Origin of the sequence: Saccharospirillum sp. MSK14-1 (assembly GCF_003054965.1) — a bacterium.
GTDB lineage: Bacteria > Pseudomonadota > Gammaproteobacteria > Pseudomonadales > Natronospirillaceae > Saccharospirillum.
This window is the reverse complement of sequence record NZ_MIES01000033.1, coordinates 1,380,095-1,434,857: the sequence shown is the minus strand read 5'-3', so window position 1 is coordinate 1,434,857 and position 54,763 is coordinate 1,380,095. Positions and strand designations below refer to the sequence as shown.

The window sequence follows — 54,763 nt, the reverse complement described above, 5'->3', positions numbered from 1 at the left end:
TGCTGCCGCTGGCGCAGCACTATACCTCAACGCAAGTGGTCGGTTCGTTAGGCGCGCTGTATCAGTTTCAGGTTGGCGCTGAATACAATGTGGTCGACGGTTCACAATTGAATACCGCCAGCCTGGTGCGCAGCCTGGGTGATAACACCGAACTGACAATGGCCGTGACCTTGCCGGTGCAGCGCACCCAAAATACCTCGAATAGCAGCACAGAATTCGGAGTGTATCCGGCGGTATTTTCAGTAAACTGGTCCACCGTTTTCTAGTCACCGCTTTGGAACAATTCATGTTTAAAGAATGGGAAGCCGCTTCGGCAGGCACAACCTTGTCGCTGACCGAGGTGCTCGACCAGTTGCGTTACAACGACGATGGTCTGGTACCGGCCATTGCCCAGCAGCACGATAGCGGCGAAGTGCTGATGCTCGCCTGGATGAACCGCGACAGCATCATCGAGTCCCTGCAAACCGGTCAGGTCTGCTACTGGTCACGCTCGCGTCAGACCTATTGGCGTAAGGGTGAATCCTCCGGTCACCGTCAACGGTTGCGTGAACTGCGCATCGATTGCGACGGCGATGCGTTGCTGCTGCTGGTCGATCAGCAAGGCCCCGCTTGCCACACTGACCGTCGCGATTGCTTCTACATTTCCCTCGATGCCCAGGGAGCGCGCATCCTCACCGACCCTGCTTCGGGTCGTTAACGCCGTCTTTGATCGCACGCCTGCTGGCGTTGCTGAGGAGTTCTGATGTCTGCCATCGATACCGGTCGGCTGTTGTTGCTGTCCACGCTCTGGGGCGTGTCTTTTCTGTTTATGCGCATTGCCGCCCCCGAGTTTGGTGCGGTATCGCTGATCTTTATTCGCATGAGTGTCGCGGCGCTGGTGTTATTGCCGCTGTTTACGGTGCGTCGTTATCGTGAACTGTTTTGGCAGCATGTCGGCCGGCTGACGGTGTTGTCGCTGTCCAACCATGTGCTTCCGTTCAGTTTGCTGGCTTGGGCCACGCTCAGTCTGGAAGCCGGTTTTACGTCGCTGATTAACGCCACGACGCCGCTCTTTACGGCGTTGCTCGGCGCGGCCTTATTCGCGACGCCGGTACAGAAGCAGCAGTATCTGGGCTTGGCGATCGCCTTTGTCGGGGTCTATGTGTTGTCGGCCAATCGGCTGGATTTTTCCACCGGTGGGGATGGCTGGTCGATTCTGGCGGCGTTGGGGGCGACCTTCAGTTACGGCATTGCCGGTAACTTCTCCAAAGCGCGGTTGTCGCACTTACCCGCCCAGGTAGTGGCCAGTGGTTCCACGCTGATGTCGGCGTTAATTCTGCTGATCCCTGGCGTTTTGCTGTGGCCGGAAACACCGCCATCGCTGATGGCCTGGGGCAATGTGCTGGCGCTGGCGGTGTTCAGTACCGCACTGGCGTTCTTCTTTTATTTCCAGCTGCTGGCCAGTGCGGGTGCGACGGCGACCTCGACGGTGACATTTCTGGTACCGGTCAGTGCCTTGGCCTGGGGCTATTTGATTCTGGGTGAAGTGCTCAGCGTTCAGGTGTTGATTGGCATGGCCATCACCCTGTTGGGGACGGCCATTACCACACGCCTGTTGCGTTTGCGGGCGCCGAAAGCGCCGGTTGTTTAACGACCGACGTAGTCGGCGCGCGGCCGGATCAAACGCGGGTCCTGATTGAATTCCTGATAATGCGATACCCAGCCGAACACTCGGCTGGCTGCAAACAGGGCGGTGAAATACTGCTCAGGAATGCCCAGCGCCAGATAAACCGCGCCTTTATAGAATTCCAGATTGGCGTAAATTTCTTTGCCCTTATCGGCAAACACCGCCTGGCAGCTGTCTTCCACGGCGACCAGTGTCTCCATCAAACCTTCCCATTCGGTGCCGGCACAGAATTGACGCGCCATCGGCTTCAGGATGGCCGCGCGCGGATCCAACGCTTTGTATTCGCGGTGGCCCATGCCCATGATCTTGATCTTCTTGTCCATGGCATCGCGCACCCAGGCGTCGGCTTTGCCGGCGGAGCCGATCTCTTTGGCCATCATCACCGCTGCTTCATCGGCGCCGCCGTGCAGCGGGCCGGACAAAGCGCCGAGGCTGCCCGTCAGGCTGGCCGCCAGTCGCGCCTGGGTGCTGGCAACCACGCGACCGGCAAAGGTACCGGCGTTGTAGCTGTGGTCGAGTTGCAGAATCTGGGTGGTGTTGAGGGCTTGCAAGGCCTCGGCGGAGGGCGCACTGCGGTTGATGCCATAGAGCAGTTTTTCCAGAAAACCCAGGTTGTCGGGCAGCGCGAATACCGTGCCCTGAGTGCCCAGGTTATGCCAGACGCGAACCGCCGCATTGAGACGTGCGCCGAGTACCAGGCCAGGTACAAAGTCGCTGTTAAGCCAGGACGGGGCAGCGTGATGCGGCTGATCATCGTGCAGCGGCATCAGCGCCTGCAGCACGGTCATCGGGTGCGTATCTCGGGACAGCTGTTCCAGTACCCGGGTTTCAATGGCACCGAGTTCGGCTTCGCCGGCCAGCCACAGATCGAGTTCGCGACAGGCGTCGGCGCTGATCCATTCGCCGGTCATCAGCCACATCACCACGGCTGGAAAATCCCGCTCTACCAGTTGCTCGATGGTTTCGCCGCGGTAGGTCAGGCGGCCTATCTCGCCTTCCACATTCGACAGTGCGGTCTGGCCAACAATCACGCCTTCCAGGCCTGCATTGATTTCGCTGCTCATGACAGCCTCCTCTCATTCGGAGTTCGGGGGTTTTGGGATGGCGCTATTAAAGGGCCGCGACCGTTGTTAATCTAATTAAACTTAATAAATTGATGATCAGTCAGACTTATCATGAGATTGGAAAGCAGCGAAATGCGCATCTTCCACGCCGTCGCCCGTTTTGGTGGCTTCCGGGCAGCGGCGGCCGATGTCAGCCTGAGTCAGTCGGCGGTCAGTCAGGCAATCAAGCAGCTGGAAACCAAGCTTGACCAGGCGCTGGTGGTGCGTGACCGGCCGATTCGCCTGACTCGTGCCGGGCGGCGGCTGTATCGCTACGTCGATGATCAGTTGCAGCGCGAGCACGCGCTGTTGGCCGAAATGGAACGTCTGGCGCACGGCCGCGACCAGCAACTGAGCGTGGGCATCGACAGCACCACCAACCGCTTTGCCGGGGCCGATCTGATTGCGGCCTTGGCGGGTCGTTGGCCGGAAGCCCGGCTGCGACTGGTGGAGCAACCCTCGCGCGCCATCGTCTCGGCCGTGCTCAGCGGTGAGGTGGAGTTGGGGCTGGGGCCGTTTCAGACGCGTATGGATCGTTTTGAATGCTGGCCGCTCTATGAAGAAGAACGTCTGCTGATGATCAGCCCGACGCATCCGCTGCACCGACCTCGCATGACCCTGGCCGATGTCGAGCGCATTCCGCTGGTGGTGTCGTCACTGGATGAGCCGGATCAGCGGCCCTATCAGGATAAACTGCGCGACCGCTTCCGCATGATCTGGCAAATCAGCAGTTTGAATGTGCGCCTGGATTTGATCGATCGCGGTTTGGCGGTGGGCTATCTGAGTACCGAAATGGCGCGGCAGTTACCGCGCATCCGGCATTTCCGGGCGTTACGGGAGTTTGAGTTTGCGCGCATAGAGCGCCAAGTGGGTTTGTTTCACCGTCGCGACCGCGACCCTTCGGCGCTGGCGCGTGATTTTATTGCGTTGTGTCAGCAGCGCCTGGAACGGGCGGGCTGATCACTCCAGGCGCAGTTGATCGAGGTGAATGCGGCGCGGCTGAATCATGTCGACCGCGAAGATTTCCAGCCGGGCGATGTCGCTTAAATTGATCAGTTGTTCGCCGTTGTAATCTTCGGGCGGGTGCAACGGAATCTGCACCAGATTCCAGCCGAATTCGACGATAAAACTCTCGTTAAAGCGTTGCCCGAAGGCGACATTGCTGTCGAGGCTGTTGTGATCGTCAATGCGCACCGTCAACGTCAGTGGCGTCAGCTTGGGGTTGTAGATAGCCATCGACAGTCGGTTGTAAGCCGACCAGTCACGCGGCGGAGTGACCATCCGCGCGCTGTGGTATTCATCCGGCTCCAGTTCCACCGCCAGACTGCGCCGACCCTGCCAGGCCCGTTCCTCACTGAGGCTGACCGGTCCTTGCCACCATCCCAGTTCATAATCGTTTTCGAAACTGCCCAGTCGCGGCAACTGCGCATCCAGCCGGTACAGCGTCAGCGCGGCCAGAATCACGACACTGAGTTGATGAGCGAACAAGCCCGAGGCAATAAAACGGCCGGTCCAGATTTGTGGCGTGCCACGATTGAGCCAGAAGATACCCAGCCAGGCGCCGATCAGGTTGCGCTCAATGTCGCTCCAGTCTTGCTGATGACCGACGTCATAACGCAGGTATTCGAGCATGATGCTGATGATAAAGACCGCCAGACTGATCGCCAGCCAGTGCGGCCAGGTGCGCATATCCAGACGGGAGCGCAAGGCGGCAATGGCCAGTGCGAAATAGAGAATATGACCTAAATCCCAAAGCGCGCGGTCGAGCGCTTCGTCACGGCTGAGCGGGCCTTCCATAAACAGAAACGGCAGGCCGATCAGCAACAGGGCGGTCAGCCCCCACTTATAGATCCAGGAGAAGACGGACATCAGGACTTGGTTCAGGTCGGACACGAAGGCGCCACTATGCCTGTCGAGTGGTGCGTTGTACACCAACACGCTTGTCTTATATCGGCGCTGGTATTCGTTAAAATACTGTACAAATAAACAGTTATTGATGGCAGTATTCGCACCTGACTGACCCGCAAGAGTGCGACACCATGTCTGCCGACCATCGCGTCAAAACCCGTGGCACCGGAGCCCAACCGGCCAATCGTTTTCACCGGCAACGCATCGAAACCGCCAGCGATGAGTGGCCGCTGGACCCGGATGACGACCTTGTGCCCGACAGCCTGGCCACCCAGGTTGACGATGAAAAGGTGCGCACCATCATCAGCACCAATCAATCGCCGGATGTGCCTTTTGAGCAATCCATTAACCCGTATCGCGGCTGCGAGCACGGCTGCATCTATTGCTTTGCCCGACCCACACACGCCTACTGGGATTTTTCGCCCGGGCTCGATTTTGAAACCCGTCTGATCGCTAAAACCGGCGCCGCCGATCGCTTGCGTGAAGCCTTCGATAAACCCGGTTACCGGTGCAAACCGATTGCACTGGGCATGAACACCGACGCCTATCAGCCACTGGAAAAGCAGCGCCGGATCACGCGCGAACTGCTGGAAGTGATGCGCGACTATCGCCACCCGGTGACGATTATCACCAAAGGTGGATTGATCCTGCGCGATCTGGACCTGCTGGCCGAGCTGGCCGCCGATGGTTTGTGCAGCGTGAGCGTCAGTCTGACCACGCTGGATAACGACTTAAAGCGCCGTCTGGAACCGCGCGCGGCGTCACCGGCAACGCGCTTAAAGGTGGTGCGCGAGCTCACCGCTGCGGGTGTACCGACGAGCGTATTGCTGGCGCCGATGATTCCATTTATCAACGACGCCGAAATGGAAGCGCTGCTCGAGGCGGCTGTCGGTGCGGGTGCCCAGCAAGCGGGCTGGATACTGCTGCGGCTGCCGCTGGAAATAGCCGAATTGTTCGAAGACTGGTTACAGCGCCACTACCCGGACCGCGCCGAGCATGTGATGGCGCGCATCCGCGATATGCGCGGCGGTAAGGTGTACGAGGGGGCTTTTGGTAAACGCATGCGCGGTCAGGGTGTGTACGCCGACTTGCTCAGTCAGCGCTTTAAACGCGCCTGTCGTCAGTTGGGGTTGAACCAGATCGAACCGCCCGCATTGCGCACCGATGTGTTCCGGCGCTGGGGCGGAGGCCAGCTCGATCTGATTTAAGCCGTCGCTTAAGCGTTGACGGCGAGGAAGGCGTTTACCACAGCTGGAATATCGCTTTCTTTCATCCCGGCCACATTCACCCGGCCGCCGCCCACCACATAAACACCATGATCGTTGCGCAAGGCGGCGATCTGGTCGTTATCCAGACCGGTGACTGAAAACATGCCGCGGTGCTCACTGAAATAATCGAAGCGCTGACTGTCGCTTTGTTCGCGGAAGGTCAGAGTGAGCTGTTCGCGCAAGCGGTTGATGCGCTGGTTCATGCTCGCCAATTCGTCCAGCCATTCGGCTTTCAGCGCTTCGTTGCCGAGAATGTTGGCGACAATGTCCGCACCGTGATCCGGCGGCATGGAATAGGTGCCGCGCGCCAATTCCAACGCCCGACCGCGTGCCTTGGTGGTGGCTTCTTTGCTGTCAGCGATGATGATGGCGGCGCCGGTGCGTTCACGGTAAAGGCCAAAGTTTTTGGAGCACGAAGTGGAGATCAGCAATTGCGGCACAGAGTCGGCCAGCAGTCGCAAACCTGCGGCGTCTTCCATCAAACCATCGCCAAAGCCCTGATAGGCAATGTCGACAAAGGGCAAAAAGCCATTGCGCAACGCCAGGTTGGCAATTTCGCGCCAGGCTTCCAGGCTGATGTCGCCGCCGGTCGGGTTGTGGCAACAACCGTGCAACAGCAGCACATCATCCGGACCGAGTTCGGCAATTTGCGCCAACATGGCGGTTTCGTCGACACGCTTGGTTTGCGCATCAAAGAAGGGGTATTCACGCACCGTCAGACCGGCGGCTTCCATCACCGGTTGGTGATTCACGTAGCTGGGACGGCTGATCCAGACGGTGGTGTTGGGTTTGATGCTGGCAATCAGGTCGGCCAGCATGCGAAGCGCACCGCTGGCCCCGGGCGTTTGAATGGCGCTGGCGCGATCGTAAGACGCCGTGCCGGATAACAGCAGATCAGTCATCGCCTGGTTAAAGGTTTCATTCCCCGCCAAGCCAATATACGCCTTGGTTGGCTGGGTTTCCGCCTGGCTCAGCATCGCTTTGCGCACCGCGCTCATGATCGGCGTAACGCCTTCGCTGTTGCGATACACCCCAATGCCCAGGTCGATTTTGTGTGGGCGAGGGTCTTCTTTAAAGAAGGCGCTGAGCGACAGAATGGGATCGGCTTTAGGGGTAGCCAGCGAACTGAACATGGAGATCTCCGTGAATGACACCGTGAGCGGAGCCGCAAGGATACCCCCAGATGCGGCTTGATTCGATGCCTGGCTGAAAAATCCCCGCGCTGGCCGTACAATGCCGCCCAAAGCACGATAACTGGACATTATGAAATCGATTAATCGCGACACCCTCGAAGATTGGCTGGCTGAAAAAGACATCCGTTATTACCTCTGTAAGGACTGTGACGGCCTGCACCTGAGTGAAACCGAAGAGAACATTGGCGTCTTAGAAAGCCGGCTGTTGCTGGAAAGCGGTCTGGTGATTGTATCGACCGAGCTGTCGGTTCGACCGTCCGCTGTCTTGCCACTGCATGGCTCCATGCAGCTGATTAACTTCGATAACCCGCTGGTTAAAGTGGGCCTCAGCCTCTATGACGACGATGTACCGCGCCTGGTTATCAGCGGTGCCTTGCCTACCAATGGTCTGGAAGCGGACTACTTTATTCAGTATCTGGAACAGGTGCTCAGCGCCACTCGTCTGGTGTTGGATCATGCGACACAGATGGATGTGCTGTTGCTCGACGAACTGGAAAGGGATACGCCGGATGGCGACGCACTGCACTGAGTTAACGATTCGAGGGTAAGTTACGCCATGACTGACGCCGCCTTTGTCATCGACCAATGGGATTTCAGCACCACACCGGCCCAGCGCGAGACAACGTTGCCGACAAACTTGCACGGTCGCTGGGTGCACTGTCAGCGCGACGCACCGGATCTGGTGCCCTGGCTCGACAGTCTGGGCATTCAAAATGGCATACAACAGGCGTTGCTGGCCGAAGACACTCGGCCACGATTTGAAATAGTGGGTGATGGCTTTTTGCTGAACCTGCGGGGCGTCAACCTCAACCCAGGCGCCGAGCCGGACGACATGCTGTCGTTGCGGTTTTTGTGGCATGACGGTGGTCTGATCACCTTGCGCAAGCATTCGTTCAGAGCGGTCGCGTCGGTCCGCGAACGTTTGGCTTCCGGTGATGGCCCGGTAAACCTGGGCAATCTGCTGATGACGCTGGTCGCCGCGTTGAACAGTCGCATCGATGAAGTGCTCGATGCGCAAGAGGCCGAATTGGTGGTGCTTGAAGACGAAAGCTCAGGCCCGAATCCGCAAGAGCATTTGGCGAAGCTGACGCAGTTGCACCGCCGTTTGTTGCGTCTGCATCGCTTTATTCGCCCGCAAGTGGGCGCGTTGAATGAATTCGTCGGCGAATCTGAAACATGGTTGTCGCACAAGGATCGGCTGGGTCTGTCGAACCAACGCGATACCACACAGCGCATTCTGGAAAACATCGAAATGCTGCTGCAGCAAGTGCAATTAATTCGCGACGAACTGCAGCAGAATTTGGCCGAACGGATGAACCGAAACACCTATTGGCTGTCGGTGACCGCCGGGGTGTTTTTGCCGCTGAGTTTTCTCACCGGTTTGTTCGGTATTAACGTGGGCGGCATGCCGGGCGTAGAATCCAGCACCGCCTTCTGGTTTGTGTGCGGCGCACTCAGCACCATCGCCGTGGTGGAGTTTTTACTGCTGCGCCGCTTGCGATTCTGGTAAACCTTAGCCCGGTTTGTGCTGATCCGGCGCGGTGTTGTAGTGATGCACATCGCGCTGCGGGAACGGAATGGTCAAACCGGCCGCTTCAATTTCATCTTTTACCACGCGTTGCATATCCCACCATAACGGCCAGTAGTCATCGACCGTTGCCCAGGCACGAATTTGCAAATTGACGGACGAATCGCCCAGCGATTGCACCATGATTTGCGGTGGCGGGTCGGGCAGAAAGCGCGGCTCCGCATCGACGATTTTACGCAGCGCGGCGAAGCCCGCGTTCAGGTCGTCGTCGTAAGCCACACCGACCACCACGTCCATTCGGCGAGTGCCGTTGCGCGTCGAATTCTGAATGGTCGCGCCCCAGACATTGGAGTTTGGCGCCGATACGTATTGACCGTCCGGCGTGATTAAAATGGTGTTGAACAAGGTGATTTCTTCCACCGTTCCGCTGGTGCTGTTAAAGCTGATGTAATCGCCCGTTCGGAATGGCCGCAGCATCAGCATCATAATGCCCGCGGCAATATTGCTCAGCGTATCCTTCAGCGCTAAACCAACGGCAAGACCAGCGGCACCGAGCAGCGCCACGATGGAGTTGGTGTTGACGCCGAAAATATCGAGCACGATCACCACCGCGATGACGTACACCGAATAACCCACCATGCCCGCAAAAATCGGCACCAGCATTGGGTCCAGTCGGGCAAAGCGTTTGGAGTTTTTGGTCACCTGGGATTTCAGTGTGCGCGATAAAATACCCGCCACAATAAACACCAGCAGCACCAGAATAATCTGATAGCCCACACGCAACATCAGTGGCGCGTGGCTGTTCCAGAAATTAACCATCCAATCGATCAAAACCATCTCCTTAACAACGAAAAATTAAGCGGGCAGGCGCTTCGACAGCAACAACCCAAGACCCGCACTGCCGAGCAACATGGCGCACAGACGGTTGAACGCCCGTTGCCAGCGGGGTTTGCCCAGCCCTTTATTGAGCAGTCGACCGGCGCTGGCATACAGCGCAATCGCCAGCCATTCCAGCAGCAGAAAACAGCTGCCCAAAATAAAAAATTGCACACCCACCGCAGCCGACGGATCAACAAACTGGGGCAGAAAAGCGGTAAAGATCAGAATCGCCTTAGGGTTGCCCGCCGCGAGCAAAAACTCCTGACGAGCCAGGGCCATTAGCGACAAGGGTTGACCGGAATCCACAGCGTCGAGGTTTGCATCACTGCGCCACATCTGCACGGCCAGCCAAAACAAATAGAGCGCACCGCCGACTTTGAGCACCGTAAAAAATAATTCTGACGCATAGAGCAGGGTGGCGAGGCCAGAGGCGGCCAGTGTGATCATCACCGAAAACGCACCCAGGCGACCGAGACCGGCGAGGCAGGCATGGCCGAAGCCATAGCGTTTGCCATTGCTTAACGCCATTAAATTGTTGGGACCTGGGGTCATGTTCAGTGCGAAACAGGCTGGAACGAACCAGGCGAGTGTGAGCCAGGACATGGCATCCTCGTATAGCGGTTAGTGACTGCATCGAGCATAGCTGGCTTTGCACCGGTGTTGAAAGGTCAGGTGCTTACGCCGTGAGTCGCCCGATGGATGACTCAAGCGCTTTGTGATTCGCCCTGAGCCAAGCCTTCAAGAATGCTGCAATGGGAGGATGCATCGCCCGGGCATTGACGGATCCAGTCGGACAGTTGTGCTTTCATCTGCTGCAGCTGCTCAATCTTGGCGTCAACATCGACCAGGTGTTGCTCGGCAATGTCACGCACCTGGGCACTGGCCCGGTTTGGGTCGCGTTGCAGGGCCAGTAAATCGGCGCATTCTTCGAGTGAAAACCCCAACGCTCGGGCGCGCTGCAAAAATTGCAGCCGCTCAATGTCGTCACTGTGGTAATGACGATAGCCATTGGCCGCGCGTTGCGAGCGGATCAGCCCGCGGCTTTCGTAATAACGAATGGTTCGTGGCGGCAGGCCGCTGGCTTTGGATGCTTGTTTGATTTGCATCACAGCCTCCTGTTGTCGTGATAGGGCATTATCAACCTTCTCACGATGGTAAGGTCAAGCCTTGTTGTTCCAAGGTAGATCCCAACTATAGTCAGTACTGAAGTGTCATTCGTACCGACCCTGGATATAAGGAGACGCAGATGGCCGATCAAGAACTTCGCAGTCTACTGGAGCGCCTGCGCGCGACCATGGATGAATCCGAAGTCAGCGAGCAACAGCGCGCCATGTTAGAGAAAGTGGAATATCACCTGCACAACGAAGGCGAGCCGGATCCGGAAGAGCCCAGTCTGCGTGAATCGGTCGAGGTGTTGATTGAAGACTTGAGCGTTGACCATCCGCGCAGCGCCTCAGTGGCACGCAGCGTTTTGGAAGCGCTGGCCTCGATGGGCATCTAACTGGGATGCTTTATTGAATCATTAAAAAAGGCCATCAGTGGATGGCCTTTTTTGTGTCCGTCGGTTGCGCGTCAGTTTTGGCGGGGTAACCGGCTGAGTCCGAGCGTCAGCATAAAGGCGACCACCGCAGCAACCACGATGGTCGGTCCACTGGGCGCGTTGGCAAACCAGCTGGCCGCCAGCCCGAACCAGACCGCAATAAGCCCCAGCACAGACGCGCCAATGGCCATTTGCTCCGGTGTCCGCGCTAACCAGCGCGCAGCGGCCGCAGGAATAATCATCAGGGCCGTGATCAACAAAATACCGACGATTTTCATCGCCACGGCGATCACCAGCGCAATCAAGACTAAATAAAGCACACGCAGCCAGTCGGTAGCGATGCCTTCGGCGCGGGCCAGGTCTTCGTTCACCGTGGCGGCCAGCAGCGGCCGCCAGGCAAAACCGATCACCGGCAACGCCAGCGCGACAATTACCCAGACCACTACCACATCGCTGCCATTGACCGCGAGCAAATCGCCAAACAGCAGGCCACTTAAGTCCATCCGTACCGTGGGCGAAAACGCCAGTACCAGCATGCCGATGGCGAGTGAGCCGTGCGACATAATGCCCAGCAAGGTGTCGGCGGGCAGACGGCGCTGGCGCTGTAAGGTAAACAGCAACAAGGCCAAGGCCGTGGTCACCAGTGCAATGCCTGCGGTCAGGTTCAGATTCAGCACCACCGCCAAAGTGACACCGAGCAGGCCCGAATGCGCCATGGTGTCGCCAAAATACGCCATGCGTCGCCACACCATCAGCGAACCCAGCGGGCCGGCTACCAGCGCAATGCCACTGCCCGCGAGCAATGCCGGCCATAACAGCTCAATCATGGCTGTGACCTCCCTGGTGGGCGAGGTCGTGTTCATGGTCGTGATGGTGGCTGTAAAACGCCAGGGCATCGGCCTGATGCGGGCCGAACAGCGAGGTAAACGTTGGTTCCTGAGTGATGCTTTCCGGCGTACCGGAACAGCACAGGTGACCGTTCAGACAGAGCACTTCGTCGGTTGCCGCCATCACTAAATGCAGATCGTGCGACACCATCAAGACGGCATAGCCGCGTTCATCACGCAGCCGTTGAATCAGTTTGTACAGCGCCACTTCGCCGCTGAAATCGACGCCTTGTACTGGCTCGTCCAGCACCAGCAGATCGGGCTGTTTGAGCAAGGCGCGCGCCAGCATAACGCGTTGAAACTCGCCGCCGCTCAGCTGCTGCACCGGCCGGTCGATCAGGTGGGCAACCTCGGTTAACGCCAGGGCTGCAAGAACCTCGTCGCGGCGGGCGCGATGAGTCAGCGTCATCAATCGATGTACCGCCAATGGCAAGCTGTCATCGATGGGCACGCGTTGCGGCATATAGCCGACGCTGAGGTTGGGTTTGGCGTAGAATTCGCCATCGGTGATTTTATGCACACCGAGAAGGGCTTTGATCAGCGTTGATTTGCCCGCGCCGTTGGGGCCGATCAGGGTAACAATCTGACCGGCGTCGATGCGAATATCGACACCGCTGATGATGGTTTTGCCGCCGAGCCGGACGCCCAGTTGGCGACCTTCGATCAGGCGAGAGCTTGGTTGTGACACAAAGCGTCCTTATTTAGGGTGGCAACCGTTATTTTGCTCGGGACGGCGCCGCGATGAGGTGCGGTATGTTACTGTATATCATCCAGCCTGTTAACGTCCTGTTTGTCTTGGAGTCTGCATGACCCGTTTTTGTCGGCATCTGTTGTTGGGTGCTGTTATCTCGCTTTGCTCTCTGTCTGTCCTGGCCGCGCCGAATGTGGTGGTTTCTCTGGCACCCTTGCACAGCTTGGCGACGGCCGTGACCGAGGGCATCAGTGAGCCCGCTCTGATCTATGAACGCCAGCAATCGCCACATGGGTCCGGTTTGTCACCGGATCAACTGCGTACGCTCACCCAAGCGGATGTATTAGTCTGGGTCGGCCCGGAACTGGAAACCGGTCTGGCGCGATTGGTGGCGCGCTTGCCTGAAACAGCGGTGAACTGGCACTGGCACGATTATGACCAAGGCATGCGCCAATACGAACCGCGGGAAGCCCTGTTCGAAACCGCCGCTGAAGCGCTGCACGGCGATCATGATCACGGCGCACTCGACCCCCATTTCTGGCTCGATCCGCGCAATGCGGAACGCTTTGTGAGCGCGCTGGCCGACGAACTGGCCCAGCTCGACCCGGCCAACGCCGAGAGCTATCGAGCCAACGCCGCAAGCGAACAGCAGCGCCTGCAAGAGTTATACGCCGACTTGGATGCGCGTTTGGCGCCGGTTCGTGAACGCCCCTTTATCGTGTTCCACGACGGCTTTCAGTATTTCGAACGCGCCTTCCAATTAAACGCTTTAGGCGCTCTGGTGGTGACTCCGGAAATCCCGCCCGGCCCGCGCACCGTGGCGCAATTGGCACAGCGTGCCAATGAGGTGGGTGGTGTGTGCTTGCTGCACGAACCGCAATTCAGTTCGCGCTGGATGCAGCCTTTACAGCAGGCCGTGCCAAACGGGGTGTTGTCGCAGATCGATCCGCTGGGGTCGACGCTGGAACCCGGTCCCGACCTGTATGAACGTATTCTCACCCAGCTTGCCGATACCCTAGCCACCTGCCTGGAGAATGTGTCATGACGTCTGTTGCTGTTCAGTCTGCGCCTGCGGGCGTGTTGTGGGATATGGACGGTGTGCTGATCGACTCCGAACGCCTGGTGCGCGATGCCTTTGTCGAAGTGAATTCTAATGGCGGCCCGGTGCCGGATGCGGCGCAACGCTATCTGGAAACCATTGGCCTGAACCGAACCGGCTTAATCCATTGGTTTGGTCAGTTTGTCGATACTCAGGAACTCGCCGAATACTGGATCGACCAAACCCACTACGGCTATCTGGAGCTCGCTAAAACCGAGCTGGAATTAAAGCCCGGCGTTGAAGCCGCACTCGATCATGTGCGCTCGCTCGGCTTGCCGCAGATGGTGGTGACCAGCAGCCGTACCGACGTCGCACAAACGAAATTGTCAGGCCTGGGCGTGCTGGACCGGTTTGACCGCGTGCTCGGCGGCGATCAGGTCAGCCAGGGCAAACCCCACCCGGAGCCCTATCTGCGCGGCAGTGAACTATTAGGGCTGGAACCGGGCAGGGCGCTGGCGGTGGAAGACTCCGCTAACGGCGTGCGATCGGCGTTGGCAGCGGGCTGTCATGTCTTGCATGTGCCGGATCTGATCGATACCGATCCCAGCTGGCACGGTCAATTAAGCGTGTTGCCATCGCTGGTCGAATTCCCGCGCTGGTTCGATGAACTGGGAGCCGCGGAATGAAACTCGAGCAAATTGAACCGCTGACGGCGTTGGGTATAGAGCTGGTTGCCAGCGAAACCGACCGGACGGAATTTCGCATCCCGCTGGCCGGAAACCGCAACGACAAAGGCACGCTGTTTGCCGGCAGTCAGTACTCGGCGCTGGTGCTCAGCGGTTGGTATCACAGCGGTACCTGGGCCGAACAGCACGAACTCGGTGATACCGTCGCCATTCGTGATTGTCAGGTGCGCTACCCCAAACCGGCGACCAGCGATTTAACCGTAACCGCCCGGTTTGATGCCGAACCCGACCAACGACCCAGCGGCCATTGGCGCGCGCCCGTGCGAGTGGAAGCGCGCGATGCTGACGGCGAACTGGTCGCGGAACTGATCGGCGATTACCGCATCCTAGTGACTCAGTAGCGGTTTAAGCCCATGCGTCAGGTGCCGTTTGACCGATTGCTGATTCAACCTCAGGTGCACCGCGACTGGTTCCGCCGCGCCGGTGGCCTGTGTTTTGAACTCGATATCGCCACGGCCAGTGCCTTTGCCGCCTTGTGGCGTGATTATGAAAATGAACAGCGACCCGCGCCGGTGGCCTTTTTAAACCGGCATCCGATCGCTGAGAACGACGCACTGTTTGCCTTATTTGCTGCCGTTCAAATTCTGTTATCCGAAGCGCCGGAGCTGGTGGTCACGCCGGGTGAAAACAGCCTGATACTGGACAGCGCAACCGGCTGAGGTTTTGGTACAATCGCCGCGTATCTTGTTGGAAGTGCTTCATGACTCAGTTGAGCGTTAACCTGAATAAGATTGCCCTGCTGCGTAATTCGCGCGGCCGGGACTTTCCCAATGTCGTCGACTTCGCCGAAAAATTCATCGCGTTGGGCGTACAGGGCATCACCATTCATCCGCGTCAGGATGAACGCCATATCAAACGCCAGGATGCCTACGACCTGGCCGACTGCTTAGCCAAATACCCGAATGTTGAATTCAACATCGAAGGCTACCCGAGCGAAGATTTTTTGCAGTTGGTTGAAGCGATCCGGCCGGATCAATGCACACTGGTCCCGGATGCGCCCGGTCAGCTGACCTCCGATCACGGGTGGGACTTCAGCACCCAAGGCGACTTTCTCGATGGCATACTGGCGCGCATTGAAGCTGCTGGCGTGCGCACCGCCTGCTTCCTCGACCCGGACATTCAGCAGGTTGAACGGGCAGCCGCCTCACGCACCCAGCGCATCGAACTCTACACTGAAGGTTACGCCAGTGCGCACGGCACCGCCCGCCAGGCACAGGTGCACGAGACTTATCGTGCAGCCGCGGCGCGCGCGGTTGAATTAGGTCTGGAGCTGAACGCCGGTCACGACCTGGATTTGAACAACCTGAACGATTTTCTAACCATTCCCAATATTCTTGAAGTGTCCATCGGTCATGTACTGACCGTCGAGTGCATCGAACACGGCATGCCTTATGTGATTCGTCGTTACCTGGCAGCCTGCGCCAACAGCGCTTAACACCATTAATAGAACAGAGGATTCGTTGCGATGCCACACAGAAGTCTTGAGCACCTGTTAAAAAATAACCGGCAATGGGCTGAACGGATTACCGCCGAAGACCCGGATTTTTTTCGACAGCTCGCGGAGCAACAAAAACCGGAGTTTTTGTGGATTGGCTGTGCGGACAGCCGCGTCCCCGCGAACGAAATCATGGGTCTGATGCCCGGTGAAGTCTTCGTCCATCGCAACGTCGCCAACCTGGTCGTGCATACCGACCTGAACTGTCTGTCGGTCATTCAGTTCGCGGTGGAAGTGCTCAAGGTGAAACACATCATCGTGACCGGCCATTATGGCTGTGGTGGTGTGGCTGCCGCATTGAAAAATCAACGCTTGGGTTTAATCGACAACTGGCTGCGCCACATTCAGGACATCATGAAACTCTACGGCAAGTACTTCGATGCCATTGACGACGAAGCCACCCGCATTGCCCGTCTGTGCGAAGTGAATGTTATGGCGCAGGTGCAAAGCCTGTCAGAAACCACAATCGTCCAGCAAGCCTGGGACGAAGGCCAGAAATTGACCATTCATGGATGGATATACGGTCTGGAAGACGGCATTCTGAAAGACTTGGGTGTATCGCACAGTGACAATTCACCCATGCGCGGCAAAATTCATAACTCCATTAAAACGACGCTGAGCGGAGGCCAATAAGATGCTGACCGGCTTTGTTCCGACGTTAGACACCGTGGTTCAGTCCGATCGGACTGAAGCCATTTCGCAATACCAGAACACACTCGGTGCGGACATTAACTGGGTGGCCATGGGCGCCATTGGTGGCGGCATTGTCTTTTTGTTGTTGGTGTTGGCCGGTTTGAATTCCGATCAGAAACGCAGCGGCAAAAAGAAGAAAAACGTGAAGATGTATAAGATTCACAAGCACGACGATGACACGCGAACCGATAAGCTGAAAGACGACTGAATTGAGCTGTCAGGTGAACCCAGGTCGAAATGAAACGTTACAGGGACGTGATTGGACTCCGGGTTAATCATCGAGCGTGGTGTTAAAACCGATAGTTCAGCGACAGTCTGTAATGCTCATCGTCCGCTCTAAAACCAACATCCATTGCCTCGTTGTTGGCTGTCAGCAGACCGTTTAATCCCGCCGATACCCCGATACTCAGATAAAACATACCGACGTTAGCCCAGCCGGCAATGGTTTTATCTTCCGGAGGGTTTTGCGCGTAATAGATATTCGTTGCGGTCATCGCTGTCGTGCCTGCGAATAACGCTCTGGTTTTGGGGTCATCTAAACGCTGAGAGATGTTCAGCGCTAAAATACCGTAGAAATACTGAGCGTATTGCGGATACTGACCCCCTTCATAAACCAGCCAGCTTGCGGCCGCAGTCCCGAAGAACCAGAAAGGGGCATCGCTCATGTCTTCCTTGGAATTCGCGGTGCCGGCGGCAAAGGTATTGGGCAAGAAACAACAAAGCACTAGCAGCAATAGGGTTCTTTTTATCCATTCACAGACTGGATTTATCATCAGAAAAACTCGCTCCTACGGCAGATGAACATCAGTTTGTCATTGCATTAACAATGTCATTTGTCGTCAATACGGATTGCGAATTCTCCCATTCTTTCCCTTGTGGTGAAATGATCAGGAGCCTGAACGGTGCGTCGTTGAGGATTGAAACGGCCGTTTCTGGGTCAGTGTGATAGCCACTGGTTTGCGGTCTATCGACCAGCGACGACACAAAAATCACTTGTAGAGTTTCAGCATCCAGCGAACGCAGTTGGCGTTGCTGTTCAATATAAAGCGGATGATCTTGCGACTGTGCGGCAACAATCACCGTTGTTATTTGCAACGGTTGTCCATACTCCGCAGACAGTTGCACAGAAACTCGCTGGGAAGAATAGGTCTTATTGCCGGAGTAAAACTCATACCCAAAAGTCGCCTGTGCGACGACTAACAATAACAGCAGAAATTTCTTCATAGTGAGCAGTCATGCCTCGAAGCCAAGGATTAACGATGAATCCGACCGATACAGAGTCCATGCAGCTTAAACATCGTACGTGGTGATCTCAAAGGGATTGCCCACCGGGTCCTTAAAATAAATCGACCAGGAAAGGTCGTGATCCACTTCGTTAAACGAAACCTCGTGTTCACGGAGTGTTTTTAACCACTGACGGTAATTCTCACGATCAACCGCCAGTGCAATGGTTGTACTGATGCGACTACCGGGCTCAAACAACGCCAGATGCACACCGCCATTGTGAATCGTTAACGGACCGCCATCGCGCATCCAGATCTCCAGCTCAGCGACGCGTTCGAAGCCCAGAACCGCGCGGTACCAATGTTCCAATTCGAGGCGATCGTCGGCATAGAGGTGGATGTGATCAATCTTTTGGAAACTCGGCATGGCATTGCCTCATTGGTTTCAGTCCCTATCAACCACCATAACGCACCATCGCCACCCGGTCTTCTGGTGCGGGCAGTGCTGACCGTTGCTGATGGAGGATGTTGCGCAGCTGTGGTCCGCATAACGGCTCAGGAACAGCGACAAACCCATAGCGTTCATAGAAGGGTTGGTTCCAGTCAATGCTGGCGTAGGTGGTCAGCCAAAGCGGATCGGACGCGCTCCATTCTATGGCCTTCATTAACAGCGTTGTGCCGATGCCTTGCCGCATGTGTTTTGGGGCGACGGAGAGTTGGTCGAGGTAAGGTTGGTTGTCGACTAAACCGCACACCGAAAACCCGACAGGTGCGTCGTTTTGATCGACTGCAAGGGTGACCCAGTCGTTGGTGATAGCCTTGGCCCAGCGCTCCGCTTCGGCGAGTACAAAAGGATGGTTGTGTGCCAATTCTAATTTGAGCCCCGCTTGCGTATAGAGCACGCTTGCTTCGTCGTCGATGGCAATGAGTGTTGCCAGGTCGTTAGGCTCAGCGTGTCGAAGGCGATACTCGCTCGTCATTGTTACGGCCGCGTAAAGTCGTCGACTTCATCAAACGCTTCAACGGAAATGCGCTCACCGATTTCCCGCATACCGGTCATTTGCGACGGATTGTCGGCTACCCAGAAGGCTTTCCAGTGTTCCATGGATTCCCATTTGGCAATTGTTAACACGTCTGTTTTATTCTCAGCGCTGCGCAGCATAAAACTGCCCAGTGCACCGGGAACGGTGTCGTGAATGTGATTCGTGGTCCGCGACCAGACATCCTGAAAGGTGGCAAAGTTTTCTTCGGTTACTTTCCAACGATAAACGACGCGAATCATGGCGGCTCCAATGGATGTCAGTGGTTACAAACTGATGGGCGTGCGTCAATTGATGACGAACCCGACTTCTTTTATATCACCCTCTATTTCTGCAATGAGATAGCGAGCCAGGTAATCGCCGGATACCTGTGTGCTGGTTTGTTTCCAGACAATTTCCGCCACATCGCCTCTGCGTAACACACCCAGTATTTCCCGGTCGAGGCTTAAAGAAGTAAACAGCGGCTGGTTTTGCCAAAGCTGCGCCACATGCTGTTGATTCGCTGGATCTTGAGCTTCATCCAGCCGCTGATATTTGGAAAAAGTCGGCCAGTCTTTGTTATTCGACGCCTGCACAACGTCGTTAATCATGGGCAGGGCAAGGGACAAGATTTCAGAATCGGATTTCTCTATGATGCTCATGCTGATCTCCATATTTGCAGTTGCACAGTTTAAGAATCGCCTGAACGGCAATGACATTCCTTTAACGGCCAGAGATTGGCTGCCGGCGTCATTATAGCGTTACGAGGCTGACAGCTTTTTCACCATCAGTTCCCAGTGACCGCCGTGCATACAACCGGGGTATTCCACCACTGGCAACGAATTGCGAAGCTGATACCCCAGTTTCAAATACAATTTACGGGCTTGGGTGTTTTCGGAAGCGACAATAAGGCTTGCCTGAGTGAACCCCTGTTCAGCCGCATGCGTTTCAGAGTCTGCCAACAAGGTAGAGGCGATACCTTGCCCTCGGTAGAACTCAACGGTTGCAATCGCATTGATGTACCACGAGCCAGGCGCCTGCGATTCCAGCAGTACCAGTGGTCTTACAATCTCGGGCAACTCATTTAGGTCACCCACACTGTAAGGGTCGTCCAAGGAGTACGACAGCACCATGCCCAGCACGTCGTTGTCGTGTTCCATAACCCGCGCATGGGTGTAGCTAAAGCCGCCGCTGTCTCTTGCCGCGCGAGCTTCGCCGATCTTAAAAGGGTCACCTCCGGCATCGTCGTTTATTGACCAGAGATAATAGGGGATCCCCTCACCGGCGAGGTTTATTAACCGGGCTAATGCCGGGGCATCGTCTTTTTTTGCGTGGCGTATCTGCATCACATCCTCTTTGTGTCACGGCGTTTAAGGGCCCACTCAACCGTCGGGCCTGTCAGCAGTGTCGCGAATAGGAACAGTGCACCGAGAATCAGCCAACCACTAAAACCTCGGCAGCTGGAGGCTGAGGGCACCGGTATGGATTCTACGTAAAACGAGGCAAAGGGTTAGTCTACCGATGGTACACCTGCGTCTCCTATGCGCTATTGCGCGAAATTTGGATGCGCTTTGAAGTGCTCAATCAAATAATCGCAGACGTTTTGCAGCTTGGGTGACGGCTGCCGCGCTTTGGGATACACCAGCCAAACACCACTGTAGGGATATTGGTACTGCGTCAACAGCGGCACCAGTTCGCCGCTGGCTAAATCATCGGCCACATAATAGTCAGGCAGTTGGGCGATGCCCAAGCCCTTGCGCACCGCATCGAGCAAGGCCGGGCCGGAATTGCTGCGCCAGCGGCTGGTCACTCGCACTTCTTTGCGCTGACCATCTTGCTGAAACAACCAATGGTTATTCGAGCCCAGCAGGCAGTTGTGTTTGTTGAGCTCCGCCAGGGTGTGCGGCATGCCATGTTGGTTAACGTATTCGCGGGAGGCGCACAGATGTTCTACCCGGTCACAGAGGCGCCGCGATAAATGGCTGGAATCTTTCATCGCGCCCATGCGAATAGCGAGGTCATAACCTTCCTCAATTAAATCCACGGCGCGGTTGGTGAGGTGAAAATCGAGCTCAATTTTGGGGTGCGCCAGCAAGAAGTCATTCATGACCGGTGCAATGTAGCGTTCACCAAAGGTGGTGGCACAGGTCATTTTAAAGGGACCAATGGGCGCCTGGTTTAACGTGGAAATCACCTCTTCAGCGCTGCCTAAGGCGGAGGGTAAATCGCGGCAGTGCTGATAATACAATTCACCGGCCTCGCTTAAGCGAATACGGCGGGTGGTGCGGAACAGCAGGGTGCTGCCCAAGGTTGCTTCAAGCTGAGTGATCAGTCGGCTGATGTGAGAGGCCGACACGCCCAGTTTTGTGGCCGCGGCCGAGAAGCTGCCTTGCTGGACCACCTCAACGAACGCTTCCATGGCTTCCCAGTTCTTCATAAACCCTCTGTACCGCCAGCCGTTTAAACGTGCCGATTATAGCTAAAAGCCAGGGTTTCTAAATGATTATTGCCGTGTGACAACAATTATTTGCCGAACGGACCGTTATCGCACTCAGCTGCTGCGTCTACACTGCCGCCATCGCAGTTACATTCAACATCACAGGGTAAGCCGATTATGAAATGCAAAGCAGCCGTAGCGTGGGGCCCAGGCCAACCGCTGAAAATCGAAGAAGTCGACGTACAAGATCCGCAAGCGGGCGAAGTGCTGGTTCGCATCGTCGCCACCGGTGTTTGCCATACCGATGCTTTTACTCTGTCGGGTGACGACCCGGAAGGCATCTTCCCGGCCATCCTGGGCCACGAAGGCGCGGGTGTGGTGGAAGCCGTGGGCGAGGGCGTTACCTCGCTGAAAGTGGGCGACCACGTCATTCCGCTGTACACCGCCGAGTGTGGTGAATGTAAGTTCTGTAAGTCGGGCAAGACCAACCTGTGCAGCGCCGTTCGTGAAACCCAGGGCAAAGGCGTCATGCCAGACGGCACCACCCGTTTCAGCATTAACGGTGAACCCATTTACCATTACATGGGCTGCTCAACCTTCTCCGAATACAGCGTGGTGCCGGAAATTTCTCTGGCGAAAATTCACGTCGATGCGCCGCTGGAAAAAGTCTGCTTGCTGGGTTGTGGCATCACCACCGGTATCGGTGCGGTGCTGAATACTGCCAAGGTAGAGCAGGGTGATACGGTGGCGGTGTTTGGTTTGGGTGGCATTGGATTGTCGTGCATTCAGGGCGCGCGCATGGCAGGCGCGTCGCGCATCATTGCCATTGATATCAACGAATCGAAATTCGAAATGGCCCGTCAGTTCGGCGCGACCGATTGCGTAAACCCGAAAAACTTCGAAGAGCCGATTCAACAAGTCATCGTCGACATGACTGATGGCGGTGTTGATTATTCGTTCGAATGCATCGGCAATGTACAGGTGATGCGTTCAGCGCTGGAGTGCTGCCACAAAGGCTGGGGTGAATCCATCATCATCGGCGTCGCCGGTGCCGGCCAGGAAATTTCCACGCGTCCGTTCCAGTTGGTGACCGGCCGGGTGTGGAAAGGGTCCGCCTTCGGCGGCGTGAAAGGCCGCAGCCAGTTGCCGGGTTATGTGGAAGATTACATGAACGGAAAAATCGAGATCGATCCGTTTGTCACCCACACCATGTCGCTTGAAAACATTAACGACGCCTTTGAACTGATGCACAAGGGTGAAAGCATTCGTACGGTCGTCTTGTTCGATCAGTAATTTTACGATCTGAACTCGAGTGAATGGATGATTCAAGCCCGCCCCGCGGGCTTTTGCTCCCAATTAGGAGAAAGTATGGAACTGTTATCGAGCACCAAAAGTTTTGGCGGCTGGTTAAAACGTTATCGTCACGAAAGCTCATCGGTAAACGGCGACATGACCTTTGCCATATACCTGCCACCGCAAGCCGAGCAGCAAAAGGTACCGGTGTTATATTGGCTTTCGGGCCTCACCTGCAACGACGAAAACTTCACCCAAAAAGCCGGTGCGTTCCGCAAAGCAGCCGAACTGGGTTTAGCCATCGCCTGCCCCGACACCAGCCCACGCGGCACCGATTACCCGGGCGAACACGACAGCTATGACTTCGGTTCTGCCGCCGGTTTTTACATCAATGCCACCGTAGCGCCGTATTCAAAAACTTACCGCATGTACGACTACGTGGTGCAAGAATTACCAGCGTTGATCGAAGCCAACTTTCCGGTCACCGATAAGCGCTCAATCTCCGGCCATTCTATGGGCGGTCACGGTGCTTTGATCTGCGCGTTGAAGAACCCGGGCATCTACCAATCGGTCTCCGCCTTTGCGCCCATCGCCAACCCCACCAACTGCCCCTGGGGTGAAAAAGCGTTCACCGGTTATCTGGGCGAAGACCGCGCGCAATGGGAAGAATGGGATGCAAGCTTACTGATTGCCAACGCCAGCGAACGCTTGCCGTTGCTGGTTGATCAGGGCGAAGCGGATAATTTTTTAGCAGAGCAGCTAAAGCCAGAAGCGCTGGAAGCGGCCTGTGACAAAGCAGGACACCCGATAACGTTGCGCCGCCAGCCGGGGTACGACCACAGCTATTACTTCATCGCCAGCTTTATCGATGATCACCTGGAGCATCATGTTAAAGCGTTAGCTTAAAAGAAGCGTATTGGCCACTTACTGTGAGCGTTTCTCGCAGTGCGTGTCCTATTTATCGTTTAACAACGATAGCGTACCCATTAAGACTATCTGCCAAAGAGTCTTCTAAAAAGGCCAATTTTCGACGTACACGCTTTAAGTGCTTTCTTGCCTGTCATGTAGTTACGGTGCGACGTTTCAAGCAATAAGTACTCTTCGAGGTCTGGTATCGCATCAACCGTAGGAGACTTAGAGAATGCGAGTGCAGTATAAAACCGTGTGCTTGAATAGCGGCTTCTTAGACCAAGAGCAATTTGCCTAGGGTACGTCTGTGTAAGGCGTGCTAGTAACTGGTAATAGCCTCGCTGTACTTTCCAAATGTCATCTTGTGAATCACCGTCCCAATCAGCGATTTCTTGTTTTTCTATATGCAGCCTATCGAGCGTAGCGATTATCTCGGCAATTTCTCCCTCACCACATTGATCAGCTATCTCAACGGGGAAATTCCCATAAGTGTTTTCCAGAATGGGCTTTCGGTTATTGGCTTGTTTCAGGAGCTCTTTAAATTTCGACATGATCTACAGGCCGGCTCTTTCGTTACTGTTAAGCAACAGGGCGCTGTGTTGAACAGCGTTAACCATCCTTGTTGTCGCTATAGGTACACTCTTCAGTCTCGTAATCAAACCGCCCACCCTGGTCTAAGCAGGCATCCACTTTTAAATCGGTACAACCGAGTAGGAGTGTGAAAGTTAACAGAACCAGTTTCCAAGTGTGATGACACATGAATAATACGTGTTGTTGTCTAGTCGAGGCTGATTTCATGGGCTTACCAAAACCATTAGAAAACTCATTTGAACGCGTTCTAGAGTGCCTGGCTATTAATCATGTTCTACCCTTAAGAAGGCAATAAACCGGCAACGCCCGGTATGCCGACCAAAGGTCAATCTGTAATTTTTATCGGCGTATTGGCTTTTGGGTGTTGAGGTTATCTCGGTGTTGGAAGGCATAAGCGACTCTCTGATTACTCAGCACAAGCGGGGAGGGTAACACTGTTTATCATTGGGGAAAGTTGAACAGCGGGCTTTTAATACCGCCTTGAACATTCATTTAAGATTAGGGTGCGTTAACAATTCGTTTGTTGGCATAACAACGACTGGATTGTTGGCCGGAATCAGGCCTGCCCATACCCAATTGTGATGTTCGATTACCTGTTCGGCACTCAGGTGTGGCCTGTTAGAGACTGTATGACCATCGGACGGAATAAAGACGTTGAACCCGCGGCTGACGGCAGAACGCACCGTAGTATCCACACAGAAATCAGTAGCCCAGCCACAGATCACCAGGTTGGTAGCTCCCAGCTCCTGAAGCCTGGCGTCGAGTTCAGTTTTGTTGAAACCGTCGTTTTGCGTCTTACGGACCTTCAAATCCGCATCGGTTACCGTCAGCTGAGAGTGGAGTTGCCACCCATCGGAGCCGGGTAACAGGCCATCTTCCTCTTCTCCATCGTGCTGAATAAAGATGATTTGTCCGCCTTGCTTGCGAATGAAGGCGGAAAGCTGATTGATCCTGACCATAACGCCATTGACGTCATACTTATCACCCTGACGAAAAGAGCCTTCTTGAAGATCAATAACGATTAAGACGTTCATATAGTCTCTCAAGGTCGGAAGGGCTAGTAGTCGATTAGGGTAGTTACTGGGCTGCCTCTGGGCATGGTATGCGTTCTGTTGGTTTTAGTACAAGTGTTCGTTAATGCTCTATTAGGAGGTCGTACGGGCCAACCTCTACGGTGAATTCGGACTCTGAATCACCGGTTTCACACACACCGGTAACTTCCCCATTGTGTATCGCTAATGAGTCGTGACGATAGAGCACAGACGGGGATGGGCATAAATGGCGAATTCCCAGCATACGGTATTTTGGCGCTCCAATCCGTTGAAAAGGAGGGCTATCCTCAGTTCTGAATTCGGGTTTAAACGCAACAATAAATGGCTGAAAATTATTGCCGCCCTGAAAGCCTTCAATTGAAAAGGTGGCAAAGATGACATCGCTTTGGTCATCTTTTATAACCGAGATTGAGTGTTCAACGAGAACGGCGTATTGATCTGTCAGTAGCTGCGCCACTGATCGGACATCCTCTGCAATTTGATGCTCAGCCGAGGCAGCCATAGAGAACAGTGTTAAACAGCCAAAGAGTGTGATTTTCAGCATGTGGTATTTACCTGGTTGAGGCTAACGCTCAGGGTGGGAGCTGAGCGATGTGCTTTGGCTGGTGATTAATCAGCTGTAATGTGATCGGACTATCTACGTTTACAATGGATACGTCGTTAGGATTGGATTTCTAAACAATAGCCGTTTAGCTGCTCATATCATCAAGTCATGGCTAAAATAGATTCGGGAAGGTCGATCTCGATTCATGCTTTCTGAGCAGTGCTTTGCTGAGTTCCATTAGCCTAGTAGTTATAAATAAGGCCATAGCCGAAGAACATCATAGGCGCCCATTGATCCTTATTCCGCTCATAACCAGCACCCCCTCCAATCTCGAGTGGGTAAGACCATTCGCCACTTTCTTTACTCCCATAATTGTGGCCAATACCCAGGTTGAGACCATGAAATAACAAATTGCTTTCTTCTATTAAATTGAACCAGCTGACGCCAGTGTAGCCGGCTATCAAGTAATTGTGGTCATCGTATTGATGTTTGAGTGATACCCCGTAGCTAGCGTAGTGGCTTAGGCCGGTAAGGTGTAATTCAACACTGTTCTTATCGTCTAAGTGAACGCCCCAGATAAGACCGCCACGAGATAATAAACCCCACTGGAATCCAAGGTAGGTGTCGCCAGCATAGGACATAGAGCTCAAAATTATCAATAATGGTGCTAGTACAAACTTCATTGCTTGTGGGCCCCAATGTCTTTAACGAATAGCTTACTCTGTTTAGTTTCTGGGAGTTAACTAATGAGTTAACGGATACCTACGATAGCTGATCCTTAAGGTGGGTGTCCTGTTAATTGGAACAACATCGTCGAGGCAAACATAAGCCGGCGGTTGCATTGGCCAGTAAAATGGCGCGACTGTCATGGACCTTAATGCAGAAGCAGGAGGTCTATCAGCCGAGCTAAAAATAACTGAGTTGGAGTGGTGACACCACGAAATGGATTAACCTGCCAAGGTCCGTCGATGCAATGATGATTAAGTAGTCAATCCGCCTTGACACGAGTCTGGTCAGGACATGGTTGCTTCAAACCGAGTGGGTGTTTTAGACAGTCAAGTGCGGATCTCATCAGGGCCCAGGCTATCCTCAAGGAACCCCAGTCAGAAGGCCGGATATATGTCAGTACGACTACACTTTGCATCATTCCTTTGATTGATAATGGCAGTGACAAAATAAAACAAAGGCGTTGGGCTTTCGCCCAATCTGAAGGGCCGCTATGCCTTGACAGTGATCGCGCGTCCATATATGTCCTATTAACTGTTTTTCCTTGTCAGTCACAGTCGATAAACCGATAAACAAGACACCCATCGCAAAAGACCTGAGATAGAGCCTTTCCGATCATTTTAGGCTCTTACCTTTCTATTGTTTATAACTATTGATGGATATTTTTTGATAGCTACTAAGTTGGGTGTCCACGCAAGTGCTGTACAATTCATAAAGTCGCTGCAATCGTTAAACATTAGATTTTCAGCTAATAAATTTGGAAACTGTTACTGCAATGGATGTCCTATTTATTACTAGCTATTTATTACTACTGTGATGGATGTCCTGTTTACTATCTCGAGAAAACGTTTAGCGTGAACAACTGGTTCGCTGGCAACTTGACAGGTACCGGTCGCTGGACATATTTAATATTTGGGTTTAGCCTCTAAAAACCTCGGTAGTTGCGGTACGAGTAAATAACGGGGTCTCCCTATATAGGGAGACAAAAGGATGACGAATATTAAATTAGGGCAAGCCTTATGAGTAATACTGCAAACAAACTCGATCCAATTATAAACACTTCAACTCTTGAACATCTCCTGTCATACCAAAATAGTGATGTACTTCACAAATTCCTTGATGAGTGGGATATTAGTTTATTCGAAGCTAAAGATATTTTCGACGAAACCAAAAAGTTTCTTTGGCTGGCTGGCAAATGTAAAGAAGAGTGCTTTCACTTAGAAATAAGTGAATCGTTGTTGATCATTGATAAAATGTGGCACGCTTTTATTCTTTTTACTGAAGAGTATGGTGAGTTTTGCGAAACTTATTTTGGTGCAATGCTTCATCATTTGCCTTTCTCGAAAGAAAATCTTAAAAATCAATTAATTGAGATGAACAAGAAAGGGCTCGACCAAGATCAGGCTAAGGCCGAACACATGCAGCGCCAGCTAGAATATGTTCATCAGTACTTAGGGTTTGATACTGTCAAGAAATGGTATATTGAGTATGCTAATAGATATTCCCCTCAAGAATTAAATCGAATCCAGAAGCCAGCGTTCCAAGATATAAATGGTAACCTTGGGAGGCCATTGACAATGGAAGAAGTTAAGGGTCTGGGGGCAAATGAAGTAATAAAACTGATATCCCTAAATGCTCCTATAAAATGCGGTTGGTGCGGCACTAACTGCGGATCCTACTCTTCATGCAATTCGGATTCGTCCACTCAACCTAGCAATCCCTCTTGCGGAGCTTCTTGATACTTTGTAAAGACACCCGGCTAGGGTGTCTTTTATTCTCTATTTATACTGAGATTAACTGATGAAGTTAGGTAATTGTCTTAAAGTACTAAAGACGAGCAGTCATCAATTGATAGCGCCTCTAATGGTAGCCATGTTGGCCTCAATTGTTGGGTTAACATTTGCTATCTTAATGAAATATATGATTGATATCTTAGCCAGCGGAGAGGAAAAGCAATTATATGATTTGATATTATTTGCCATATCTTTTGGTGTAGTTAGAGGACTCGCTCCAGTGCTGAATGGATTAAGAGAATATTATACTGGAAAACTAGTCGAGGCTCGCGAAAAAGAATTTCGCGCTAAGTTTATAGAAGAAAACCTTCATGCTGGTTATGAGGAAAACTCTAGGAAAAATATCGGTATGACTATGCGTATAATGCATGGAGGCATACAAGGACATCGAACTCTCATTAGATCCATTTTCTCGGGTTTGTTACCAACTTTATTTGATGTTGTCTTTATAATTGTGACTTTAGTGCTTTTAGTAGATATAAGTATAGCTATTTTAATTGCCGCTATAATTTTAATTTACGGTTCGGTAATTATTGCCCAAACCAAGCAACGCGTGCCTTATATCAGAGCTATTGCCAGCCAAGATAAGGAAATAAATGGAGCAATAAATAATTACTTATCTAACCATGAAGGTTTGTTGGGTTGGGGACGAGTGCATGGCGCCTTAGACGGATATAAGTCTGAAGCTGCAGCGTTGTTTGATACTTTCAGACAGAATAGAGTTGCAATACTAAAACACAACATAGTCCTTTCTATAGTCATAATGCTATCGATGGTTTTGGTTTTGATTTATGTTGGCTACCTAATAGGAAGTGGGCAAGAGACATTGGGTTCATTTTTAATGATAGTTGGCTTTATGTCGCAAATTTTTCTTCCACTCAACGCCATTGGTTTTTCGTATAGACAAATTATAAATGCTGAAGTGGACCTAGAGAAAGCATTTAATTATGTACATAATAAATCATCAACACAGCAAAGCTCTCCTGTTGGGATACCTCATAAAAGTCTACTCAATATAGAATTTTCAAATGTCTCATGTGAGGTAAATGGTATATCAGTATTGGAGGACTTAAGTTTTGAAATAAAGAGTAGCTCCATCGCAATAATAAAAGGCACTAGTGGCTCTGGCAAAACTACAATACTGAGATTAATTTCCGGGCTTTTAAAGCCATCAAGTGGAGTAGTCCGAATCAACGGTATTAATATACAGCAATTGAGTCCTGTTAGGTTATCTGAATCTATTGTTGTAACTTCACAAGAATCACTATTGTTTAATGGCACTTTAAGAGATAATTTGATTTTTTACGGAGAGAAATTACCTGATAACGATATACTCAATATGTTAGAGATGATCGGGTTAAAAGAATTTATTGATGACTTGCCTGACGGTTTAGACACGTTTATAGGTGACAGAGGGCAAATGTTATCTGGTGGACAACGCCAAAAAGTCATGATTGGCAGGGCGCTGCTGGCAAAGCCGTACTGCTTAGTATTAGACGAACCTTCCACTGGTTTGGATGAGGCTGCTGTCAAGTCACTAAAGGAACTCATTTCGAAGTTATCAGAAAAAACACAGCTACTGATTGTTACTCATGACCAGAGGCTAATGCACATTAATAACACTGAAGCTTCGGTAGTTGATTTAGATAAAAAGGGAAGATTAGCTAATGTTAAATTATAAGACATTTGAAGAAGACATTAAAAAAGCCAGAGAGCTAGGAAAACCCTGTAAAATAATGGTGGCATCGGAAGAAGAGGCCGCGACTATAGTGACTTGGCAAGAAATCAATGATTTTCTAAATTCGGGTCAAGTAGATTTTCCAAGAGTAAGGCTGGCTAATAGCTCTAACGCAGAGATGCTTGGCTATCGAGGATTTCTTGAAACTCGTTTAACTAAGAGTGGCTATAATTTGGGGAGGGTTCGCAAGAAGGCATTCTTAGATAAAATCATTCGCGGAAGTAGCATTATAATTGATAGATGTATGGACTATTTTCCTAATACAAGAACAATCAATGACTTCGCTGAAAGTGCACTTTTAGGAAAGGCAAGTTCGAATTTATACTGCTCATGGAGTAATTCCTCAAGTTTTGGTTGGCACTTTGACGGACATGACGTTATAGCCATTCAAATTCAGGGTAGTAAAAAATGGAGCTTTAAAGAACCCACTTTTGAATATCCTACAAATAGTGATAAAAGTTTTTTAATGGAAGTGCCCCAACAAGAAACTTGTTTTGAATTAAGAATTGAACCTGGGGAGGCAGTATATGTACCAAAAGGTTATTGGCACGTAGTAGAGACATTGACAGAAAATTCAGTGCATCTTACTGTAGGTATTAATAAAGCTAGAAATTTGGATGTGCTTTCAATTATTGAACAAGAGTTGCGGAGACATGCCTTCTTTAGGATGGATTTGCCCGACAAGATTTCTCCCGAATATGTCATCAACTTTAAGGAGCAGTTAATGGCTTCTATAAATGAGATTGACCTCGATCAAGCTATCAGTCGAGCAAAATTCGAATCGTGTCTTGACCTCGCAGATGCGAAAATCAATCTTCCCAATTTATACTAGGTAGGAATGTATAGTGAAAACAGAACTGCTGGCTAATCGAAGAAAGTTATATGAGGCGCTTGAAAAGAGTGATGTTGAAGCTCTTGATCAGATTGAACGAGAAAATTTTACTGTAGTGAATGGATCCAAATCCATCACGAAGACTCAACAACTAAACTCTTTGCGAGAGCATTCTACTTACGGTGAAATCCGCAGTAAAGAACAAACAAGAAGGTCGTTTCTTAGGTTACATAGTGGTGCAGCTGTATTTTTTAGTATCAACTGGATCGCTAACGAAACTAATATAGCTGAATTTCTTGTAGAGAATTGGACCTATCTTAGGGGGGATTGGCAATTAGCTTTTATGCAGGTTGAGCAAATCATTAATGACAATGAAAAGGTTTTTAAATTATTAGCAGAATTTGTAAGTGAATATGAAGAAGTTAGCTAGCATGAAAGATAGACTTGCTGATATCGAAATTGTTAGGAATGAATGGCTCCGAGTATACATCCTAGGTGAAGTACAAGCATTGAGTTACCTTGAACATAAAGACTTAATACAAGTTACTTGTCACAGACTATCGAGCAAAACAGAACGATTGAATAGAATCTCATACCTAGTTAGAACTGGTAAGTGGCCATATGCAAGTGATTCATTGTGGAGAGAGAGCGATGTGAGCTATATATACTCTAGCGACAAATTGAAAGTCGTTGTTCAGGGATATGGAGCGATTTACCAGAAAAACAAAACTCCAGTATATGAGCATTTTATCGAAGAGTGGGTATATGAGGCTTCTTGGAAAATACTCAGGTTGTACACATTTTAAGTAATTGTAAATCGATTAGTCTTAATCTATAGGGGTTTCTAATTCGTGACTGTGGAGGGGAGGATGGATTTCAAAGATAGCGAATATTTCGATGTTGAGTTTGAAGGTGAAGATTTTACCGATATTGAGGTAAGTAAAATATCATTTTACAATTGTCATTTTAAAAAATGTAATTTTAAAGAGACAGTATTTAATAAGTGTTTGTTTGATTCGACGGATTTTGAAAGTTGCAATTTTGCATTGTCAAAATTGCCTGAATCTTCGTTCAAAGAATGTGAGTTTTCTAGCTGTAATTTAAAAGCAGTAAACTGGTCAGAAGCAAGGTGGCCTTCTATATTGGTGGTAAGTCAAATTAATTTCTTTGAATGTGATTTAAGTCACTCGACATTCATGGGTGTAAGTTTGAAAGAGGCAATATTTCTTGATTGCAAACTACATAATACCGATTTTAGAGATGCTAATATGTCCAGGAGTAAGCTCAACCGTTGTGACTTGTCTGGAGCGCTTTTCAATAATACAGAGCTCGAAGGAGCTAGTTTTCTCGAATCTGTTGAATATGATATAAATTTTCATGAAAATAATATCAAGCAAGCAGAGTTTTCTTTACCTGAAGCAATTGCATTGTTGAGACATTTGGATATAGTTTTGAAAGAGTAGTCAGTTTGTCATAGACAGTCTAAATTCTAATCCAAGAGCTAAGCAATATGGAAAGTTACTGAAAATTTTTGGGGAGACAAGTGAATTAGCTTGTCGCATAAATGACTTGTGTTTTTTTATTTTAAACTAGGAATGCTCAACCTACGCAAAGGCAGATAAAGTATAATTGGTGATTATCAAAGAGTGAATCATGTATTTACACATTGAAAAGTTAGTTGCGAATATAAATAATGGTTTTCAGGGCGATTTTTTTCCTAATGGCGTTCTTCAGCTCAACATTAGTGTCGATCATCAAATTAGACAGTTTTATATTGAAATATTGAATGGGGTATTAAGTTATTCTGCTGGAAGCCATAGCTCCCCCACTGCTTTGATGACAGTGAACGAAAAAAAGTTAGTAGAATTATATGAAGGTAGCATAAATCTTATTTCCTCTAACTATGTAGATTACCTTAATATTAAAGGTGATAAGCGTTTTGCGTTAGAGATAATACTTTCATGCTTCAAACCTGAAAGTGAAGAGAGGTCACTTTTTAAAGCAGCCTTCTCAAATTCTTCAAAGTATGTTCCAAAAAAAATTAATTGTCAGGATGAAAAAAACAATATTGATATTTATAAATTGATAAAAAAAATGCATCCTTTTATATTAAGAAATTATGTAAAGTGGCCTTCGTGCAAGCTTGGGTATTGTGATTTTCTGTCTCAATATCAACCCGCAGAATTTTACCAGTCTGACTATATAGGAGGTCTATCAGTACCCAGTTCAATGCGCCAAGAATTTGATTTCTACTTTTTCAATAGTGATTTTCTAACCTCCTTACAATTATGGATGGGTAAGAAGAGTAGCAATGTTGTTACGAGCTTACATAGAGATGCAAGGCCAGTTTTACATACACAAGTTATAGGAAAGAAAAGATTCGTACTCTTTCCACCTTCAGACGAAAATTTTTTATATCCACGCATAGCATTTAAATCCAAATTTCAGAAATGCTGGGTAGAGTCAGACAGAGTAAATTTGGATAAATTTCCGTTATATAACAAGGCCCATCCCTTTGAAATTGTATTGACTTCAGGTGATCTACTACATATCCCTATGGGCTGGTTTCATTGCGTTTACGTCCTTGAGGATGCTGTATCAGTAAGTGCTTCCATTTCAAAGGGTAGGTTTTGGAGTGACCTAAAAGAGGAAATATTGCGGTACTCCCTCTAAGAATGTAATCCCCCCACATAGCCACCACAGTTGTAAGTAGAAAATTCCATTACAATTGAAAGCAACTAGGAGTTTTCTAAACCAACTGACAATCACGATATTCCGACAGCCAGATACTGGCGATCCTAAAGCAGAACGAAAACGGCGTGTCCGTGCCTGAGCTGTGTCGAGAACATGACATGAGTTCCGCTCAGTTCTATACATGGCGAGCCAAGTTTGGTGGCATGGATGCATACTTGATGAAACGGCTCAAAGAGCTGGAAGTGAAAACCGCTGCCTGAAAAAAATGTACGCCGAAGAGCGACTAAAAGCCGAGCTTCGTCAGGAAGCCCTTGAGGGAAAGTTGTAAAGCCATCTCAGCGCAAGGAGATGGCGCAACGTGACATTGCAAAGTGTAGTGGTTCAATAAGCCCGGACACCAACCTAGGTGGTAAGATCGCCACCATAAGCGAGGTGCCTGATGACCAGAAAGCGACTGTACAGTGATGGTTATTACCTGACACTCGCGTTTTAAATCAACCCAATTCGTCCAATTGCGTCAACTGCCCCTCCAACTCCCGAACACTAGCGGCCAACGCCTCAGCCTTCTCACGCTCCTTAGCAATCACCGCTTCCGGTGCCTTGCTAACAAAGCTTTCATTGCTCAGTTTGCCTTCGACACGGGCCAGGTCTTGCTTGGCTTTGTCGATGGCTTTGCTGAGGCGGGCTTGTTCGGCGGCTACGTCGATTAGGCCGGCGAGGGGTACCAGAACTTTCAGTTGGCCAACGAGCTGAGTGGAGGCGGGTGGGGCGTCGTCGCCTTCGTTGAGCCAGGTGATGCTTTCGAGTTTCGCCAGGGTTTTCAGGAAAGTTTCGTTTTCCTGCAGGCGGCGTTGGTCTTCGCTGCTGCCGTTTTGGAACAGCACAGGCAGTTCTTTGCCTGGGGCGATGTTCATTTCACCGCGAATGTTGCGGATGCCGACGATGACCCCTTTGAGCCATTCGGCGTCGGCTTCGGCGGTGGCATCGATCTTGGTTTCATCGGCGCGCGGGTAGGGTTGCAGCATGATGGTGTCGCCGGTTTTGCCAGCGAGGTCTTTGATCGATAGCCAGATTTCTTCGGTGATAAATGGCATGACCGGGTGCGCTAAACGCAGCAGGGTTTCCAGTACGCGTACCAGGGTGCGGCGCGTGCCGCGTTTGCGCTCAGCGCTGGCGTTGTCGTCCCACAATACCGGCTTGGAAAGTTCCAGATACCAGTCGCAGTATTCGTTCCAGATGAATTCATACAGTGCCTGGCTCATCAGGTCGAAGCGGTAGTTGCTGTAGTAGCGTTCGAGGTCGGCTTCGAGGCGTTGCAGGCCGGAGATGATCCAGCGGTCGGCCAGCGTCAGTTCAACGTCGCCGCCGTTCTGGCCGCAGTCTTCGCCTTCGGTGTTCATCTGCACGTAGCGCGCGGCGTTCCAGATTTTGTTGCAGAAGTTGCGGTAGCCTTCCAGGCGTTTGACGTCGAAGTTGACGTCGCGGCCCTGGCTCGCCATGGCGGTCAGGGTGAAACGCAGGGCGTCGGTGCCTGAGGGTTCCATGCCGTCGGGGAAGGCTTTGCGCGTGGCTTTTTCAATTTTCTGTTCGAGCTTGGGCTGCATCAAACCGTAGGTGCGTTTGGCGACGAGGTCGTCGGCGCTGATGCCGTCAATTAAGTCGATCGGATCGATAACGTTGCCTTTCGACTTCGACATTTTCTGGCCGTTTTCATCGCGAATCAGCGGGGTGATGTAGACCTGCTTGAACGGCACTTGCGGTTTGCCGTCGTCGTCTTTGATGAAGTGCATGGTCATCATCATCATGCGCGCGACCCAGAAGAAGATGATGTCGAAACCGGTCACCAGCACATCGGTCGGGTGGAAGGTTTTCAGCATCTCGGTGTCGTCGGGCCAGCCGAGGGTGGAGAAAGTCCACAGGGCGGAGCTGAACCAGGTGTCGAGCACGTCTTCGTCTTGCGTCAGTGCAACATCGCTACCCAGGTTGTGCTTTTCGCGAACGTCGGCTTCGCTGCGGCCGACGTAGAAGCTGCCTTCATTGTCATACCATGCCGGAATCTGGTGGCCCCACCACAGCTGACGGGAAATGCACCAATCCTGAATGTCACGCATCCAGGCGAAGAAGGTGTTTTCCCATTGCTTGGGCACAAATTGAATGTCGCCGTTTTCCACCGCTTTGATGGTTGGTTCGGCCAGTGGTTTGGCAGAGACATACCATTGGTCGGTGAGCCAGGGTTCGATAACGGCATCGGAACGGTCGCCGCGTGGCACCATGAGGGTGTGATCTTTAATGGAATCGAGCAGGCCAGCGGCGTCGAAATCGGCAACGATTTTCTTGCGCGCTTCGAAGCGATCCAAACCGGCAAAGCCAGCGGGCAGAGCGGTGTCGTAGTCCACCGGCTTGCCTTGGTAGTCATACGCTTCAGCTTCGGCCAGAACGGCGGCGTCCTGATCGAAAATGTTGAGCAGGACGGAGCCGTGGCGTTTGCCGACTTCGTAGTCGTTAAAGTCGTGCGCCGGGGTGATTTTTACGCAGCCGGTGCCGAACTCCAGGTCGACATAATCGTCGGCGACAATTTTTAAGCGACGGCCGACCAGCGGCAGTTCGACTTCTTTGCCGACCAGGTTGGTATAGCGTTCGTCTTCCGGGTTCACCGCCACCAAGGTATCGCCAAGCATGGTTTCCGGACGAGTGGTGGCAACGACAATGTAGTCTTTGCCTTCGGCAGTTTTGGCACCGTCGGCGAGCGGGTAGCGGAAGTGCCAGAGCGAGCCCTGTTCTTCTTTGCTTTCTACTTCCAGATCGGAAATGGCGGTGTGGAATTTCGGGTCCCAGTTGACCAGGCGTTTGCCGCGATAAATCAAATCGTCTTCATACAGACGAACGAAGACTTCGCGTACCGCGTTGGACAAACCTTCGTCCATGGTGAAGCGTTCGCGCGACCAATCGACCGAGTCGCCCAGACGGCGCATCTGACCGGTGATGGAGTTGCCGGATTCTTCTTTCCATTGCCACACGCGGTCGATAAAGGTTTCGCGGCCGAGGTCGTGACGGCTGATGCCATCGCGCGCCAGTTGGCGTTCTACCACCATCTGGGTGGCGATGCCGGCGTGGTCGGAACCGGGTTGCCACAAGGTGTTGCGGCCGGCCATGCGGTGGTAACGAGTGAGCGCGTCCATCAGGGTTTGCTGGAAGGCGTGACCCATGTGCAGGCTGCCGGTTACATTCGGCGGCGGGATCATGATGCAGTAAGAATCGCCTTGGCCACTGGGCTGGAAGTAGTTGTTTTCTTCCCAGCGTTGGTAGTGTTTGCCTTCAATCGCCTGAGGTTGGTACGTCTTCTCCATGGGGCTGCTCGTCAACTCGCTGTCGTCTTGGCTCGGAATGTCCGCTGCTGGCGGACGCACGGAACCGCGCATTATACATGGGCGAGTGGGCTAAGCCGAGCCGTCTGGTGAGTGCTTTTGATGTTCGTTGAGCAGGCGGACGAAATCGGCGCGCAGGCGGCGGCGCAGGTCGCGCTCGAACAGGGAAATGTAGTCGGCCAGGGCCTGGTCGGCCCAACGGTTGAAGGCGGCCTCGAGTTCGTCGCTGAGCGGTTGGTCGAGAGCATCCTCCGTCTGGGCTTCTTCCTCAGCGGCGCGCTGCTCGGCTTCGTTACGAATGCGGATCAGCTCGGAGAGTGAATCGGATGATAAAAACGGGTTGTCCGGGTTCAGCGGCGAGGACTTTTTGTCGGACTCTTTTTCGGCCGCGTCATCGACCACTTTGTCGACAATGGGTGGCACGGTCGAGGCGGGCGTGCGGGCAATATGATCCAAACTCTGGCGCAGAGCTTCCAGATCATCGAGCAGCTGTTGGCGTACGCTGTCGTTGGTCACTAGGCACGGTCTCGCAGGTCGTGGCGGGTGAGTGGGTAGCCGCGGTCCTGATAAAAACGGTATCGCTGACGGCTGTGCTCCAGAATAGCCGGTTCCTGGCTGACGACTTCGAATACGCGCTCAAAACGCGAAAAATAATCCGGCAGATTGGACGCCAGGTTGATCAGCACATCGTGGTGGGTGCCGGGGTGATCGTGCCAGCCAATCTGTACCGCGTCTGGCTCGCCATCGAGCAGGCCGTGCGGCAGAAAGCTATCGGGTGTTAGGCCCCAGAGAACATCGCTGAGTTGCTGTGCCTGGTCCGCATCGTCTACCGCCAGCATTACAGTGTGTTGGCGAGACCGGGCTTTAGCGACCAAGCGGGCGGCATACGCCAGGCGATCGGCGGTTTGCACGGCGGGAATGATGTGAAAGTCGATGCGGGTCATAAATAGTTCAATCGTGGTCTGGCCATTAGAGTAATCAAACTGAACACCAGAACAAAGGCGGCATCAAAAAAGGGGCACTGGGCCCCTTTTTATCATGGAGCCGGATATCAGCTCAGGCGGTCGAGCAGGTAGCGGGTCAGCATACCGACCGGGCGACCGGTGGCGCCTTCTTTGGCGGTGGTCCAGCCGGTGCCGGCGATGTCGAGGTGCGCCCAGTTGTAGTCGCGGGTGAACTCCGACAAAAATGCGGCGGCGGTAATGGAGCCAGCCGCACGGCCCGCGCCAATGTTGCGCAGGTCGGCGAAGGGGCTTTCCAGTTCTTCGTTGTACTCTTCCCACAGCGGCATCGGCCAACCACGGTCCCAGCTGGCTTGGCCGGCGCTGACCAGTTGCTGTTGCAGTTCTTCGTTGTTGGCGTAGACGGCGGTCGGATGGTGGCCCAGGCCGACGATAACGGCACCGGTTAAGGTGGCAATGTCGACCACGCTGGCCGGTTCGAAGCGATCGACGTAGGTGAGAGCGTCGCACAACACCAAACGGCCTTCGGCGTCGGTATTGATCACTTCGATGGTTTTGCCTGACATGCTGGTGACCACGTCACCCGGACGGGTGGCGGTGCCGGAACACATGTTTTCGGCCGCGCAGATAACACCAATGACGTTCAACGCCGGTTTCAGTTCGGCCAGGGTGTTGAGCGTACCGAATACGGATGCTGCGCCGAGCATGTCGTATTTCATGTCTTCCATGCCCGCCGCCGGTTTGATGGAAATGCCGCCAGCGTCGAAGGTGAGGCCTTTACCGACCAGTACGTGCGGTTTCTCATCGCTCTTGCCGCCGTTGTACTTCATGACAATGACGTACGGTGGGTTGGCACTGCCCTGGGTGACCGCCAGGAACGAACCCATGCCAAGAGCTTCCATTTCTTTCTGACCCAGCACTTCAACGCTGATTTCGTCGTAGGCATCGGCGAGGTTGTTGGCCTGTTCGACCAGATAATCCGGGTTGCAGATGTTGGCCGGCAGATTGCCCAGTTCGCGCGCGACGTTCATGCCGTGCGCCAGCGCACGGCCGGTGCGGATAGCGGTGTCGAGGTTTTGCTCAGCGACCAGGTAATCCAACCGTTCCAGTTTATTGGAGTCGGCTTTTTTGGATTTGGTGGTGTCGTACTGGTACAGGCCGGTGAGCATCAGTTCGGTGGCTTTTTCAACACTCCACGCAACGCTGCGCTTGGCTGGAATCAGGTCGTCCAGCGCCAGGCTGGCGGAGCTGACCTTGGCTTGTTTGAGAGCTTTCAAGGTGGCTTTGATCACCTTGATGAAATTGTTTTCGCTCAGTTTGGCGCGGCTGCCAGCGCCGATCAGCAACACCTGGCTGGCGGGAAGATCGGCGTGGCCGATGAGCGGGGTGACCTGGCCAACTTTGCTGGCGAGCAGGTTCTGGTCTTTCAGACTGTTAAACAGAGCCGTGTGAGTGCCGCTCAGGGCGGTCAGGCTGGCTGCGTCTTCATCGTCGAACAGGAAGATCACCAGAGCATCGGTGTCGATGGCGTCGAAAGCGCTGTGATTGACGTTGAATTGCATGTTGTCTCCAAAACTGTGACTGAACAATGAACTGGCGTGATACAGAGACTTGCCCGGGGCAAGGTTACGCCTTGGTGACCATGATAGCGAAAGGCCCGGCAACCGGGCAGGGCGTCAGGCTTTCTTTTTCGATTTGGGGGTGTAAAGCAAACGTGTCTGACTGGCGCGATCGGCCCAGCTGCGGCGTTCGGCATCGGTGTAACGCCAGAGAATACCGATCAGGGCCAAGCCCCAGGTGGGTAGCGCAACGACAAAGCGAATCAGACCCTGACGCCAGCTGATGGCGTGGGCGTTATCGCCTTCGACCGGATCGGTTTCAATGTGAAGACGCCAGACACGCATGCCGACGGTCTGCTTTTTGGTGCGCCAGAAACCCACAAAATAGAGGGTGACGATACTCAGGTTCCACAACCAGAACAGCACCGCCGGAAAGCCACCTTCGATGGCATCGCGGCCCAGGGTGTAGTGGCTGATAGTGACGGGAATAAAGCCGGCGAGGATCAGCACGCCGATCAAAATGAACCAGTCGTAGAAGACCGAGCCGATTAACCGCAGCAGCGAAGGGTGTTCAAAGGAGGTCATGGAACCCTAGTCTTAGCACTATAAAGAAGGGGCAGGCTAACGGATTGCTACAAAAGAGCCAATAAATGCCTGCGTGCTGCGTGTTTTTTGACTATCCTTACCGGCTTACAGACCCGCAAGGAGTAGTTTGATGGAAGCGCTTAAGGAGTCGAAGTCGCTGGCCATCATGGAAGAACAGGCCGGTCAGGCAGCTAAGCTGCTAAAAGCGTTAAGCAATGAAAGACGTCTGCTGATTCTGTGTAATCTGGTGGGCGGGGAATTGTCGGTGACTCAGTTGAATGAACGCATTTTGCTCAGTCAGTCGGCGTTGTCGCAGCATTTGGCGCGGTTGAGACAGGATGGCCTGGTGGCCATTCGCAAAGAAGCTCAGACCGTTTACTACCGAATTGCCAGTGACGAAGCACAACAGGTGCTCGGTTTACTCTACAGCCTCTATTGTCCTGATTGATGGCTGCTGCGCTCTGCGGTTCTCGCAGAGCGCCATTTCTTTGTCATTTCTTGCATAGCCCCGGTTTATCGCGTTTGGGTGTCAGTGTCTTGGCGCTTTAATCGGTCAATTATTGAACTGACTCACGTTTTTTGGTTGCCATATCTGTCCGCCCGGTGATGCGTTTGACATTGTCTAGAATCTGTATAGGTTGTTTTTTAAGCAAGGATAGGGTCACAGGGATTGTTCTATCTTTCCACCGGGTCTTCCTAAGCAGATTGAGAAACGATGTCAGAAGCGAAAGCCATAACCGACGCCAATATCAGTCGACTCCGTTTGCCGGAGTACAACAGCCACGAACACCCGCCGTTGCCGCCGCGTATTCGTCTTGCCTCCAATTGTTGGGAGCGGACCTGGTGGTTAACGTTGATTCAGCCGGTGACCCAGCCGGAGCGATTAAAATCTTTCGTGAAGCGGTTTTGCACCGATAAGGTGGATATCCGCGCGACCTTGCGGACCAGCCGTCGGCTGTGTTTCGCGGTAACGGGTGCACAGCTGGACCAGCAATCCGAATTCGAAATCGCCATGATGGTGATGGCGCACATCGAACGCGATTTTGGCCACATTGAGCGGGTGGAAGATCGCCCAGCCTCAACCTGGCCGTACCGGGAGTTTGCCCGCAGTTAGGGTGAATTTGCCTGCAGCTGAGGCGAATCAGCCCAGCAACCGCTGCCACAGCGCGGCCGACCAAAGCACGATGGCGATCACAATGGTCAGTAACACTGCTGCCGATCCCATGTCTTTGGTCCGGCCAGACAGCTCGTTGTAATCCGTACTGACCCGATCAACCAGTGTCTCCAGTGCGCTGTTGATCATCTCCACCACCATGATCAGCATTAACGCTGATATCAGAATGGCCCCCTGCCAAACCGACTGAGCCACCCAGCACGCCAGTGGCACACCTGCCAGTAGCAACCAGCTTTCCTGCCGAAAGGCTGCTTCGTGTCTGAACGCTGAACGCACGCCCTGAACGCTGTAGCGAGTGGCGTTGATCAATCGGCGCACACCGGCCGTCTGATATTGGCGCAGGTTTTCATAAGGCGAAGTCATGACGTCGAGTTTCCTTGGTGACGAAGTTGGCGGTTGGTGGCGGCCGTGGCCAGCGCTTGCATGGGATCTTCCGGCCAGGGGTGGCGGTTATAGCGGCCGCGCATTTCCTTGCGAATCTCGGGGTAAATGTTGTGCCAGAAGTGCGGCAAATCGTTGACCTGCGCCAGCACGCGACCGTTGGGAGCCTGCAACGCCAGCGTTAAGGGCTGGCGGCCGTCGAGGAGAGTGGGCGTTTGTGCCAGACCAAAGGCTTCCTGGAGTTTTAACGCTGCAGTGACGCGCTCTTGATCGGGTTCGTAGTGCAGCGCGCAGCGGCGACCAGACGGCGCCTGCCACTGTTTTGGGCACAACCGGTTCAAAGCTTCGGCGCGGTCGTAGCCGACCCAGGCATCGAAGACGGCCAGGCTGTCGAGTTGCTGCAATTGTTGAATACCGGTGAGCCAAGGTTCGACGGTATGTGCCAGGTCAGCGGCGCTGGGTGGTGCGGGCCAGTCGTCGAGTAACTGGCTGGCAAAACGGTAGCGATCCAGTCGTTCAGTCAGAACATCGGCCTTGGGCCAGTTGGATAAAGGTTGGTCGGCCAGCCAGTGTTGCCAGGCCTGTCGTTGTTCGCTGGCATCGGCGCGCGTGGGTTGAACGTCGATTAAAAACGGGCCCAGCCAGCGGCGGCGCACAAACCGGCTGTGGTCGTTGGCGCTGGCGAGTGCGATGTCGCTGTGCTCGGGCAGGGCATCGCGCACTGTCGATGCCGCGACCGGCAAGGCTTGTTGGATCTCTACTTCGCCATTGCGATTGCGGCCATGCAACAGCAGTTGCCAGTCCGAGGCAGCGTCAAAGTTCTGCACGGCCGCGCCATTGGCCAGCCGAGCGCGGCCTTGGGCATCGCAGTGCATAAGCCGATGACTGAGCGCGTTGATAAGCACCGGCTCAGGCAACAGGCGGGCGCTGTTGCTGAGATCGCAGCCCAGCCGTTGAGCGAGCAGTCGGGCTTCGCGTTTGAGTGTGCGATCGGCGTGGCGTACCGCCTGCGCAAACCCGTCGTCACTGGCGTCGGGCCAGGCGGTCTGCTGGCTGAGCAAAGCACCGAGCCAGGCGGCGTCGCTGCCATGACCGGCGGAGTGACCGGTGACGACCAAGTGCGCCAACGCGGGTTCCAGTCCCAGCCGGATTAAGCGCCGGCCGTGATCGGTGAGTTGTTGGTGGGCGTCCAGTGCTTGCCATTGAATGAGTTGCTGCACCGCCGATTGCCAGCGCCCGGCCGTGGGTGGCGTCAGCCAGAAGGCATCGCTGCGCTCCAGCCCCCAATCGGCGAGCATCAGCACCAGCGAGGTTAAGTCGGCCTGAGCAATTTCCGGGGGTTGATCCGGAGCCAGGCCGTCTTGTTCGGTGTGCGACCACAGCCGATAACAATGCCCAGGACCCAACCGCGCGGCCCGGCCTGCTCGCTGGCGTGCGCTCGATTTACTGATGCGCCGGGTTTTCAATTCGGTCAGGCCCGTGGCTGGGTCGATTTCGGCGTAACGTTCCAGGCCGCTATCGACCACTGCACGTACGCCGGGCAAGGTGACGCTGCTTTCAGCCAGATTCGTGCTGAGAATGACCGTTGGTTCGGCGTTTTGAAGGTGACCGTGCAAGTCATCCTGCGGCACCTGGCTGTGCACGACACAGCTGGGCCAGGCGGTTGGCAGCCGCTGACGAATGCGTTCGATCTCGGCCAGACCAGGCAGAAACACCAGCACATGGCCAGGCCAGTCGGTGCGGGCTTTGGCGACGAGTTCCACCAGCAGCGCATCGGCATCGCTACGGCCGGGTGAATGGTACGACTCCGTTAGCGGGTGCAATTGGCCATCGGATTCCACCGTCGGCAGCCTCAGCGCCTGTTCCAACTGGCTCATGCTGAGCGTGGCAGACATCACTAGCAGGCGCAGATCGGGCCGGAACAGGTCGCGGCAACTGTGCAGCAAGGTGAGGCTGACGTCTTGATCAAGGCCGCGTTCGTGGAATTCATCGAGAATGACGGTGCCAACACCGGTCAGTTCCGGGTCTTGCTGCAGGCGGCGCAAAAAAGCGCCGTAGGTGATGACGGTCAATCGGGTTTTGGCGCTGCGCTGGGTGTCGTGGCGCAGACTGTAGCCCACCTGTTCTCCGACCGCCTCGCCCAACTGCTCCGCCAAGCGCTGGGCGGCCAGCTGCACGGGCAGGCGTCGTGGCAGCAGCAGAATGGTTTCCCGGTTATCCACATCGAGCAACCATAATGGCAGACGCGTGGTTTTACCGGAGCCGGGCGGCGATTGCAGCAGGCAACCCCCGTTGTGCCAATGTGCAATGACCGGTTCGCGCAGCGCATCAACCGGCAGGGCGCCGAGGGTCGCCTTGGGTGTCATGCCAAGGGATTGCCATAAGGCAAAAAGCGATTGTCGGTGTGGTCTTTGATCCAGCGAGTTAAGTCGGCATTGGGAAATTCGCCGCGCGTTTTCAGCTCTTTGCACAGCCAGACCACCGGATTGCGGTCGCGGCCTTCCCAGCCGGCCCAGTGGTGCTCGGCCAGCGTAAAGAAACGCACCAGTCCAATCAGGGTGTTGGTCTCCAGTGGTGCCAGCAGGCCGGTCCACTCGGCATGCTGGCGACGCATCCAGGGTTGCAGTGCGCTCAGCTCGGCAAGGGGTTGGTCGGGAAAGTGGTCGGCATCGGCCTGTCCCAGCTCCGCCGCTTGTGTCAGCACAGCTGAATCGGGCGGGGTGGGGGCGGTGGCCTCGGGTGTCCAGGTGCCCGTAGTCATCTTGGCTCCATTGGTTCATAGCGTTCGGGGCGGCATTATATCGGCTGTAAGGGCTGAGGACACGGACCAACTGAGGGCTGTGGTATAACGCCCGTAGTAAACGATTTCCATGACAGGAGAATGACAGCCGTGATGTTTGCTGTATTGAATTGGGTATTCCACCGCCGCTGGCTGACGCGCTATCGCTGGGTGCACGATCGCTTGATGCGCGGTTTTCGCCGTCTGGCAGACCGCGGCGATGCCAATGCACAGGAGTTGTACGGCTTTTTGTTGCTGCACAAAGGTACCGACAGCGGCGCGCGTGCGACCGGAGCCAATTACCTGGCCAAGGTGGCCGGTGTTTCCAGACCCAAAGCCGCGTGGCAGATGTACCAACTCTATCGCGACGGTTTAACCCCCGGCTTTGCCGCCAGCGACGAAAAAGCCGAGCACTATCTGCAACTAGCCGCGCGCGGCGGACATCCGCTGGCAGAGCAGGCGATGGCCGAACAGGTCAGTCAGGGCTGACCGGGTACGCGACTTGCACTACCTTGAGTTTTTGATGTTGAGGAATCACCGAACATGACCGCTTTGTCCGAGTTGTACCGCCAGCAAGACGCGTTGGGATTGGCCGATCTGGTTCGCCGAGGCGACGTCAGCGCCGAGCAGTTACTTGAGGTTGCCATCAGCCGCGCCGAAGCGGTGAATCCGTCGGTGAACGCCATCATCACACCGCTTTACGATTACGCGCGCGAACAGCTTCGCCAAGGCGTACCGGATGGCCCATTCAGTGGCGTTCCTTTTTTATTGAAAGACCTTTTGGGCTCATTGACCGGCACGCCCTTGAGCAACGGCAGTCGGGCGCTTAAAGGCCGCTTATCGACCGAAGATTCGGAGTTGGTGAAACGCTTTAAACGGACCGGAGTGGTGATTTTCGGCAAAACCAACACGCCGGAGTTCGGCCTGAAAGGGGTGACCGAACCGCAGGTGTTTGGGGCCACTCGCAACCCCTGGAACCTGGATCGGACGCCCGGCGGTTCCAGCGGTGGCTCGGGCGCGGCGGTGGCTGCGGGCATTGTGCCAATGGCCTCAGCCGGCGATGGCGGAGGGTCGATTCGTATTCCGGCAGCGTGCTGCGGGTTGTTTGGTTTAAAACCCAGCCGGGGTTTGGTGCCGACCGGGCCGAATGCGAGCGAGCGTTGGGACGGCGCGGTTTCCGAGCACGTGTTAACGCGCAGCGTGCGCGACAGTGCCGCCATGCTCGATGCCGTAGTCGGTGCGGACGACTCCAGTCCTTATCCGATTCACACCGAGGCAACCTACCTGGACAGCCTGGCAGAATCTCTGCCGTCGCTGCGCATTGGTTTTACAACACAATCGTTCGTGGGCGGCGCGGTGTCCGATGATGCCAAAGCGGCGGTGGAAACCACAGCGACGTTGCTGACGAGCCTCGGTCATCGTGTTGAAGCCATCGACTGGGACCTTGACGCCGGCCAGCTGGTGCACGCCTATTCGACGCTCTATTTTGGTCACGTTGCCGCCGATATCGGCGCTATTGCCACCGAATTGGGGCAAAAATTCGGCCAGGTTGAGGTGGAAGACGCGACTCGGGTGCTGGGGTATTTGGGCAAGGTGCTCAGCGCAGGTGAGTTTGTGGATGCCAAGTATTTGTGGAATCGCTTTGCCCGGCGGATGCACGATTATCACCGACACTACGATCTGATTCTGACGCCCACCATCGCCAGCGAACCAATCGCCATAGGCGCGACCGACCCAACGCCGGTGGGAAACCTGATGATTAAAGTGGTCAACGGTTTGCGTCTGCACCGGGCGCTGCTAAAAAGCGGCGCGGTGCACAAGATGATGTGGCAAAGCCTGGAAAAGACACCCTTTACCCAACTGGCCAACCTGACCGGACAACCGGCCATGTCGGTGCCGCTGTATTGGACCGACAGTGGCATGCCGTTAGGCAGCCAGTTTATGGCGCCGCTGGGGCAAGACCGCCGTCTGCTGCAATTGGCCGCTCAGTTGGAGCAGGCACAACCCTGGTTCGAGCGGGCGGCGCCACTTTAACGATGGCCTTGCCATTCCCGCGCCCAGGGCTCGAGAAACCCACGCACGATGGCGTCGCTGCTGTCGAATTCGCAAGCCAGAATCTGCAATTTGGTGAGCACGGCTTCCAGCGGCATGTTGCCGCAGGCAATGGCGCCGATGTCGGCCATCATGCTGCTGGCGGCGTAGTGGCCCAGCTTCACTTCGCCATCGGGTACCTGACTGCGTACAAACACCGGAATGCTTTTATCCGCAGCGCGTTCGAGTATGCGTTTTAAATCACCATCGTTCATGACGTTGCCGTTGGCGTAAGCGTTTAACACCAGGGCCCGGTAGTTGCGCTCGATCATGCTCATCAGGCCGTCGAGCGGCATCCCCGGAAAGAGGGTGATTAAGCCGATGGCCGCCGGACGCCAGGGGCGCATCGGTGGTTGCTCGGCGCGGCCGGCCGGTTGGTCAAAATCAGCGTCGTGCCAGCCCGGCGTGAACAGTGCGTCGTCGGTGCTGTGGTCGGTGTGTTTGCTGACGCGGCTGCCGGGCAGACAACGGGCGTTCTGTTCGCCGCCGAATGCCACGCAGACTTCGTGGCGATCTTGTTCGAGAATTTGCAGTGCCTTTTCAAGGTTGGCAAATCCATCGCTGTTGGCCTGGGTGAGCGAACGCATGGCGCCGGTAACCACCACGCTGCGACCAGTGCCGGACAGCAAAAAACTTAACGCCGCCGCGGTGTGTGACAGCGTATCGGTGCCGTGCACGACGAGAACGGCGTCGGCATCGGAGTTGAGAATCTGGTCGCGCAGCTGATACCACTGAGTGGGACGGATGTCGGATGAATCGAGCAGCGGTTGCCATTCCTGCCACAGCCGTTCGTGGTTTTGCCACGCCGCCAGTCGCGGATGAGTTTCCAGCGTTTCACGTAACAGGCCCGGTTGCGGTTGCAGGCCATTGGGGCCGTCGGCCATGCCAATGGTGCCGCCGGTGTTGATGATCAGATAACGCGCCATGAAGGGTAATCTCGTGCGGTAGCCTGCGCGCATGGCGCAGGTGACTGGAATGAAAGCTGAGTGGATTCAGCCTTGACGTTCGGCGCTCAAAGCAATGGAAACCGATTCAGCAAAACGCAGGGCGTGAGGTTTGTCGATTTCGACTTCGGCCGCGTGCACCTCCGGGTGCGCCATGATCAAGCCCAGGACTTGATGCGTCATGCGTTCGAGCAGCAAAAATTGATTGGTTTCGACGAACTCGATGATTTCTTTGCAGATGGAGCGGTAGTTCAAGGTGTCTTCGATTTCGGTGGAATTGATGGCATCGCTGGCATCAAAACGAATGCTGATGTTGAGCAGCACGTCCTGCTTGTTTTTGATTTCCTCTTCCTTGATGCCGACGTAGGTACGCAAGCGCAGATCTTTGATGCGGATACGGGCTTCGGTGTTTTCGCGAATCATGAGTGCTGACCGATCAGGTTGAGGAATTCATTGCGGGTGTTTTGTGAGTGACGCAGGCCGCCGAGCATCATTGATGTGGTCATCCAGGAGTTTTGTTTCTGCACGCCGCGCATGGTCATGCACATGTGTTTGGCTTCGAGGATCACGCCCACGCCTTTGGCGTCGGTAACGGTCTGAATGGCGTCAGCAATCTGCTTGGTCAGCTGTTCCTGGATTTGCAAGCGGCGCGCATACATGTCGGTGATGCGCGCGAATTTGCTCAGCCCCAGAACCTTGCCATTAGGGATATAGGCAATGTGCGCCTTGCCAAAAAAAGGCAGCAGGTGATGTTCGCACAACGAATAAAATTCGATGTCTTTGACCACCACCATTTCGTCGTTGTCAGCTTCAAAGACGGCGTCGTTGGTCACCGTTTCCAGCGATTGGCCATAGCCTTCGGTGAGAAAACTCATCGCCTTGGCCGCGCGTTCCGGCGTTTTTTGAAGGCCATTGCGTTCCGGGTCTTCACCCAGTTCCAGGATGATGTTGCGGTAGTGGTCAGACAGACTCGGTGGCATGACATTTCTCGATCTGAAGTTGTGCAGCAGTATACGACACTTTGATGACGGAGGATCAGCGGTCGAAATCTAGACCGCTGATTGTTCGAGGCTATTGATCCGAGGCGGCCTGGCTCACAAGGTGTCGAGCACGGCCAGGACATCGTCGTGATGAGATTTGGTTTTTACCTTTTCCATCACATGCACCAGCTTGCCTTCTTCATCGATGATAAAGGTGATGCGGTGGATGCCGTCGTATTCTTTGCCCATGAATTTCTTCAGACCCCAGACGCCGTATTGATCGGCAATGGCGTGGTCTTCGTCGCTGAGCAGGTCGAAGTTGAGGTTTTCTTTTTCGATAAACTTCACCAGTCGCTTGGGGGCATCCGGGCTGATGCCGAGCGCGACGGTGTTGCGCTTTTCCAGCTCCGCTTTGCTGTCGCGCAGACCACAAGCCTGGGTGGTGCAGCCTGGGGTCATGGCTTTGGGATAGAAGTAGAGCACGACCTTTTTGCCGCGATAGTCCTTCAGTGACACGGTTTCTTCGCGTTGATTGAGGGTGGTGAACTCCGGCGCCGGCTTTCCGGTTTCTGGCAATGTCAAAGCGGTCATCGAGCGGTTCCTTCTGTGTTCTGTGGTGATTAATCGGTACGGCCACAGCCGCGAATTCGTTCAGACATAAGGCCCGACGCCGCACTTTCAAGCATTGGGCCGGTATTGCGCTGCCGATCACCGTTTGACGGGCTTTGTCTCTGTCCGCCAAGAGCAATTTGCGGTATCCTCGGGGCCTCGGTAGAGCTACCTCCAAACTATTGATTTCCCTATGTTTTTTGAAAAGGACCGCAGTCAGTTCTTCAGGCCGCTGACGGGCAAGTACCGCGAGCAGTTTGTGGAATGTCTGAAGGAGCTGTATCACCGGCTCTACACCTCATCCAGCGCCGATTACGGCCATGCGCTGTCGCGTGAAGACCTGGTCGATACCTTCCAGGGCGCTTTGGCGCGCGCGCCAGAATTGGCCAGCGACGATGGCGAGGCCGAAGGCCGCTTCCGCAGTGATCGCGATCAGGCGGTCTGGGTACTGAACGCTCTGATCGAACACGGCTGGATCGACAAACAGGTCGATGAAGCCACGCTGCATTCCAGCTTCACCTTCAGCCGCTATGGCCGTCAGTTTACCGAGCCGTTCGTCGCCGGTGATCTGTCGAGCGTGCGCTCGCATCACCGCAACACCCGCAACGTGCGTAACTCCCTGCAGGCGTTTTTGGAGCGTGGCGAGGTGTACGACCTGCTCGATGCCTGGGAGAACTCCGAACGCATCATCGCCGATTTCACCGATATCATTGCTGAGCTCGATGACCGCAAGCGCGATCTGGTGCGGGAAATGGGCGATCAGGTGTTGGTACAGCGCGCGACTCAAGACTTCTTCGATTATATGGAGAAGCGCTTTCAGCCCGACCTCGCCATCCGGCTGTCGGCGGATAATGTGGAAAAATACCGCGACGAAATTGCCGAGTGCGTGCGTCGCATTCGGCATCAAAAACGCGATTTCAAAGCGCGCGCGGAAAAGCGGCTGCGTGAACTGCTGCCCGAACAAGTCCGCGAAGGGCAAAGCCTGCTGTGGGCTTTGCTCGACCATATTGAAGGCCGCCTGAAGTCGGCTTCGGACATCATGTTGCCAGCGCTGCGTCGGGCGCTCGCCAGCTTTACCAAGCGTGCTGACATCGTCATCCGTCAGATCAGTTATCTGGCCGGTCAGCAGCACAACGACGTGGTGCAGGTGTGCCAGCAGTTGGTGGAGCAGGATGACGACAGCGTGGCGGCGGCGCTGGAACGCGCCAGCGATTTGATGTCGGTGCCCAACATCGGCTTTGTTGACCCCGGCGGTGTGCGTCTGCATGCGCCGCGCACCCGGCGCTCGTTCGAAACCACGGTGCTCGAAGACAGCAGCGACGATTTCGACGTCGATGCTCGCCGCGATCTCTATGTGCAGCAGTTGCTCGATCAGGCGTTTTTAATCAACGACAACCGCGTGCGGCAGTATCTGGCTCGTCGGTTGAGTGACGGCGATACGGTCACCACCGCCGAATTGCCGGTAGAAACCGCCGACGATTTACTGGCCCTGGCGCACGCCATTGAAGTGGGTGCTAACCAATCGCTGGCGTCGGATTACCAATTTACCGTCGAATGGAAAAACGCCGATCAACCCGGCGAATATTTTGAATCAAGCGACAACTTTACTATCCGGCTGGTGAACAAGAACGCCCACCAGCCCGAGGAGACACCCGATGTTTGATGAGCTGGATCGACTGCTGGATCGTCAGGGGCTCAGCCGCACCGAGTACAGCGAATTGCTGATTCGTCTGCTCGATCACGGCGTGCTGTGCCGCGATGAAAGCCAGGTGGAGCAAACGTTGTACGATCGTTATCTGCGTCTGGAAGAACCGGTACACGAGTATTTGGAATTGCTCGGCATCCAGATTCAGCACGATCGCCGTTTTCATTTTGTTCGCCTGTTCCCACCCGGCGCCGAAGTGCCCGGTCTGGATAACAGCGGCGAAGGGCCGTTCAGCGGCGGTTTCCGCGCGCGCCTGAGCCAGCAGGAAGTGGCGCTGGTGTTGGTGTTGCGCAGTGTGTATGACCGGGCTTTGCGTGAGGGCCAGGTCGATGAGCACGGTTGTGTACTGGCATCGCTGGAAAGCGTCAGCATTGCCATGCGCAATGTGTTGCGCCGTTCACTGCCGGAAAACCTGACCGAACGCCGTCAGCTGTTTCGTCGTTTGCGCCAATTGCGTCTGATTCAACTGAACCAAGATGAAGCGGTGGAAAGCGGTGATTTCTGGTTGCGCATCCGCCCCATGATTCTCAGCTACGTATCTGACGACGTGCTGTCGACCCTGACCGACGCACCGGTCGACGACGAAGCTGAATTGAACGCTGAAGGCGTGGTGACGTCCGAGTCCGACGAGGTTGTTGCAGACCTCGACTCCGAAAGCGAAACCGACAACGAATCCGACGCTGACGATACCGACGCTGAGGATTCCGGCATTACCGTTACCGACGACAGCGCGTCTGTCTTTGCACGGGACTGATCATGTTTCTGAAGAAATTTATCTACGTAAACTGGGGCAACATTCCACTGCTGGAATTCGATTTTGGCCCAATCAACTTGCTCAGCGGTGGTAACGGTTCCGGTAAAACCACAGCGGCCGACGCCATTCAGACCGTCATGACCGCCGCGCACGATACGCTGTTTCATTTTAACCCCGGCCAGGACGAAGCTACCCAGCGCGGCCGCGGTAAACAGGTGCGTACGCTGGCGTCTTATATTCTGGGATGTGACGACGGTTCCTACGCGCGTCCCGATGGCGCTGTGGGGTATCTGGCAGCGGTGTTTCATCCCACTGAAGGTGAGCCGGGTGAACCCTTTACCGCCGTGATTGGCGCCAGTGCCTTTATCGATCGTGCCGGCGGCCAGGCCGTGGCGCGTCTGGGCGATATGGTGTATCTGGTCGCCCAAGGGGAGCAGCTGGGCAAAGTGGATTTCGTCGCCGAAGGCACCGATGGTCGTCAGGTCGTGACGCTCGATAAAATTGTGCCCTATTTGAAAGCGCGTGGTTTGTCGGTCGAGAAATACGACACCAAGAAACAGTATTTGCGTCGTTTTTATGCCGCCATTCGTGGCCGTGAAGACGCCGTCAGCGAACGCGAAGCACTGAACGCCGCGCGCGCTTTCTCGCGCTTTATGGCGTACAAGCCGGTGCGGTCAATCAACGGCTTTGTGGCGCAGGAAATTCTCGAACAGAAAGACCTGGGCGAAGCCATTCGCACGGTTTCCGATTTGATGAAAACCATCAGCGGCATGGAAGGCGAAGCCGCGCGACTGAAGCGCACCGTGGAGCGTTTGTCGCAAGGCCGTGGCCGCGCTGATGGGTACATCGATCAATGGCTCGACTACAACCTGGCCGACTATACCGCTGCCCGGGCGCGGTTTGTTAAAGACCAGCAACAATATCTGAACGCCAAAAACGAACAGCAGCGGTTGCGTCAGGAACGCGACGATGTGCAGTCCGAACTCGACGTTACCGAACAGCGCCGAGATCAAACGCACGAACAACTGGTGTCACTGGAAGCGCAGCGTCGCGGTGTCGATGCGCTGCAAGAAAAAGACAAGCTGGAGCAGGATATTGAGCAGGCCAAAACGCGTCTGGTTCAGCAAGCCGAACCCTTGCTCAAACAAGACGATGCCTTAGGTCGCAGTCTGGATGCCAGTGAAACCATTATTCAGGCACTGACCAAAACCAGCCTGGTGACTGAAATCGCCGACCTGGGTGATAAGTCGCTGAACCAGCTGGCCAAAAGTGTGTCTAAACACAATCAGCGGCCGGTTGATTTCCGCACGCTGATGAATCAGGACTGGATCGATATTGCGCCGTTGGAGCAGCATCTGGATGAAGTGCTGGCGCAGCAAAGCGCGCTGAATCAATGGCGCGAAGCCTGGTTCAGCGACGAGCGCACCGGCAGCGGTGTGAGCCTGCGCGATCAGCTGCAACGCGTCCAAGACCGCCGCGAACAACGCCTGGCCAAACTGCGTCTCGATTTGAATCGCAAACAGCAAGACATCGACAGCCTCACTGGCGAGCGATTGAACTATCCGTATCACGTTCGTATGGCGCTGGACGCCATTCGCGATGCCTGGCCACAGGCCGATCCACGCGTGCTCTGTGACCATGTCGAAATTGCCGACGATGCCTGGCAATCGGCGATTGAGGGGTATATCGGCGGCGGCCGTTTTGCCATTCTGGTGGAACCGGAATTTGAAGCTCAGGCGATTCAAACCGTGCGCGAATTGCCGAAAGAAAACCGCGCTCGTGTGATTCAGGGTTCCAAAGCCCAAGCCGATGCCGATCGCGTTAAGTTACCGGCCAATTCCATTGTCCATCTGATGCATTTTGATCACGCCATTGCCCGCGCTTATATGACGGCCAGCTATGGTTTGGTCGAGCAGTGTGGCAGCACAGATGAGTTAAAACGGACGCGTCGCGGTGTAACTCAGGCCGGTATCGGTTCGGGTTCTTACGCCATGTATCGCTGTGATCTGCCGATTTCCGATCTGGTGTTTGGTCAAGGCGCACGTGAGCGCGCTCTGGCAGCGAAGAAAGACGAACTGAATCAACTGGCGGGCCAAGCCAACGATTTTCAAGCTCAGGTAGCGGAAGTCAGTGGTTTGTATCAGGCAGTGAATCAGTTAGCGCACCTGGCGCATGGTGATTTAGTGCGCGAGATGCTCGATACACAGCGTCGTCTGGGTGCAGCGGAAAAAGCGCTCAATAATCTGGATTTGAGCGATGCCAGTGCGCTGGAAAAAGAATACGCCGAGGTCAACGAGCAACTCAAAGCGCTGGATCAGCGCATCCGCGAATTAATTGAACGCAAAGGCAGTCTGGGCGAGCGACTGGAAAGTCTGTCCAAACAATGCCAGGTACTCAGCGATCAGCAGGAAGAAACTGCGTTGCGCTCGGAGCAGAAAGAGGGCTACTTGCGCACCATCGCCGCGGATTGGCCGGTCTTCGATGTCGAAGCGCGGTTAGCTGAAGCCGATGAAACCGCCGAGACGGCCGATCCATCCGTGCAGGATAAACTGCGTCATTCGCTGGAAAGCGAATTGAACAGTCTGGCTCACAGTCTGGAAGGTGCTTTAACCGAGCATAACCAGGAATGCCAGCCGCAGGATGCCATCGCGCTGGATCTGAATTATTCCGACCTCCATTCGAGCGATTTCTTTAAAGGCATTGTTTCACTGCGTCGTCAGATTGATCAGATTTATAACCGCATCAAGAACAACATTCTGGTCGAGAAAGTCGATAATCTGGGCAGCTTGAAAGAAAGCTTTAACAATGCGTTCGTCACCAATCTCTGTCACGCGATTTACCAGTCGATTAACGATGGCAAGCGGGTGCTGGAAGATCTCAACCGCGAGCTGGAACACCATCGTTTTGGTGCCGACAGCGAACGTTACTGGTTCGATTGGGAGTGGCTGCCGGAATACAAAGAATACTGGCATTTCTTCGATGAGGTGATTAAAAACCCGACCCTGGGCGAAGGTCAGACTCTGTTCGATGCGGAGTTGAGCGACCGTTCAGCGCGCATCCGCGATCAGTTGATGGCCATGCTGCTCGATGATGATGACCAGAAAGCGTTGCGCGAACTGGAGCGAATTTCCGATTACCGCAACTACCGCAACTACGAAATTTACAAGCAGCCGGAAGGCAAACAGCCCATTGCACTGAGCCAGTACGGCACCGGTTCCGGCGGTCAGCTGGAAACGCCGGCCTATATCATTCGCTCAGCGGCGATCACCTCGGCGTTCCGCTTCAACGAAGGCGACAGCCATCTGCGCATGGTGTTGGTTGATGAAGCCTTCTCGAAAATGGACGAAACGCGCTCTAAAGAAGTGATTCGCTATTTGACCGAAGCGCT

Annotated in this window: 62 protein-coding genes and 1 pseudogene (2 of these 63 cut by a window edge); 31 read left to right on the top strand and 32 right to left on the bottom strand. The window is 53.9% G+C overall.

Annotated features, from left to right (window positions below; genetic code table 11):
- The 3 genes in view from BGP77_RS15765 to BGP77_RS15755 are tightly spaced (at most 45 nt apart) and all read left to right on the top strand, a layout consistent with a single transcriptional unit that may run on beyond the window.
- Window positions 1-266: the 3' portion of a hypothetical protein gene (locus tag BGP77_RS15765; protein WP_108165663.1), read on the top strand. It extends 874 nt beyond the left edge of the window; 266 of the gene's 1,140 nt are visible here — the last part of the coding sequence; its start codon lies beyond the left edge, outside the window; its stop codon occupies window positions 264-266.
- A 20-nt stretch (window positions 267-286) separates the two neighbouring features.
- On the top strand, window positions 287-697 hold the full coding sequence (hisI, locus tag BGP77_RS15760; RefSeq protein ID WP_108165662.1) for a phosphoribosyl-AMP cyclohydrolase: 411 nt from the start codon (window positions 287-289) through the stop codon (window positions 695-697).
- A gap of 45 nt (window positions 698-742) precedes the next feature.
- A complete protein-coding gene (locus tag BGP77_RS15755; RefSeq protein ID WP_108165661.1) occupies window positions 743-1,630 on the top strand; it encodes a DMT family transporter in 888 nt (295 codons plus the stop codon).
- Here the strand turns inward: BGP77_RS15755 and BGP77_RS15750 are convergent.
- Window positions 1,627-2,730 (bottom strand): citrate/2-methylcitrate synthase, encoded by a 1,104-nt coding sequence (locus tag BGP77_RS15750; RefSeq protein WP_108165660.1) that lies wholly within the window; start codon window positions 2,728-2,730, stop codon window positions 1,627-1,629. The genes BGP77_RS15755 and BGP77_RS15750 overlap by 4 nt on opposite strands.
- A gap of 111 nt (window positions 2,731-2,841) precedes the next feature.
- On the opposite strand from BGP77_RS15750, the gene BGP77_RS15745 reads away from it, so the two are divergent.
- Window positions 2,842-3,729 (top strand): LysR family transcriptional regulator, encoded by an 888-nt coding sequence (locus tag BGP77_RS15745; protein WP_108165659.1) that lies wholly within the window; start codon window positions 2,842-2,844, stop codon window positions 3,727-3,729.
- Here BGP77_RS15745 and BGP77_RS15740 read toward each other — a convergent pair whose 3' ends face one another.
- Window positions 3,730-4,662, bottom strand: a complete 933-nt coding sequence (locus tag BGP77_RS15740) for a hypothetical protein (protein WP_108165658.1) — start codon at window positions 4,660-4,662, stop codon at window positions 3,730-3,732. It lies immediately after the preceding gene.
- A 146-nt stretch (window positions 4,663-4,808) separates the two neighbouring features.
- On the opposite strand from BGP77_RS15740, the gene BGP77_RS15735 reads away from it, so the two are divergent.
- Window positions 4,809-5,885, top strand: coding sequence for a PA0069 family radical SAM protein (locus BGP77_RS15735; RefSeq protein ID WP_108165657.1), 1,077 nt, complete (start codon window positions 4,809-4,811; stop codon window positions 5,883-5,885).
- Between the two features lie 8 nt (window positions 5,886-5,893).
- Here the strand turns inward: BGP77_RS15735 and BGP77_RS15730 are convergent, their stop codons facing one another.
- Window positions 5,894-7,078 (bottom strand): amino acid aminotransferase, encoded by a 1,185-nt coding sequence (locus BGP77_RS15730; RefSeq protein ID WP_108165656.1) that lies wholly within the window; start codon window positions 7,076-7,078, stop codon window positions 5,894-5,896.
- Between the two features lie 130 nt (window positions 7,079-7,208).
- On the opposite strand from BGP77_RS15730, the gene BGP77_RS15725 reads away from it, so the two are divergent.
- Together BGP77_RS15725 and BGP77_RS15720 are read left to right on the top strand one after the other, a co-directional pair.
- Entirely contained in the window at window positions 7,209-7,667 is a 459-nt protein-coding gene (locus BGP77_RS15725) for a YbjN domain-containing protein (RefSeq protein ID WP_108165655.1), read from the top strand.
- 27 nt (window positions 7,668-7,694) lie between these two features.
- Window positions 7,695-8,648, top strand: a complete 954-nt coding sequence (locus BGP77_RS15720; RefSeq protein ID WP_108165654.1) for a zinc transporter ZntB — start codon at window positions 7,695-7,697, stop codon at window positions 8,646-8,648.
- Between the two features lie 3 nt (window positions 8,649-8,651).
- Here the strand turns inward: BGP77_RS15720 and BGP77_RS15715 are convergent, their stop codons facing one another.
- The 3 genes from BGP77_RS15715 to BGP77_RS15705 all read right to left on the bottom strand — a co-directional run bounded on the left by BGP77_RS15715 (window position 8,652) and on the right by BGP77_RS15705 (window position 10,651).
- The gene (locus BGP77_RS15715) at window positions 8,652-9,497 is read right to left on the bottom strand and encodes a mechanosensitive ion channel family protein (RefSeq protein ID WP_108166005.1); all 846 of its coding nucleotides are present in this window, start codon (window positions 9,495-9,497) and stop codon (window positions 8,652-8,654) included.
- 24 nt (window positions 9,498-9,521) lie between these two features.
- On the bottom strand, window positions 9,522-10,148 hold the full coding sequence (locus BGP77_RS15710) for a LysE family translocator (RefSeq protein ID WP_108165653.1): 627 nt from the start codon (window positions 10,146-10,148) through the stop codon (window positions 9,522-9,524).
- A gap of 101 nt (window positions 10,149-10,249) precedes the next feature.
- Window positions 10,250-10,651 (bottom strand): MerR family DNA-binding protein, encoded by a 402-nt coding sequence (locus BGP77_RS15705; RefSeq protein WP_108165652.1) that lies wholly within the window; start codon window positions 10,649-10,651, stop codon window positions 10,250-10,252.
- 140 nt (window positions 10,652-10,791) lie between these two features.
- Here BGP77_RS15705 and BGP77_RS15700 point away from each other — a divergent pair, with 140 nt between their 5' ends.
- Window positions 10,792-11,046: a DUF4404 family protein gene (locus BGP77_RS15700; RefSeq protein ID WP_108165651.1), complete on the top strand. Its 255-nt coding sequence runs from the start codon at window positions 10,792-10,794 to the stop codon at window positions 11,044-11,046.
- 71 nt (window positions 11,047-11,117) lie between these two features.
- Here BGP77_RS15700 and BGP77_RS15695 read toward each other — a convergent pair whose 3' ends face one another.
- Window positions 11,118-11,912 carry an iron chelate uptake ABC transporter family permease subunit gene (locus BGP77_RS15695; RefSeq protein WP_108165650.1) on the bottom strand — a complete coding sequence of 265 codons (795 nt, stop codon included), beginning with the start codon at window positions 11,910-11,912 and terminating at the stop codon, window positions 11,118-11,120.
- A complete protein-coding gene (znuC, locus tag BGP77_RS15690) occupies window positions 11,905-12,660 on the bottom strand; it encodes a zinc ABC transporter ATP-binding protein ZnuC (protein WP_199224287.1) in 756 nt (251 codons plus the stop codon). Before znuC ends, BGP77_RS15695 begins: the two co-directional genes overlap by 8 nt.
- A 118-nt stretch (window positions 12,661-12,778) precedes the next feature.
- Here znuC and BGP77_RS15685 point away from each other — a divergent pair, with 118 nt between their 5' ends.
- The 7 genes from BGP77_RS15685 to BGP77_RS15655 are packed head-to-tail and all read left to right on the top strand — an operon-like array spanning window position 12,779 to window position 16,844.
- A complete protein-coding gene (locus tag BGP77_RS15685) occupies window positions 12,779-13,708 on the top strand; it encodes a zinc ABC transporter substrate-binding protein (RefSeq protein WP_108165649.1) in 930 nt (309 codons plus the stop codon).
- The gene (locus BGP77_RS15680) at window positions 13,705-14,388 is read left to right on the top strand and encodes an HAD family phosphatase (protein WP_108165648.1); all 684 of its coding nucleotides are present in this window, start codon (window positions 13,705-13,707) and stop codon (window positions 14,386-14,388) included. Before BGP77_RS15685 ends, BGP77_RS15680 begins: the two co-directional genes overlap by 4 nt.
- A complete protein-coding gene (locus BGP77_RS15675; protein ID WP_108165647.1) occupies window positions 14,385-14,789 on the top strand; it encodes a YiiD C-terminal domain-containing protein in 405 nt (134 codons plus the stop codon). Before BGP77_RS15680 ends, BGP77_RS15675 begins: the two co-directional genes overlap by 4 nt.
- Before the next feature lie 12 nt (window positions 14,790-14,801).
- Window positions 14,802-15,107 carry a hypothetical protein gene (locus BGP77_RS15670; RefSeq protein WP_108165646.1) on the top strand — a complete coding sequence of 102 codons (306 nt, stop codon included), beginning with the start codon at window positions 14,802-14,804 and terminating at the stop codon, window positions 15,105-15,107.
- 41 nt (window positions 15,108-15,148) lie between these two features.
- A complete protein-coding gene (locus tag BGP77_RS15665) occupies window positions 15,149-15,883 on the top strand; it encodes a pyridoxine 5'-phosphate synthase (protein WP_108165645.1) in 735 nt (244 codons plus the stop codon).
- 30 nt (window positions 15,884-15,913) lie between these two features.
- Window positions 15,914-16,576: a carbonate dehydratase gene (gene can, locus BGP77_RS15660; RefSeq protein WP_108165644.1), complete on the top strand. Its 663-nt coding sequence runs from the start codon at window positions 15,914-15,916 to the stop codon at window positions 16,574-16,576.
- A gap of 1 nt (window position 16,577) precedes the next feature.
- Window positions 16,578-16,844: a hypothetical protein gene (locus BGP77_RS15655; protein WP_108165643.1), complete on the top strand. Its 267-nt coding sequence runs from the start codon at window positions 16,578-16,580 to the stop codon at window positions 16,842-16,844.
- Between the two features lie 82 nt (window positions 16,845-16,926).
- On the opposite strand, the gene BGP77_RS15650 is transcribed toward BGP77_RS15655, so the two are convergent.
- The 8 genes from BGP77_RS15650 to BGP77_RS15615 all read right to left on the bottom strand — a co-directional run bounded on the left by BGP77_RS15650 (window position 16,927) and on the right by BGP77_RS15615 (window position 21,315).
- Complete coding sequence (locus BGP77_RS15650; RefSeq protein WP_146171271.1) at window positions 16,927-17,409, bottom strand: hypothetical protein; 483 nt, start codon at window positions 17,407-17,409, stop codon at window positions 16,927-16,929.
- 31 nt (window positions 17,410-17,440) lie between these two features.
- The gene (locus tag BGP77_RS15645; RefSeq protein WP_108165641.1) at window positions 17,441-17,860 is read right to left on the bottom strand and encodes a hypothetical protein; all 420 of its coding nucleotides are present in this window, start codon (window positions 17,858-17,860) and stop codon (window positions 17,441-17,443) included.
- 66 nt (window positions 17,861-17,926) lie between these two features.
- The gene (locus BGP77_RS15640; RefSeq protein ID WP_108165640.1) at window positions 17,927-18,286 is read right to left on the bottom strand and encodes a VOC family protein; all 360 of its coding nucleotides are present in this window, start codon (window positions 18,284-18,286) and stop codon (window positions 17,927-17,929) included.
- 28 nt (window positions 18,287-18,314) lie between these two features.
- On the bottom strand, window positions 18,315-18,839 hold the full coding sequence (locus BGP77_RS15635) for a GNAT family N-acetyltransferase (protein ID WP_108165639.1): 525 nt from the start codon (window positions 18,837-18,839) through the stop codon (window positions 18,315-18,317).
- Window positions 18,840-18,841: 2 nt separating this feature from the next.
- Window positions 18,842-19,141: an antibiotic biosynthesis monooxygenase gene (locus BGP77_RS15630; RefSeq protein ID WP_108165638.1), complete on the bottom strand. Its 300-nt coding sequence runs from the start codon at window positions 19,139-19,141 to the stop codon at window positions 18,842-18,844.
- Between the two features lie 45 nt (window positions 19,142-19,186).
- The gene (locus tag BGP77_RS15625; protein WP_108165637.1) at window positions 19,187-19,540 is read right to left on the bottom strand and encodes a hypothetical protein; all 354 of its coding nucleotides are present in this window, start codon (window positions 19,538-19,540) and stop codon (window positions 19,187-19,189) included.
- Between the two features lie 99 nt (window positions 19,541-19,639).
- A complete protein-coding gene (locus BGP77_RS15620) occupies window positions 19,640-20,224 on the bottom strand; it encodes a GNAT family N-acetyltransferase (protein ID WP_108165636.1) in 585 nt (194 codons plus the stop codon).
- A 200-nt stretch (window positions 20,225-20,424) separates the two neighbouring features.
- The gene (locus tag BGP77_RS15615) at window positions 20,425-21,315 is read right to left on the bottom strand and encodes a LysR family transcriptional regulator (RefSeq protein ID WP_108165635.1); all 891 of its coding nucleotides are present in this window, start codon (window positions 21,313-21,315) and stop codon (window positions 20,425-20,427) included.
- Between the two features lie 177 nt (window positions 21,316-21,492).
- Between BGP77_RS15615 and BGP77_RS15610 the strand changes: the two genes are divergently transcribed.
- A complete protein-coding gene (locus tag BGP77_RS15610) occupies window positions 21,493-22,608 on the top strand; it encodes an S-(hydroxymethyl)glutathione dehydrogenase/class III alcohol dehydrogenase (protein WP_108165634.1) in 1,116 nt (371 codons plus the stop codon).
- Window positions 22,609-22,683: 75 nt separating this feature from the next.
- Complete coding sequence (gene fghA / locus BGP77_RS15605) at window positions 22,684-23,514, top strand: S-formylglutathione hydrolase (protein WP_108165633.1); 831 nt, start codon at window positions 22,684-22,686, stop codon at window positions 23,512-23,514.
- 86 nt (window positions 23,515-23,600) lie between these two features.
- On the opposite strand, the gene BGP77_RS15600 is transcribed toward fghA, so the two are convergent.
- From BGP77_RS15600 to BGP77_RS15580, 4 genes are all read right to left on the bottom strand, one after another.
- The gene (locus BGP77_RS15600) at window positions 23,601-24,068 is read right to left on the bottom strand and encodes a hypothetical protein (RefSeq protein ID WP_108165632.1); all 468 of its coding nucleotides are present in this window, start codon (window positions 24,066-24,068) and stop codon (window positions 23,601-23,603) included.
- Between the two features lie 528 nt (window positions 24,069-24,596).
- On the bottom strand, window positions 24,597-25,142 hold the full coding sequence (locus tag BGP77_RS15590; RefSeq protein WP_108165630.1) for a cysteine hydrolase family protein: 546 nt from the start codon (window positions 25,140-25,142) through the stop codon (window positions 24,597-24,599).
- Between the two features lie 100 nt (window positions 25,143-25,242).
- A complete protein-coding gene (locus BGP77_RS15585; protein ID WP_108165629.1) occupies window positions 25,243-25,704 on the bottom strand; it encodes a hypothetical protein in 462 nt (153 codons plus the stop codon).
- Between the two features lie 242 nt (window positions 25,705-25,946).
- A complete protein-coding gene (locus BGP77_RS15580) occupies window positions 25,947-26,387 on the bottom strand; it encodes a hypothetical protein (RefSeq protein ID WP_146171270.1) in 441 nt (146 codons plus the stop codon).
- A 1,062-nt stretch (window positions 26,388-27,449) separates the two neighbouring features.
- Between BGP77_RS15580 and BGP77_RS15575 the strand changes: the two genes are divergently transcribed.
- The 7 genes and pseudogenes from BGP77_RS15575 to BGP77_RS15540 form a co-directional block, all read left to right on the top strand.
- Window positions 27,450-28,169 (top strand): hypothetical protein, encoded by a 720-nt coding sequence (locus BGP77_RS15575; protein ID WP_108165627.1) that lies wholly within the window; start codon window positions 27,450-27,452, stop codon window positions 28,167-28,169.
- Between the two features lie 61 nt (window positions 28,170-28,230).
- On the top strand, window positions 28,231-29,904 hold the full coding sequence (locus BGP77_RS15570) for an ABC transporter ATP-binding protein (protein ID WP_108165626.1): 1,674 nt from the start codon (window positions 28,231-28,233) through the stop codon (window positions 29,902-29,904).
- On the top strand, window positions 29,891-30,793 hold the full coding sequence (locus BGP77_RS15565) for a JmjC domain-containing protein (RefSeq protein ID WP_108165625.1): 903 nt from the start codon (window positions 29,891-29,893) through the stop codon (window positions 30,791-30,793). Before BGP77_RS15570 ends, BGP77_RS15565 begins: the two co-directional genes overlap by 14 nt.
- 13 nt (window positions 30,794-30,806) lie before the next feature.
- A complete protein-coding gene (locus BGP77_RS15560) occupies window positions 30,807-31,223 on the top strand; it encodes a hypothetical protein (RefSeq protein ID WP_108165624.1) in 417 nt (138 codons plus the stop codon).
- Between the two features lie 439 nt (window positions 31,224-31,662).
- Window positions 31,663-32,256 (top strand): pentapeptide repeat-containing protein, encoded by a 594-nt coding sequence (locus BGP77_RS15550; protein WP_108165622.1) that lies wholly within the window; start codon window positions 31,663-31,665, stop codon window positions 32,254-32,256.
- A 190-nt stretch (window positions 32,257-32,446) separates the two neighbouring features.
- Complete coding sequence (locus tag BGP77_RS15545) at window positions 32,447-33,466, top strand: cupin-like domain-containing protein (RefSeq protein ID WP_108165621.1); 1,020 nt, start codon at window positions 32,447-32,449, stop codon at window positions 33,464-33,466.
- A gap of 113 nt (window positions 33,467-33,579) precedes the next feature.
- Window positions 33,580-33,874 (top strand): annotated as a pseudogene (locus tag BGP77_RS15540) (transposase); the annotation flags it as partial.
- Window positions 33,875-33,981: 107 nt separating this feature from the next.
- Here the strand turns inward: BGP77_RS15540 and BGP77_RS15535 are convergent.
- The 5 genes from BGP77_RS15535 to BGP77_RS15515 form a co-directional block, all read right to left on the bottom strand.
- Window positions 33,982-36,834 carry a valine--tRNA ligase gene (locus BGP77_RS15535; RefSeq protein WP_108165620.1) on the bottom strand — a complete coding sequence of 951 codons (2,853 nt, stop codon included), beginning with the start codon at window positions 36,832-36,834 and terminating at the stop codon, window positions 33,982-33,984.
- 90 nt (window positions 36,835-36,924) lie between these two features.
- A complete protein-coding gene (locus BGP77_RS15530) occupies window positions 36,925-37,368 on the bottom strand; it encodes a hypothetical protein (RefSeq protein WP_108165619.1) in 444 nt (147 codons plus the stop codon).
- Window positions 37,368-37,796: a DNA polymerase III subunit chi gene (locus BGP77_RS15525; RefSeq protein WP_108165618.1), complete on the bottom strand. Its 429-nt coding sequence runs from the start codon at window positions 37,794-37,796 to the stop codon at window positions 37,368-37,370. Before BGP77_RS15525 ends, BGP77_RS15530 begins: the two co-directional genes overlap by 1 nt.
- Before the next feature lie 107 nt (window positions 37,797-37,903).
- Window positions 37,904-39,376, bottom strand: coding sequence for a leucyl aminopeptidase (locus BGP77_RS15520; protein WP_108165617.1), 1,473 nt, complete (start codon window positions 39,374-39,376; stop codon window positions 37,904-37,906).
- A 114-nt stretch (window positions 39,377-39,490) separates the two neighbouring features.
- Window positions 39,491-39,958, bottom strand: coding sequence for an RDD family protein (locus tag BGP77_RS15515; protein WP_108165616.1), 468 nt, complete (start codon window positions 39,956-39,958; stop codon window positions 39,491-39,493).
- 130 nt (window positions 39,959-40,088) lie between these two features.
- On the opposite strand from BGP77_RS15515, the gene BGP77_RS15510 reads away from it, so the two are divergent.
- Both BGP77_RS15510 and BGP77_RS15505 read left to right on the top strand, forming a co-directional pair.
- On the top strand, window positions 40,089-40,406 hold the full coding sequence (locus BGP77_RS15510; RefSeq protein ID WP_108165615.1) for a helix-turn-helix transcriptional regulator: 318 nt from the start codon (window positions 40,089-40,091) through the stop codon (window positions 40,404-40,406).
- 267 nt (window positions 40,407-40,673) lie between these two features.
- Window positions 40,674-41,072, top strand: coding sequence for a hypothetical protein (locus tag BGP77_RS15505; protein WP_108165614.1), 399 nt, complete (start codon window positions 40,674-40,676; stop codon window positions 41,070-41,072).
- A gap of 27 nt (window positions 41,073-41,099) precedes the next feature.
- Here the strand turns inward: BGP77_RS15505 and BGP77_RS15500 are convergent, their stop codons facing one another.
- Genes BGP77_RS15500 through BGP77_RS18075 form a run of 3 tightly spaced genes read right to left on the bottom strand, consistent with a single transcriptional unit; the run spans window position 41,100 to window position 44,274 of the window.
- Complete coding sequence (locus BGP77_RS15500) at window positions 41,100-41,495, bottom strand: diacylglycerol kinase (RefSeq protein ID WP_108165613.1); 396 nt, start codon at window positions 41,493-41,495, stop codon at window positions 41,100-41,102.
- Complete coding sequence (gene hrpB, locus BGP77_RS15495; RefSeq protein ID WP_158269407.1) at window positions 41,492-43,879, bottom strand: ATP-dependent helicase HrpB; 2,388 nt, start codon at window positions 43,877-43,879, stop codon at window positions 41,492-41,494. The genes BGP77_RS15500 and hrpB overlap by 4 nt, the downstream gene beginning before the upstream one ends.
- Window positions 43,876-44,274 (bottom strand): hypothetical protein, encoded by a 399-nt coding sequence (locus BGP77_RS18075; protein WP_158269406.1) that lies wholly within the window; start codon window positions 44,272-44,274, stop codon window positions 43,876-43,878. The genes hrpB and BGP77_RS18075 overlap by 4 nt, the downstream gene beginning before the upstream one ends.
- A gap of 120 nt (window positions 44,275-44,394) precedes the next feature.
- Between BGP77_RS18075 and BGP77_RS15490 the strand changes: the two genes are divergently transcribed.
- Both BGP77_RS15490 and BGP77_RS15485 read left to right on the top strand, forming a co-directional pair.
- Window positions 44,395-44,781, top strand: coding sequence for a hypothetical protein (locus BGP77_RS15490; RefSeq protein WP_108165611.1), 387 nt, complete (start codon window positions 44,395-44,397; stop codon window positions 44,779-44,781).
- Window positions 44,782-44,835: 54 nt separating this feature from the next.
- Complete coding sequence (locus BGP77_RS15485; protein ID WP_108165610.1) at window positions 44,836-46,326, top strand: amidase; 1,491 nt, start codon at window positions 44,836-44,838, stop codon at window positions 46,324-46,326.
- Here BGP77_RS15485 and BGP77_RS15480 read toward each other — a convergent pair.
- From BGP77_RS15480 to bcp, 4 genes are all read right to left on the bottom strand, one after another.
- Window positions 46,323-47,309, bottom strand: a complete 987-nt coding sequence (locus BGP77_RS15480) for an asparaginase (protein WP_158269405.1) — start codon at window positions 47,307-47,309, stop codon at window positions 46,323-46,325. The two genes, BGP77_RS15485 and BGP77_RS15480, sit on opposite strands and share 4 nt — an antisense overlap.
- Before the next feature lie 66 nt (window positions 47,310-47,375).
- Window positions 47,376-47,750 carry a dihydroneopterin triphosphate 2'-epimerase gene (gene folX, locus BGP77_RS15475; protein ID WP_108165608.1) on the bottom strand — a complete coding sequence of 125 codons (375 nt, stop codon included), beginning with the start codon at window positions 47,748-47,750 and terminating at the stop codon, window positions 47,376-47,378.
- Window positions 47,747-48,307 carry a GTP cyclohydrolase I FolE gene (folE, locus tag BGP77_RS15470; RefSeq protein WP_108165607.1) on the bottom strand — a complete coding sequence of 187 codons (561 nt, stop codon included), beginning with the start codon at window positions 48,305-48,307 and terminating at the stop codon, window positions 47,747-47,749. The genes folX and folE overlap by 4 nt, the downstream gene beginning before the upstream one ends.
- Before the next feature lie 114 nt (window positions 48,308-48,421).
- The gene (gene bcp / locus BGP77_RS15465) at window positions 48,422-48,898 is read right to left on the bottom strand and encodes a thioredoxin-dependent thiol peroxidase (RefSeq protein ID WP_108165606.1); all 477 of its coding nucleotides are present in this window, start codon (window positions 48,896-48,898) and stop codon (window positions 48,422-48,424) included.
- 211 nt (window positions 48,899-49,109) lie between these two features.
- Between bcp and BGP77_RS15460 the strand changes: the two genes are divergently transcribed.
- The 3 genes in view from BGP77_RS15460 to BGP77_RS15450 are tightly spaced (at most 2 nt apart) and all read left to right on the top strand, a layout consistent with a single transcriptional unit that may run on beyond the window.
- A complete protein-coding gene (locus tag BGP77_RS15460) occupies window positions 49,110-50,579 on the top strand; it encodes a Wadjet anti-phage system protein JetA family protein (RefSeq protein WP_108165605.1) in 1,470 nt (489 codons plus the stop codon).
- Entirely contained in the window at window positions 50,572-51,375 is an 804-nt protein-coding gene (locus BGP77_RS15455) for a DUF4194 domain-containing protein (RefSeq protein WP_108165604.1), read from the top strand. Before BGP77_RS15460 ends, BGP77_RS15455 begins: the two co-directional genes overlap by 8 nt.
- 2 nt (window positions 51,376-51,377) lie before the next feature.
- Window positions 51,378-54,763, top strand: the 5' portion of a protein-coding gene (locus tag BGP77_RS15450) for an ATP-binding protein (protein WP_108165603.1). It continues 247 nt past the right edge of the window; only the first 3,386 of its 3,633 coding nucleotides appear in the window; the start codon lies at window positions 51,378-51,380; the stop codon falls past the right edge of the window.

Bases quoted from the DNA above. Each gene is read 5' to 3' on its own strand.
- hisI (WP_108165662.1), top strand. From the start codon at position 287: ATGTTTAAAGAATGGGAAGCCGCTTCGGCAGGCACAACCTTGTCGCTG.
- BGP77_RS15755 (WP_108165661.1), top strand. From the start codon at position 743: ATGTCTGCCATCGATACCGGTCGGCTGTTGTTGCTGTCCACGCTCTGG.
- BGP77_RS15750 (WP_108165660.1), bottom strand. From the start codon at position 2,730: ATGAGCAGCGAAATCAATGCAGGCCTGGAAGGCGTGATTGTTGGCCAG.
- BGP77_RS15745 (WP_108165659.1), top strand. From the start codon at position 2,842: ATGAGATTGGAAAGCAGCGAAATGCGCATCTTCCACGCCGTCGCCCGT.
- BGP77_RS15735 (WP_108165657.1), top strand. From the start codon at position 4,809: ATGTCTGCCGACCATCGCGTCAAAACCCGTGGCACCGGAGCCCAACCG.
- BGP77_RS15730 (WP_108165656.1), bottom strand. From the start codon at position 7,078: ATGTTCAGTTCGCTGGCTACCCCTAAAGCCGATCCCATTCTGTCGCTC.
- BGP77_RS15725 (WP_108165655.1), top strand. From the start codon at position 7,209: ATGAAATCGATTAATCGCGACACCCTCGAAGATTGGCTGGCTGAAAAA.
- BGP77_RS15720 (WP_108165654.1), top strand. From the start codon at position 7,695: ATGACTGACGCCGCCTTTGTCATCGACCAATGGGATTTCAGCACCACA.
- BGP77_RS15710 (WP_108165653.1), bottom strand. From the start codon at position 10,148: ATGTCCTGGCTCACACTCGCCTGGTTCGTTCCAGCCTGTTTCGCACTG.
- BGP77_RS15705 (WP_108165652.1), bottom strand. From the start codon at position 10,651: ATGCAAATCAAACAAGCATCCAAAGCCAGCGGCCTGCCGCCACGAACC.
- BGP77_RS15700 (WP_108165651.1), top strand. From the start codon at position 10,792: ATGGCCGATCAAGAACTTCGCAGTCTACTGGAGCGCCTGCGCGCGACC.
- BGP77_RS15695 (WP_108165650.1), bottom strand. From the start codon at position 11,912: ATGATTGAGCTGTTATGGCCGGCATTGCTCGCGGGCAGTGGCATTGCG.
- BGP77_RS15685 (WP_108165649.1), top strand. From the start codon at position 12,779: ATGACCCGTTTTTGTCGGCATCTGTTGTTGGGTGCTGTTATCTCGCTT.
- BGP77_RS15680 (WP_108165648.1), top strand. From the start codon at position 13,705: ATGACGTCTGTTGCTGTTCAGTCTGCGCCTGCGGGCGTGTTGTGGGAT.
- BGP77_RS15675 (WP_108165647.1), top strand. From the start codon at position 14,385: ATGAAACTCGAGCAAATTGAACCGCTGACGGCGTTGGGTATAGAGCTG.
- BGP77_RS15670 (WP_108165646.1), top strand. From the start codon at position 14,802: ATGCGTCAGGTGCCGTTTGACCGATTGCTGATTCAACCTCAGGTGCAC.
- BGP77_RS15665 (WP_108165645.1), top strand. From the start codon at position 15,149: ATGACTCAGTTGAGCGTTAACCTGAATAAGATTGCCCTGCTGCGTAAT.
- can (WP_108165644.1), top strand. From the start codon at position 15,914: ATGCCACACAGAAGTCTTGAGCACCTGTTAAAAAATAACCGGCAATGG.
- BGP77_RS15655 (WP_108165643.1), top strand. From the start codon at position 16,578: ATGCTGACCGGCTTTGTTCCGACGTTAGACACCGTGGTTCAGTCCGAT.
- BGP77_RS15650 (WP_146171271.1), bottom strand. From the start codon at position 17,409: ATGATAAATCCAGTCTGTGAATGGATAAAAAGAACCCTATTGCTGCTA.
- BGP77_RS15645 (WP_108165641.1), bottom strand. From the start codon at position 17,860: ATGAAGAAATTTCTGCTGTTATTGTTAGTCGTCGCACAGGCGACTTTT.
- BGP77_RS15640 (WP_108165640.1), bottom strand. From the start codon at position 18,286: ATGCCGAGTTTCCAAAAGATTGATCACATCCACCTCTATGCCGACGAT.
- BGP77_RS15635 (WP_108165639.1), bottom strand. From the start codon at position 18,839: ATGACGAGCGAGTATCGCCTTCGACACGCTGAGCCTAACGACCTGGCA.
- BGP77_RS15630 (WP_108165638.1), bottom strand. From the start codon at position 19,141: ATGATTCGCGTCGTTTATCGTTGGAAAGTAACCGAAGAAAACTTTGCC.
- BGP77_RS15625 (WP_108165637.1), bottom strand. From the start codon at position 19,540: ATGAGCATCATAGAGAAATCCGATTCTGAAATCTTGTCCCTTGCCCTG.
- BGP77_RS15620 (WP_108165636.1), bottom strand. From the start codon at position 20,224: ATGCAGATACGCCACGCAAAAAAAGACGATGCCCCGGCATTAGCCCGG.
- BGP77_RS15615 (WP_108165635.1), bottom strand. From the start codon at position 21,315: ATGAAGAACTGGGAAGCCATGGAAGCGTTCGTTGAGGTGGTCCAGCAA.
- BGP77_RS15610 (WP_108165634.1), top strand. From the start codon at position 21,493: ATGAAATGCAAAGCAGCCGTAGCGTGGGGCCCAGGCCAACCGCTGAAA.
- fghA (WP_108165633.1), top strand. From the start codon at position 22,684: ATGGAACTGTTATCGAGCACCAAAAGTTTTGGCGGCTGGTTAAAACGT.
- BGP77_RS15600 (WP_108165632.1), bottom strand. From the start codon at position 24,068: ATGTCGAAATTTAAAGAGCTCCTGAAACAAGCCAATAACCGAAAGCCC.
- BGP77_RS15590 (WP_108165630.1), bottom strand. From the start codon at position 25,142: ATGAACGTCTTAATCGTTATTGATCTTCAAGAAGGCTCTTTTCGTCAG.
- BGP77_RS15585 (WP_108165629.1), bottom strand. From the start codon at position 25,704: ATGCTGAAAATCACACTCTTTGGCTGTTTAACACTGTTCTCTATGGCT.
- BGP77_RS15580 (WP_146171270.1), bottom strand. From the start codon at position 26,387: ATGAAGTTTGTACTAGCACCATTATTGATAATTTTGAGCTCTATGTCC.
- BGP77_RS15575 (WP_108165627.1), top strand. From the start codon at position 27,450: ATGAGTAATACTGCAAACAAACTCGATCCAATTATAAACACTTCAACT.
- BGP77_RS15570 (WP_108165626.1), top strand. From the start codon at position 28,231: ATGAAGTTAGGTAATTGTCTTAAAGTACTAAAGACGAGCAGTCATCAA.
- BGP77_RS15565 (WP_108165625.1), top strand. From the start codon at position 29,891: ATGTTAAATTATAAGACATTTGAAGAAGACATTAAAAAAGCCAGAGAG.
- BGP77_RS15550 (WP_108165622.1), top strand. From the start codon at position 31,663: ATGGATTTCAAAGATAGCGAATATTTCGATGTTGAGTTTGAAGGTGAA.
- BGP77_RS15545 (WP_108165621.1), top strand. From the start codon at position 32,447: ATGTATTTACACATTGAAAAGTTAGTTGCGAATATAAATAATGGTTTT.
- BGP77_RS15535 (WP_108165620.1), bottom strand. From the start codon at position 36,834: ATGGAGAAGACGTACCAACCTCAGGCGATTGAAGGCAAACACTACCAA.
- BGP77_RS15525 (WP_108165618.1), bottom strand. From the start codon at position 37,796: ATGACCCGCATCGACTTTCACATCATTCCCGCCGTGCAAACCGCCGAT.
- BGP77_RS15520 (WP_108165617.1), bottom strand. From the start codon at position 39,376: ATGCAATTCAACGTCAATCACAGCGCTTTCGACGCCATCGACACCGAT.
- BGP77_RS15515 (WP_108165616.1), bottom strand. From the start codon at position 39,958: ATGACCTCCTTTGAACACCCTTCGCTGCTGCGGTTAATCGGCTCGGTC.
- BGP77_RS15510 (WP_108165615.1), top strand. From the start codon at position 40,089: ATGGAAGCGCTTAAGGAGTCGAAGTCGCTGGCCATCATGGAAGAACAG.
- BGP77_RS15505 (WP_108165614.1), top strand. From the start codon at position 40,674: ATGTCAGAAGCGAAAGCCATAACCGACGCCAATATCAGTCGACTCCGT.
- BGP77_RS15500 (WP_108165613.1), bottom strand. From the start codon at position 41,495: ATGACTTCGCCTTATGAAAACCTGCGCCAATATCAGACGGCCGGTGTG.
- hrpB (WP_158269407.1), bottom strand. From the start codon at position 43,879: ATGACACCCAAGGCGACCCTCGGCGCCCTGCCGGTTGATGCGCTGCGC.
- BGP77_RS18075 (WP_158269406.1), bottom strand. From the start codon at position 44,274: ATGACTACGGGCACCTGGACACCCGAGGCCACCGCCCCCACCCCGCCC.
- BGP77_RS15490 (WP_108165611.1), top strand. From the start codon at position 44,395: ATGACAGCCGTGATGTTTGCTGTATTGAATTGGGTATTCCACCGCCGC.
- BGP77_RS15485 (WP_108165610.1), top strand. From the start codon at position 44,836: ATGACCGCTTTGTCCGAGTTGTACCGCCAGCAAGACGCGTTGGGATTG.
- BGP77_RS15480 (WP_158269405.1), bottom strand. From the start codon at position 47,309: ATGGCGCGTTATCTGATCATCAACACCGGCGGCACCATTGGCATGGCC.
- folX (WP_108165608.1), bottom strand. From the start codon at position 47,750: ATGATTCGCGAAAACACCGAAGCCCGTATCCGCATCAAAGATCTGCGC.
- folE (WP_108165607.1), bottom strand. From the start codon at position 48,307: ATGCCACCGAGTCTGTCTGACCACTACCGCAACATCATCCTGGAACTG.
- bcp (WP_108165606.1), bottom strand. From the start codon at position 48,898: ATGACCGCTTTGACATTGCCAGAAACCGGAAAGCCGGCGCCGGAGTTC.
- BGP77_RS15460 (WP_108165605.1), top strand. From the start codon at position 49,110: ATGTTTTTTGAAAAGGACCGCAGTCAGTTCTTCAGGCCGCTGACGGGC.
- BGP77_RS15455 (WP_108165604.1), top strand. From the start codon at position 50,572: ATGTTTGATGAGCTGGATCGACTGCTGGATCGTCAGGGGCTCAGCCGC.